The 56932-nt window shown below is 37.3% G+C and carries 64 protein-coding genes and 3 pseudogenes (1 of these 67 cut by a window edge); 38 read left to right on the top strand and 29 right to left on the bottom strand.

Annotation, left to right across the window (positions count from 1 at the left end):
* The 4 genes and pseudogenes from AN486_RS05885 to AN486_RS05900 all read right to left on the bottom strand — a co-directional run.
* Positions 1-317, bottom strand: a pseudogene (locus AN486_RS05885) (IS4 family transposase); the annotation flags it as partial.
* A gap of 188 nt (positions 318-505) precedes the next feature.
* Positions 506-1882 carry an aminopeptidase P family protein gene (locus AN486_RS05890; protein WP_290599594.1) on the bottom strand — a complete coding sequence of 459 codons (1377 nt, stop codon included), beginning with the start codon at positions 1880-1882 and terminating at the stop codon, positions 506-508.
* 124 nt (positions 1883-2006) lie between these two features.
* The gene (locus tag AN486_RS05895; protein ID WP_039199568.1) at positions 2007-2234 is read right to left on the bottom strand and encodes a hypothetical protein; all 228 of its coding nucleotides are present in this window, start codon (positions 2232-2234) and stop codon (positions 2007-2009) included.
* 250 nt (positions 2235-2484) lie between these two features.
* A pseudogene (locus tag AN486_RS05900) lies at positions 2485-3015 on the bottom strand (DUF5942 domain-containing protein); the annotation flags it as partial.
* Positions 3016-3437: 422 nt separating this feature from the next.
* On the opposite strand from AN486_RS05900, the gene AN486_RS05905 reads away from it, so the two are divergent.
* The gene (locus AN486_RS05905; protein ID WP_053538991.1) at positions 3438-3866 is read left to right on the top strand and encodes a hypothetical protein; all 429 of its coding nucleotides are present in this window, start codon (positions 3438-3440) and stop codon (positions 3864-3866) included.
* A 507-nt stretch (positions 3867-4373) separates the two neighbouring features.
* Here the strand turns inward: AN486_RS05905 and AN486_RS05910 are convergent.
* The 3 genes from AN486_RS05910 to AN486_RS05920 form a co-directional block, all read right to left on the bottom strand.
* The gene (locus AN486_RS05910) at positions 4374-5549 is read right to left on the bottom strand and encodes a TRC40/GET3/ArsA family transport-energizing ATPase (protein WP_053538990.1); all 1176 of its coding nucleotides are present in this window, start codon (positions 5547-5549) and stop codon (positions 4374-4376) included.
* A 42-nt stretch (positions 5550-5591) separates the two neighbouring features.
* Positions 5592-5984, bottom strand: a complete 393-nt coding sequence (locus AN486_RS05915; RefSeq protein ID WP_168636047.1) for a DUF2358 domain-containing protein — start codon at positions 5982-5984, stop codon at positions 5592-5594.
* 75 nt (positions 5985-6059) lie between these two features.
* The gene (locus AN486_RS05920; RefSeq protein WP_168636048.1) at positions 6060-6563 is read right to left on the bottom strand and encodes a hypothetical protein; all 504 of its coding nucleotides are present in this window, start codon (positions 6561-6563) and stop codon (positions 6060-6062) included.
* A gap of 458 nt (positions 6564-7021) precedes the next feature.
* Here AN486_RS05920 and AN486_RS05925 point away from each other — a divergent pair, with 458 nt between their 5' ends.
* The 4 genes from AN486_RS05925 to AN486_RS05940 all read left to right on the top strand — a co-directional run bounded on the left by AN486_RS05925 (position 7022) and on the right by AN486_RS05940 (position 9958).
* Positions 7022-7735: a PspA/IM30 family protein gene (locus AN486_RS05925; RefSeq protein WP_053538987.1), complete on the top strand. Its 714-nt coding sequence runs from the start codon at positions 7022-7024 to the stop codon at positions 7733-7735.
* A 10-nt stretch (positions 7736-7745) separates the two neighbouring features.
* On the top strand, positions 7746-8666 hold the full coding sequence (locus AN486_RS05930) for a phosphate ABC transporter substrate-binding protein (RefSeq protein WP_290599601.1): 921 nt from the start codon (positions 7746-7748) through the stop codon (positions 8664-8666).
* A 101-nt stretch (positions 8667-8767) separates the two neighbouring features.
* A complete protein-coding gene (locus tag AN486_RS05935; RefSeq protein ID WP_039202124.1) occupies positions 8768-9406 on the top strand; it encodes a 1-acyl-sn-glycerol-3-phosphate acyltransferase in 639 nt (212 codons plus the stop codon).
* Positions 9407-9661: 255 nt separating this feature from the next.
* A complete protein-coding gene (locus tag AN486_RS05940) occupies positions 9662-9958 on the top strand; it encodes a DUF2288 domain-containing protein (RefSeq protein WP_053538985.1) in 297 nt (98 codons plus the stop codon).
* A gap of 172 nt (positions 9959-10130) precedes the next feature.
* Here the strand turns inward: AN486_RS05940 and mnmE are convergent, their stop codons facing one another.
* Positions 10131-11525: a tRNA uridine-5-carboxymethylaminomethyl(34) synthesis GTPase MnmE gene (gene mnmE / locus AN486_RS05945; protein WP_190384305.1), complete on the bottom strand. Its 1395-nt coding sequence runs from the start codon at positions 11523-11525 to the stop codon at positions 10131-10133.
* A 98-nt stretch (positions 11526-11623) separates the two neighbouring features.
* Between mnmE and AN486_RS05950 the strand changes: the two genes are divergently transcribed.
* The 11 genes and pseudogenes from AN486_RS05950 (at position 11624) to AN486_RS06000 (ending at position 20307) form a co-directional block, all read left to right on the top strand.
* Positions 11624-13060: a TldD/PmbA family protein gene (locus tag AN486_RS05950; protein WP_290599606.1), complete on the top strand. Its 1437-nt coding sequence runs from the start codon at positions 11624-11626 to the stop codon at positions 13058-13060.
* Between the two features lie 154 nt (positions 13061-13214).
* Positions 13215-13427 (top strand): annotated as a pseudogene (locus AN486_RS05955) (Uma2 family endonuclease); the annotation flags it as partial.
* A gap of 231 nt (positions 13428-13658) precedes the next feature.
* A complete protein-coding gene (locus AN486_RS05960) occupies positions 13659-13937 on the top strand; it encodes a hypothetical protein (RefSeq protein ID WP_053538981.1) in 279 nt (92 codons plus the stop codon).
* A gap of 26 nt (positions 13938-13963) precedes the next feature.
* Positions 13964-14359, top strand: coding sequence for a hypothetical protein (locus AN486_RS05965; protein ID WP_290599608.1), 396 nt, complete (start codon positions 13964-13966; stop codon positions 14357-14359).
* Positions 14360-14463: 104 nt separating this feature from the next.
* Positions 14464-14586, top strand: a complete 123-nt coding sequence (locus AN486_RS05970; RefSeq protein ID WP_257720902.1) for a hypothetical protein — start codon at positions 14464-14466, stop codon at positions 14584-14586.
* Between the two features lie 79 nt (positions 14587-14665).
* The gene (locus tag AN486_RS05975; RefSeq protein ID WP_290599610.1) at positions 14666-15220 is read left to right on the top strand and encodes a hypothetical protein; all 555 of its coding nucleotides are present in this window, start codon (positions 14666-14668) and stop codon (positions 15218-15220) included.
* Between the two features lie 71 nt (positions 15221-15291).
* Positions 15292-15993, top strand: coding sequence for a Uma2 family endonuclease (locus tag AN486_RS05980; RefSeq protein ID WP_053538978.1), 702 nt, complete (start codon positions 15292-15294; stop codon positions 15991-15993).
* Positions 15994-16231: 238 nt separating this feature from the next.
* Positions 16232-16996, top strand: a complete 765-nt coding sequence (locus tag AN486_RS05985; RefSeq protein ID WP_053538977.1) for a Uma2 family endonuclease — start codon at positions 16232-16234, stop codon at positions 16994-16996.
* A 3-nt stretch (positions 16997-16999) separates the two neighbouring features.
* Positions 17000-18349, top strand: a complete 1350-nt coding sequence (locus AN486_RS05990; protein WP_053538976.1) for a TldD/PmbA family protein — start codon at positions 17000-17002, stop codon at positions 18347-18349.
* Positions 18350-18516: 167 nt separating this feature from the next.
* Positions 18517-19614: a DUF262 domain-containing protein gene (locus tag AN486_RS05995; RefSeq protein ID WP_199924422.1), complete on the top strand. Its 1098-nt coding sequence runs from the start codon at positions 18517-18519 to the stop codon at positions 19612-19614.
* Between the two features lie 6 nt (positions 19615-19620).
* Entirely contained in the window at positions 19621-20307 is a 687-nt protein-coding gene (locus AN486_RS06000; protein ID WP_290599615.1) for an MAE_28990/MAE_18760 family HEPN-like nuclease, read from the top strand.
* Between the two features lie 11 nt (positions 20308-20318).
* On the opposite strand, the gene AN486_RS06005 is transcribed toward AN486_RS06000, so the two are convergent.
* Positions 20319-21350, bottom strand: a complete 1032-nt coding sequence (locus tag AN486_RS06005; RefSeq protein WP_053538974.1) for a DNA cytosine methyltransferase — start codon at positions 21348-21350, stop codon at positions 20319-20321.
* 242 nt (positions 21351-21592) lie between these two features.
* Between AN486_RS06005 and AN486_RS06010 the strand changes: the two genes are divergently transcribed.
* Both AN486_RS06010 and AN486_RS06015 read left to right on the top strand, forming a co-directional pair.
* The gene (locus tag AN486_RS06010; RefSeq protein WP_053538973.1) at positions 21593-21808 is read left to right on the top strand and encodes a hypothetical protein; all 216 of its coding nucleotides are present in this window, start codon (positions 21593-21595) and stop codon (positions 21806-21808) included.
* Between the two features lie 160 nt (positions 21809-21968).
* On the top strand, positions 21969-23042 hold the full coding sequence (locus AN486_RS06015; RefSeq protein WP_053538972.1) for an AAA family ATPase: 1074 nt from the start codon (positions 21969-21971) through the stop codon (positions 23040-23042).
* A gap of 217 nt (positions 23043-23259) precedes the next feature.
* Here AN486_RS06015 and AN486_RS06020 read toward each other — a convergent pair whose 3' ends face one another.
* Positions 23260-23904, bottom strand: coding sequence for a DUF3386 domain-containing protein (locus AN486_RS06020; RefSeq protein WP_053538971.1), 645 nt, complete (start codon positions 23902-23904; stop codon positions 23260-23262).
* 103 nt (positions 23905-24007) lie between these two features.
* On the opposite strand from AN486_RS06020, the gene AN486_RS06025 reads away from it, so the two are divergent.
* The 3 genes from AN486_RS06025 (at position 24008) to rlmN (ending at position 27100) form a co-directional block, all read left to right on the top strand.
* Positions 24008-24676: a LuxR C-terminal-related transcriptional regulator gene (locus AN486_RS06025; RefSeq protein WP_027400901.1), complete on the top strand. Its 669-nt coding sequence runs from the start codon at positions 24008-24010 to the stop codon at positions 24674-24676.
* Between the two features lie 225 nt (positions 24677-24901).
* Positions 24902-25735, top strand: a complete 834-nt coding sequence (locus AN486_RS06030) for a metallophosphoesterase (RefSeq protein WP_290599620.1) — start codon at positions 24902-24904, stop codon at positions 25733-25735.
* Positions 25736-26029: 294 nt separating this feature from the next.
* Positions 26030-27100 carry a 23S rRNA (adenine(2503)-C(2))-methyltransferase RlmN gene (rlmN, locus tag AN486_RS06035; protein WP_290599622.1) on the top strand — a complete coding sequence of 357 codons (1071 nt, stop codon included), beginning with the start codon at positions 26030-26032 and terminating at the stop codon, positions 27098-27100.
* A 20-nt stretch (positions 27101-27120) separates the two neighbouring features.
* Here rlmN and AN486_RS06040 read toward each other — a convergent pair whose 3' ends face one another.
* The 11 genes from AN486_RS06040 to AN486_RS06090 all read right to left on the bottom strand — a co-directional run bounded on the left by AN486_RS06040 (position 27121) and on the right by AN486_RS06090 (position 36944).
* Positions 27121-27300, bottom strand: a complete 180-nt coding sequence (locus tag AN486_RS06040) for a hypothetical protein (RefSeq protein ID WP_053541249.1) — start codon at positions 27298-27300, stop codon at positions 27121-27123.
* A gap of 529 nt (positions 27301-27829) precedes the next feature.
* Positions 27830-28024 (bottom strand): hypothetical protein, encoded by a 195-nt coding sequence (locus AN486_RS06045; protein WP_152608894.1) that lies wholly within the window; start codon positions 28022-28024, stop codon positions 27830-27832.
* A gap of 308 nt (positions 28025-28332) precedes the next feature.
* A complete protein-coding gene (locus AN486_RS06050; protein WP_168636063.1) occupies positions 28333-29109 on the bottom strand; it encodes a sulfite exporter TauE/SafE family protein in 777 nt (258 codons plus the stop codon).
* 178 nt (positions 29110-29287) lie between these two features.
* Positions 29288-30247, bottom strand: a complete 960-nt coding sequence (locus AN486_RS06055; protein WP_053538967.1) for a DUF4351 domain-containing protein — start codon at positions 30245-30247, stop codon at positions 29288-29290.
* Positions 30248-30287: 40 nt separating this feature from the next.
* Positions 30288-30452, bottom strand: a complete 165-nt coding sequence (locus AN486_RS06060) for a hypothetical protein (RefSeq protein ID WP_160289983.1) — start codon at positions 30450-30452, stop codon at positions 30288-30290.
* A 392-nt stretch (positions 30453-30844) separates the two neighbouring features.
* A complete protein-coding gene (locus AN486_RS06065; protein ID WP_039201934.1) occupies positions 30845-31753 on the bottom strand; it encodes a MoxR family ATPase in 909 nt (302 codons plus the stop codon).
* A 207-nt stretch (positions 31754-31960) separates the two neighbouring features.
* Positions 31961-32566, bottom strand: coding sequence for a hypothetical protein (locus tag AN486_RS06070; protein WP_290599630.1), 606 nt, complete (start codon positions 32564-32566; stop codon positions 31961-31963).
* Complete coding sequence (locus tag AN486_RS06075) at positions 32563-33978, bottom strand: AAA family ATPase (protein ID WP_168636066.1); 1416 nt, start codon at positions 33976-33978, stop codon at positions 32563-32565. The genes AN486_RS06070 and AN486_RS06075 overlap by 4 nt, the downstream gene beginning before the upstream one ends.
* A gap of 286 nt (positions 33979-34264) precedes the next feature.
* Complete coding sequence (locus AN486_RS06080; RefSeq protein ID WP_168636067.1) at positions 34265-35260, bottom strand: bifunctional riboflavin kinase/FAD synthetase; 996 nt, start codon at positions 35258-35260, stop codon at positions 34265-34267.
* A 146-nt stretch (positions 35261-35406) separates the two neighbouring features.
* Positions 35407-36141: a 16S rRNA (guanine(527)-N(7))-methyltransferase RsmG gene (gene rsmG, locus AN486_RS06085; protein WP_053541247.1), complete on the bottom strand. Its 735-nt coding sequence runs from the start codon at positions 36139-36141 to the stop codon at positions 35407-35409.
* Positions 36142-36284: 143 nt separating this feature from the next.
* Entirely contained in the window at positions 36285-36944 is a 660-nt protein-coding gene (locus AN486_RS06090; protein ID WP_053538965.1) for an ABC transporter ATP-binding protein, read from the bottom strand.
* 216 nt (positions 36945-37160) lie between these two features.
* On the opposite strand from AN486_RS06090, the gene AN486_RS06095 reads away from it, so the two are divergent.
* From AN486_RS06095 to AN486_RS26630, 5 genes are all read left to right on the top strand, one after another.
* Positions 37161-38084 (top strand): Sll0314/Alr1548 family TPR repeat-containing protein, encoded by a 924-nt coding sequence (locus AN486_RS06095; RefSeq protein WP_290599634.1) that lies wholly within the window; start codon positions 37161-37163, stop codon positions 38082-38084.
* A gap of 59 nt (positions 38085-38143) precedes the next feature.
* Positions 38144-38596: a DUF3531 family protein gene (locus AN486_RS06100; protein ID WP_039201939.1), complete on the top strand. Its 453-nt coding sequence runs from the start codon at positions 38144-38146 to the stop codon at positions 38594-38596.
* 8 nt (positions 38597-38604) lie between these two features.
* Entirely contained in the window at positions 38605-39036 is a 432-nt protein-coding gene (locus AN486_RS06105) for an NUDIX domain-containing protein (RefSeq protein ID WP_053538962.1), read from the top strand.
* Between the two features lie 121 nt (positions 39037-39157).
* The gene (locus tag AN486_RS26625; RefSeq protein ID WP_335337443.1) at positions 39158-39505 is read left to right on the top strand and encodes a Uma2 family endonuclease; all 348 of its coding nucleotides are present in this window, start codon (positions 39158-39160) and stop codon (positions 39503-39505) included.
* Between the two features lie 2 nt (positions 39506-39507).
* Positions 39508-39741 (top strand): Uma2 family endonuclease, encoded by a 234-nt coding sequence (locus tag AN486_RS26630; protein ID WP_335337442.1) that lies wholly within the window; start codon positions 39508-39510, stop codon positions 39739-39741.
* Positions 39742-39809: 68 nt separating this feature from the next.
* Here AN486_RS26630 and AN486_RS06115 read toward each other — a convergent pair whose 3' ends face one another.
* From AN486_RS06115 to AN486_RS06125, 3 genes are all read right to left on the bottom strand, one after another.
* The gene (locus AN486_RS06115; RefSeq protein WP_053538961.1) at positions 39810-40082 is read right to left on the bottom strand and encodes a cupin domain-containing protein; all 273 of its coding nucleotides are present in this window, start codon (positions 40080-40082) and stop codon (positions 39810-39812) included.
* 9 nt (positions 40083-40091) lie between these two features.
* Complete coding sequence (locus AN486_RS06120) at positions 40092-40430, bottom strand: Mo-dependent nitrogenase C-terminal domain-containing protein (RefSeq protein WP_053538960.1); 339 nt, start codon at positions 40428-40430, stop codon at positions 40092-40094.
* Positions 40431-40931: 501 nt separating this feature from the next.
* The gene (locus AN486_RS06125; protein ID WP_290599639.1) at positions 40932-41744 is read right to left on the bottom strand and encodes an HAD family hydrolase; all 813 of its coding nucleotides are present in this window, start codon (positions 41742-41744) and stop codon (positions 40932-40934) included.
* A gap of 105 nt (positions 41745-41849) precedes the next feature.
* Here AN486_RS06125 and AN486_RS06130 point away from each other — a divergent pair, with 105 nt between their 5' ends.
* Positions 41850-42638, top strand: a complete 789-nt coding sequence (locus AN486_RS06130) for a hypothetical protein (RefSeq protein WP_152540406.1) — start codon at positions 41850-41852, stop codon at positions 42636-42638.
* A gap of 143 nt (positions 42639-42781) precedes the next feature.
* On the opposite strand, the gene AN486_RS06135 is transcribed toward AN486_RS06130, so the two are convergent.
* From AN486_RS06135 to AN486_RS06150, 4 genes are all read right to left on the bottom strand, one after another.
* A complete protein-coding gene (locus AN486_RS06135; protein WP_027400919.1) occupies positions 42782-43498 on the bottom strand; it encodes a DevA family ABC transporter ATP-binding protein in 717 nt (238 codons plus the stop codon).
* On the bottom strand, positions 43467-43619 hold the full coding sequence (locus AN486_RS06140) for a hypothetical protein (RefSeq protein ID WP_290599643.1): 153 nt from the start codon (positions 43617-43619) through the stop codon (positions 43467-43469). Before AN486_RS06140 ends, AN486_RS06135 begins: the two co-directional genes overlap by 32 nt.
* Before the next feature lies 1 nt (position 43620).
* On the bottom strand, positions 43621-44775 hold the full coding sequence (devC, locus tag AN486_RS06145; protein WP_039203688.1) for an ABC transporter permease DevC: 1155 nt from the start codon (positions 44773-44775) through the stop codon (positions 43621-43623).
* A 69-nt stretch (positions 44776-44844) separates the two neighbouring features.
* A complete protein-coding gene (locus AN486_RS06150; protein WP_290599646.1) occupies positions 44845-46263 on the bottom strand; it encodes an HlyD family efflux transporter periplasmic adaptor subunit in 1419 nt (472 codons plus the stop codon).
* 930 nt (positions 46264-47193) lie between these two features.
* Here AN486_RS06150 and AN486_RS06155 point away from each other — a divergent pair.
* From AN486_RS06155 to AN486_RS06170, 4 genes are all read left to right on the top strand, one after another.
* Positions 47194-47883: an ATP-dependent Clp protease proteolytic subunit gene (locus AN486_RS06155; protein WP_039202028.1), complete on the top strand. Its 690-nt coding sequence runs from the start codon at positions 47194-47196 to the stop codon at positions 47881-47883.
* Between the two features lie 39 nt (positions 47884-47922).
* Positions 47923-48576 (top strand): ATP-dependent Clp protease proteolytic subunit, encoded by a 654-nt coding sequence (locus AN486_RS06160; protein WP_168636071.1) that lies wholly within the window; start codon positions 47923-47925, stop codon positions 48574-48576.
* Between the two features lie 86 nt (positions 48577-48662).
* Positions 48663-49256 carry an ATP-dependent Clp protease proteolytic subunit gene (locus AN486_RS06165; protein WP_027400925.1) on the top strand — a complete coding sequence of 198 codons (594 nt, stop codon included), beginning with the start codon at positions 48663-48665 and terminating at the stop codon, positions 49254-49256.
* Between the two features lie 104 nt (positions 49257-49360).
* On the top strand, positions 49361-49942 hold the full coding sequence (locus tag AN486_RS06170; RefSeq protein ID WP_053538956.1) for a DnaJ domain-containing protein: 582 nt from the start codon (positions 49361-49363) through the stop codon (positions 49940-49942).
* Between the two features lie 96 nt (positions 49943-50038).
* Here the strand turns inward: AN486_RS06170 and AN486_RS06175 are convergent, their stop codons facing one another.
* Complete coding sequence (locus tag AN486_RS06175) at positions 50039-51370, bottom strand: Rieske 2Fe-2S domain-containing protein (RefSeq protein WP_053538955.1); 1332 nt, start codon at positions 51368-51370, stop codon at positions 50039-50041.
* An 87-nt stretch (positions 51371-51457) separates the two neighbouring features.
* Between AN486_RS06175 and AN486_RS06180 the strand changes: the two genes are divergently transcribed.
* The 7 genes from AN486_RS06180 to AN486_RS06210 form a co-directional block, all read left to right on the top strand.
* Positions 51458-51646 carry a hypothetical protein gene (locus tag AN486_RS06180; protein ID WP_053538954.1) on the top strand — a complete coding sequence of 63 codons (189 nt, stop codon included), beginning with the start codon at positions 51458-51460 and terminating at the stop codon, positions 51644-51646.
* 8 nt (positions 51647-51654) lie between these two features.
* Positions 51655-51912 (top strand): MoaD/ThiS family protein, encoded by a 258-nt coding sequence (locus tag AN486_RS06185; RefSeq protein WP_290599652.1) that lies wholly within the window; start codon positions 51655-51657, stop codon positions 51910-51912.
* 37 nt (positions 51913-51949) lie between these two features.
* On the top strand, positions 51950-52357 hold the full coding sequence (locus AN486_RS06190) for a hypothetical protein (protein WP_290599654.1): 408 nt from the start codon (positions 51950-51952) through the stop codon (positions 52355-52357).
* An 870-nt stretch (positions 52358-53227) separates the two neighbouring features.
* Entirely contained in the window at positions 53228-53533 is a 306-nt protein-coding gene (locus AN486_RS06195) for a hypothetical protein (RefSeq protein WP_053538951.1), read from the top strand.
* 343 nt (positions 53534-53876) lie between these two features.
* Positions 53877-54368 carry a hypothetical protein gene (locus AN486_RS06200; protein ID WP_027400933.1) on the top strand — a complete coding sequence of 164 codons (492 nt, stop codon included), beginning with the start codon at positions 53877-53879 and terminating at the stop codon, positions 54366-54368.
* Between the two features lie 151 nt (positions 54369-54519).
* A complete protein-coding gene (locus AN486_RS06205) occupies positions 54520-55005 on the top strand; it encodes a hypothetical protein (protein WP_290599656.1) in 486 nt (161 codons plus the stop codon).
* Between the two features lie 64 nt (positions 55006-55069).
* Positions 55070-56932, top strand: partial view of an SAV_2336 N-terminal domain-related protein gene (locus AN486_RS06210; protein WP_290599658.1) — the 5' portion only. It continues 780 nt past the right edge of the window; the window shows 1863 of its 2643 coding nt (coding positions 1-1863); it begins with the start codon at positions 55070-55072; the stop codon falls past the right edge of the window.

Consider the following 56932-nt stretch of genomic DNA (forward strand, 5'->3'; position numbering starts at 1 on the left):
GTTGAATCTATAGGAAATAATGCTTGGGTTTCTTCCTTTCCTTTTTTCTTTCTCAGTTGATTGTTTAATTCAGTTATTATCTCCAAAAATACTTGAGTATCTCTCTTTTTACTTGCCTTGGAAAAATTTGATATTTTTAAATCTATCCCTTGATTATTTAGTCTTTGAAATAAATCTCTCATACTCACTATACTTTTATCCATGACATACTGTAACCACACTGATACAAATGAAAATGTGTCCAGAACTGGATAATCTTTTTTGGGCAATGGTTTCAATATTGTTTTGACCACTTCTGGAAAATTCTTTAAGCGCATAATTTGATAATTCTTTATCTGGATTTTTTTAGATTGTATCAAATTATGGTACTTTTTTTTAATCTTTTCCTAACATTCAACACTTCTGGGTTTTTCTTCATGATTTTAAAAGTATTGAAAATGTGAATTAATGAATTACAACTCTTAATTATATGATCTCATGTTGGGTTTCCTTGCGTCAACCCAACCTACGCAAAATTGGCATTTAATAAATCTTCGATCGCACTAGTTTCAGTTGGTAATGCAGCGGTTAAAACTTCACTCCCTGATTCTGTAACTAAGACATCATCTTCAATGCGAATGCCTCGCACATCTGCAAACTGTTCTAAACGTTCCCAATTGACTAAATATTGATATTGAGAACGAGTTTTTGGATCATTTAAAATTGCCGAAACTTGATAAAATCCTGGTTCAATTGTTACTAACATTCCTGGACGTAAGGGACGATTTAATCGTAAATAACTTAAACCAAAACGGCTACTTCTGCTTCTGCCCTGATCATAACCGGCAATGTCTCCCAAATCTTCCATATCATGAACATCTAAACCTAAAAGATGTCCAATTCCGTGAGGAAAAAATAAAGCATGAAGATCCATTTTTACCAAATCTTCTGGTTTACCTTGCAAAATTCCTAAATCTACTAAACCTTCAGCAATTATAGTGGCTGCTAACAGATGAATTTCTGCATATTCTACACCAGGGGCGATGTTTTGAATACAAGCATCATGGGCAGCTAAAACAATATCATAAATGTCTTTTTGGGTTGATGAAAACTTACCAGAAACAGGCCAGGTGCGGGTAATATCAGCCGCCCAACCTGTCTGGGTTTCCGCACCCACGTCGGCTAAAAGTAAATCTCCTGGTTGCAGAGAGTGGTAATAATGATTATTGTGTAAAACTTCACCATGAACTGTAACGATGCTGGTGTAAGCAGTGGTCATGTTCTCAGCCATAATTACTGCTTCCATTGCGGCGCGGACTTCTGATTCTTGTTTAGCTGAAGATGTTGCTGCCATTCCTGCCTTGTGTGCTGTTACACTCACGACCGCTGCTTTACGTAATTCTATCAATGCTGCTGCATCATGGGTAAGCCGCAGAGAAACAATGGCTTTCGCTAGTTCTAAATCAATGCCTTCCAGTTGAGTTTTTGGTAAAATGAATCTATCTAAAAGTTGGGTTTGCTGTGTCCAAGTAGTTGCATCTTGTACTGGCAAGGTCGCCACGTCTTCTAAGTAATTTGCTAATTCTGCCATTGTTTTGGCTTCATCTGCGCCTATTTTGGCGGCAATTTCTTCACGATTTGGGGTTTCTCCATGCCAGAGGGCGCTACTGGGGTGGGGGTCATCTATAAATAGTTGTAGGTTGCCACTTTCTAGGCGAATGGCGGCATTTTGGAGAGGAATTCCGGCGAAATAAAGGAAATGGCTATTGGCGCGGTGGGGGAAGGTATTGGCGGGGAAGTTGCGGGGACTGCTACTACCTGACCAGAGAACGGCGGGTAAGTCTATGATTTCTGCGAGTTTTTGGCGACGGTGACGGAGAATTTCTGGGAGGTTTGTGTACATAGGAGAATTAGATTTTAGTCTCACGCAAAGGCGCAAAGACGCAAAGGTAAGAGTTTTAAAGGTTCAATTTGGGAATTTCATACCTCAATATGGCTACGCCACGCAGGCTATCAGCAACACTAAATTATGTGATTACTTCAAAGGAATGAATTTCTAAAACGGAACCAATCATTGCTGCTGTCATTAAGTCTTCTCGGACTTTTCCGGTAATTTTGGCTTTTTGTCCGGCTTTTAGTAAGGTTTTATCGGAACTTTTGGGGATTTCGTAGGTAACACCATCTTCGGTTACGAAAGCCCAAGCACCAAGTCCAATATTTCGACGTTCGATAGTACCAGTGGTTGTAATAGTCATTTGTTAGTTGTTAGGCAAGGGGCAAGGGGCAAGAGGCAAGAGGCAAGGGGCAAGAGATAAGGGACTTCCAATTAAAAAAATACCCAAAAATTTCTCGTGGTGCGGTCATCTTGCCCGCTAATCATCAAGGACGGGCAGGATGCCCATCCCACAAAATTGGGTAATTTATTTTTTGGTGTTCCCTAAGAGATAAGAGGCAAGAGATAAAACTTTTTTCCCAATTGCCAATTACCAATTACCAATTACCTAATTAAGTAGTTTGTCCGTCTTTTTTCAATGCTAACCGGGCTAGTCCGTAGCAAAGTAAAGCATTGACGAGGAGGAAGATTCGGGCGAGGTTACTATTTCCTAAACCCCAAACGGCTGGATCATAAATAGCGCTAACTGTGAGGAAAGCTGTTATTCCTAAAGTTGCACCAATAGCAAACCATTTCCAACTAGGATGTCCTAAAAATAAGGCTATTAACACAAAGGGAATTAGGACGCTGGCAAAAAGTGGATTTAGTGCGTCTGTTCCCTGTAAGGTGTTGCCTAATTCGGGAATGGAACTACCTAAAATTCGGAAAGGCCATTGGGGAAGATCAAAGATATAAAATCCTTTGAGGAAGAATAAACCAGAACTGCCGAAAATTAAGCCGCTAGATAGAGACCAACTCCAGGCGAAGGGGAAGTAGGTTCGTAAAAACCAAGCCAGGAGGTAAGAGCCTACTACCATGAATATTTTAGGGACTAAAGCGATCGCTCCGCCATCTATCCAAAAGCCAGGATTTAGATAGCCTGAATATTTATTATCCAATTGGGGGGTAACATGATATTGCCTAGCGATCGCTTGTAAGTCCTTCTCAATCACACTTTCTACCACATCTTCCCGAAAATCCAGCAAAATTGTCTCAAACTCACCTTTGGTTGCTAGTCCCTGAAAATTCAGAAACCCAAATATAGCAGCAGCCAGTCCAATCACAAACAAGCACAATAATATAAGTTTTTTCATCACCGCTTCTTGTCAGTTTGCTCACTACCATAACTCATATAGTAGGTAACAGGGAATAGAGAATAATTATCAAGATGGTTATTTGTCTACAAAATAGTTAAATTGCTATATTGTAAAATAGTATTTGGTGGATTTTAGAAAAAATTCTATCTTCTTACCTGTTTTCTCATGAAATTAACGACGCTCCTCTCAAAGAGGCATTACGAATTATTATGGAACGTGGTCTTTTTTGGTTGCCTTTGTTAGTTGCATTTTTCTGGTTAGCTTGGCAAGGTTCACAGGAATTTAAGAAACTTCAAGCTTATCAAATTTGGGCAGAACAATTTGAACGGGCAAAGTATGATATTTATGCAGTATTAGCTCAAAAAGGTAATGATATCACTTGGGGAAAACCAACCACAAAAGGACCCATTGAATTAGAAACTTTTTCCTTATTGGACGTTCAAGAAATCCGCTTTTTAGTGAATGATCATGTAGTAGATATAGAAAATCCTCCCCAAAAAGGTCGCAAAATCGAATTAGAGTTTTTATTAACTACTCCTAAATCAATTCGTGTCCCGTTTACAGAAGTTCCCCTAGCAGCAGAATGGGGTAAATTTTTGCAAAGGACATTGAAGAATTTACAGATAGAAATAACCTAAGGGAACACCAAAAAATAAATTACCCAATTTTGTGGGATGGGCATCCTGCCTGTCCTTGATGATTAGCAGGCAATTCGTCCCGCACCACAAGAAATTTTTGGGTATTTTTTTAATTGGAAGTCCCTAAGAGAACTCCACAGAAAAGATGAACTGCTTGCTTCCCTACGAGGGAATGGGGGTTTCAAAGCATCTCCCCGCACCTCTACCTAACCCTCTCCTAAGAGGCTATCATGTACACACAAGTTAAATTACCCCCATTAATCCCCCCGATGCTTTGGGGGGAAACCGGAAAAATTAGTTCCCTCCCCTTTACAAGGGGAGGGTTAGGGTGGGGTAATTTGAGGAATAATGGTGATTCGATAACTTGTGTGTACACCGTAGCTCCTAAGAGGAGAGGGAAAAGGAATAACATTTAATACTGGAGAGGTTTACCAGAGGGGTTTGTTTATACATTAAAAACTTTTCAAACACCCTCTAAGTATGGGCTGGGTTTCCCCGCCCCAGTTTCTATTCAGCGAAGCGAATTTTCAGATAATCATCTTCCATTTTTGCTCCTGCTGGTTGCAGTGCAGCTAAAGCTTGAGGTAATACTAAATTACGGCGATGATTGCCAATAGTAATATTTAACTCATCTCCAGTTTTACTTAATTGCACTTGGCTTTTGGGAATATTCGGTAAATAGAGTTCTAAGCTGTATTGGTTATTCTCTTGGACAACTCTGAGAGTAGTTTCTTTATAATAAACTTGAGTTGGATCTTCATCTTTGTAGAGAGTTTCTTTCAATCTTTCCAAAGCTGCCAAACCACACAATTCTTCAGAGTATAGAGGTACTTCTTTCACTGGCAAAGGTAAGAAATTATCATGAATTTCTTGACGGTATTGTTCTTGATTTTCCTTCCAGCGTTGGAAAAATGGATCTGTAACCTCTTGAGGAATAATCCGGTTAGCAATTACTAAATCTGTCGCTACATTATACAAACTCAAATAGGCATGAGCGCGAAGAGATTCTTTAATTACCATCTTTTCGGGATTGGTGACTAGACGCACAGAAGTTTGAGTATTGTCAGTTAAGACCTTTTCCAAAGCTTCAATCTGCTCATAAAACTCATAGGGTGCGTCCATTACCTCCTTATCTGGTAAAGAAAAACCAGCAATAGGTTTGAAAAAAGGTTCTACCAGTGGTCTGAGGGCAACGGAAATATTTTGAAACGGTTTGTAGAAACGACGCATATACCAACCGCCAACTTCAGGCAAGCTTAACAGCCGTAATGCTGTACCAGTAGGGGCAGAGTCAATAATTAAAACATCATATTCTCCGTCATCATAATGACGTTTCATTCTCACCAGTCCGAAAATTTCGTCCATACCCGGTAAGATTGCTAACTCTTGCGCTTGTATGCCGTCCAAACCTCTGGCTTGTAAAACTTGGGTAATGTAGCGTTTCACAGCCCCCCAATTACCTTCTAATTCTTGCAGGGCATCTAATTCTGCCCCCCACAAGTTAGGACGAACGAGACGGGCATCATGTCCTAATTCTACGTCAAAGCTATCTGCAAGGGAATGGGCGGGGTCTGTACTTAAAACTAATGTCCGATAGCCGAGTTCCGCACAACGGAGTCCAGTGGCTGCGGCAACGGAGGTTTTACCCACGCCACCTTTCCCTGTCATTAAAATTACTCGCATCAATTATTCCTTATGCCTGGATTTTATTTACATTTATTTACATTATGATGGTTTTTTCCCAGAAATGAAATGTTGCTTAATTACATCTAAGCGAGAACAGTGCCAATAATCAATATGGGAAACAATTAAACCCTCGGCATTCAGACGTAATTCACTCCAGCCAGAAACAGAAATATAGGGTTTCCAGGGTAATGGGGAATTCCAACTCATTGTCCATTCAGTTTTAATAATTTCTGACTGAGATTGGATGTTATGTAAATCTAGTTTCAGATTGAAGAAAAAAGTTTGAATGAATTTAATCATCCATTTATAAAGTTCAATTCCCCGAAACTTGAAAACAGCATCTTGAAAATAAACATTGTCGGCATAAATGCTGTAAGTTTGATTTTCAGGAAATCTAGCATAATCAGCTTTGAGGGTTTCAATAATATTCATAAATTAAGAAAAGTAGGAGTTAGGAGAAAGAAAGAAGAAGTCAGACTGATTGATTCTGACTCGGTGAACTCTTCATCACTGATTTACAAAATTACCAATTACAGTTTGTAGCTTAACTCTAGCACAATCTCTTTCTTCTACAGGTAAACAGGATAAAGCAAATTCAAACTCATCTATCTTTTCAGTTAAGGCATTGACTAATTCTTGTTTACCTTCTTGTAGGCTAAGTTCGGATTTACCTAGATCAATTTCGACGGATTCTAAAGATCCTAAAGTTCCCACAATTAAACTATTTTTGCCATTTTGTTCTAAATCAAGTTGATCTTCTAATTCAGGGCTAATCATTTTTGATTTAGTAATTTCTAAAATCTCCTCAGTTGTACACTCTAAATCAGTTTGGGCTTCTCTTAATAGCTGTGCTGCTTCTTTCAGTTTTTCATTGGCTAGTTCTTCCATAATTTTTTTCTTCTCTAAAAGTAAAGATAATTCTTTTTGAGCGTCCAATAATTCTTGTTGCTGTTCAGCGATTTTAGCGGCTTGGCTTTTGATTTGATTTTGAATTTGTGCAAGTGTCATCATCAGCATTCCTTAAAAATTAATCGAGTATTTTTTGTGCATTTTTTCTCTTGTTGTTGTTTGTTATTTATTCACAAGTTAGAGATATTTGATCATCTTTCCCTGCTCAAGAATTTGGTGCGTTAAGCTACCGCTAACACACCCTACGGATATTTTGCATCAAACCGGATGTATATATAGCAGTTCTTAGCTGAGTGAAATACAAGAACCCCAACCCCCTCCCCGCAAGCAAGGAGGGGACTTATGATGTATTTCATTTAAGTACATACCGCTATATTTGGTTTTTGCCTACTTTAGACGGATTTTGGTAGATATTGACTACCCTACGCTACTTAAATATTGCTCAGAAATCATTGAGGATTCCTAGATATACTTAAAGAAATTGACAAACAATTGCTATGTATGCCTATATTAGAGTAAAAATATTACCATAACCACTCTCACTAAAATAACTTTCGGTTATGAAAAAAGCTGTCTACTGGATAATGGGTGAAAGGGCAGGAAGAACCATAGTTGGAACTTGGAACTGGTTATGGGGAATGCCTGTAGAGTCTGGTGGTAAGGTGGCTGTGGCAGTTGCTGAAGAGTCTCTTCAGTCAATGCAGGAAGCTGTTCAGAAATTGGCGGTTGCGGTTGCGGCTCAGGAAGGGGCTTATAAAACTGCCAAGAATAAATATGAGGCAAAAATTAAAGAATTTAATACCTTAGAGCAGCAAGCTATGGTTGCTCAAAAAGGTGGTAATGAAGAAGGTGCGCGAATGGCTATGAGTAAGGCGATTCAAACGGAGCAAATCTTGCCTAAACTAGCGGAAATGGTGAAACAGGCGGAAACGGCGGTCAAGGCTTCTAAGGATAAGCTGAACCGTGAGCGCATGAAGTTAGAAAGCTACAAAGCGGATATGCAAAATATGAAGGATATGTCAGAGGTGAATGAAGCTCTGGCGATGATTGCTAAGGTCAATAATGAGTTTGATATTGGCTCTGCTAAGAGTGATTTTGAAAAGGCTAAGGGGGCTGTGGAACGTCGAAATTTACAGACGGAAGCTTTGGCGGAATTATCGGAAAATCCTGCCGAAAAAATGCAAGCTGAGATTGAAAGTATGACATTAGATGACGAAGTTGCTCGTCGTTTGCAAAGATTACAAGATTCCCAATCTAAACAATTACCAGAATAATTAGGAATTTATGAGTCAGAGAAGCGGTCCACCTCCTATTGTGTTTATTTTGCTATTTTCAGGGCTTTTGGGTGGTGGTTACTGGTGGTTTTTTATGCGTAATCCTGCCCCAAATCCGACAGCTACGCAGCCAGAAAGTAATTCCCCTGCTGGTGAGACAACTACTCCCACTACTCCCACTTCTGCGGCTTTCCCGTTACCAACGACAGTAGCCAGTGGTACGACTGTAAAGATAGACGGTTCTACGAGTATGGTGACAATTAACCAAAATCTCAGGAAGGGGTTTGAGAAACAGTTTCCTGGTACGAAGGTAGAGGCTGTGGGGAATGGGACTGATAAGGGAATTCAGGATCTATTGGCTGGTAAAGTGGATATTGCGGCGGCTTCTAGACCTTTGACAGCACAGGAGCAAGGTCAGGAATTGAAGTCTGTCACCATAACACAAGATGCGATCGCTCTGATAGTCGGTAAGGCAAATCCCTTTAATAGAGGATTAACCAGTAGTCAAATTGCAGATATATTTCAGGGAAAAATTAATAATTGGTCAGCAGTGGGTGGTCTATCTGCGACTATCCGCGTCATTAATCGTCCAGCCATTAGTGGCACACATCAAACTTTTAAAGAATTAGTCTTAAAAGGAGCTAATTTCGGGACTACACCCAACATTACGACCTTACCCCAAGATGCGACCACTCCCTTAGTTCAAGCTTTGAAAACAGATGGTATCGGCTATGCGACTTTTGCTCAAGTTGCTAATCAGCAAACCGCGCGAGTCGTGGCTATTGAAGGCTTGACTCCAGAGGCGGCTAGTTATCCCTATAAGCGATCGCTGTATTATGTCTATAAAGACCCTGCTAGTGCTGGAGTGCAAGCATTTTTAGGTTATGCTACTTCACCTCAAGGACAACAGGCTTTAACATTAGGCAACTAATCTAGGAAAAATAAGCAGTTAGATTTAGGAGTTAGCGGTTAAAATGAGTTCTGACTCCTGAATTCTGACTTTTGTATTCTATTTTATTTATACTATCTTCTGTGACTAGAACTCGTGAACCCTTAATTAGTTTGGCACTGTATCACGCCTTTAAGTGGTCGGTGGTTAGTCCCGTATTACACGCATACTTTCGGGGCAAGATTTATGGCGCAGAAAATGTCCCCCAATCTGGTGCTGTCATAGTCGTTAGTAATCATGCTAGTTATTTTGACCCTCCCATAGTTTCTAGTTGTGTCCGTCGTCCCGTCGCGTACATGGCTAAGGAAGAATTATTTAAAGTTCCTGTTTTAGCACAAGCAATTAAATTATACGGCGCGTATCCTGTCAGTCGTGGCAGTGCTGACCGCAATGCAATTCGTTCTGCTTTAGAGTATTTAGCAAATGGTTGGGCTGTGGGTGTGTTTTTAGAAGGTACACGCACGAATGATGGTCGCATTCATGACCCGAAAAGAGGTGCAGCCCTCCTCGCAGCTAAGGCCAAAGCTCCTTTTTTACCGGTAAGTTTATGGGGAAGTGAGCAGATTTTACAACCGGGTTCTTCTCTACCCCGTTCTGTACCTTTGACTATTAGAATTGGTCAGTTAATTGATGCTCCCAGTTCTACTAATAAGGAAGAGTTGGAAAGAGTTACTCAAATGTGTGCGAAGGCAATTAATGAAATGCACGATTTGGGCAGGTAAAATTTATTAGATTGTCAGAATCAGGATGTCCAGGATTTGAGGATTTGCAGGATGTGATTGTTTAATTATTGGTTATTTATTTATGATGAGGATGAAGTAAGATGAGTCTCATCTATAAACCATCAAATAGCAATCCTGTAAATCCTTTAATCTTGTAAATCCTGATTCTGACAATTATTAGTTTCTCTATAATTCAAAGCTTATGAATAATTTTATATTGTAAAATCAAAATAATAACTAAAAAAGTGGGGAATTATGTCGGAGTTACGGGAAAAATTACAGCAAAATCTTGATGAAGCCGAATGGGAGTGGTTAATTCCCCATGTCCAAAAAGATGCGGTGATTTTGGTAGCGGAGAATTTGGATTTATTAGATGTGGGAGAAGCGATCGCTAGTGATAATATTCTTTCAGTGCAACATTGGATAGATGAACAATTATTAGCCAAACCGACAATAGATCAGGTGGGAGAATGGAATCTCAACCGTGAGAAGCGATTTAATGCTCTGATTGTTGAACCTTATGTCATCATCAAAGAAATAGCCACTGTCTAAAATACAGTCATTTTGAGATTTTATTCGGGAACTGCTAACAATAAATTATCCGGGGTTGCTGAATTGAGGTATGAAATTCCCAAATTGAACCTTTAAAACTCAAACCTCAGTGCGTCTTTGCGCCTTTGCGTGAGACTAAAATTCATCCTCTTAATCAGCAACGCCAATTATCCTATTTACCAATACAGAAACGGCTGAAAATCCGATCTAAAACTGATTCTGTAACTTCTTCTCCGGTGATTTCTCCTAATGCTTGAATTGCTCCTCTTAAGTCAATTGTCCAAAAATCTAAGGGTAATTTATCGGTGATTGTCATTTGCACTTGTGCTAAGTCAATCTTCGCTTTTGTTAAAGCTGCTGCTTGTCGTTGATTAATTGCTAAATCTAGATCAGCGGCTTGAACTTTTCCTTGTTGAACTGTTTCTAAAATCGCTGTTTCTAAATTATCAATTCCTTGATTTATGGCTGCGGCTGTGACGATTTTGGATTTTGGATTTTGGATTTTAGATTGTAAAGTTTCTTGTTCTGCTGTTGAAATTAGGTCAATTTTATTAATGACTAAAATTACCGGGCGGTGTTTTACTTGTTCATAAATTTCTTGATCTGCGGGTGTCCAACCTGCGGCTGCATCTATGGTAAATAATACCAAATCAGCGTCATTAGCGGCACGATGCGATCGCTCTACACCGATTTTTTCAACTTGATCTGCTGTTTCCCGAATCCCGGCTGTATCTAGCACTTGGACAGGAATGCCGCCCACAACTAACTGTGATTCTATCACATCGCGGGTTGTTCCTGGTAAGTCGGTGACAATAGCGCGATCGCTCTGACTCCAAGCATTTAATAAACTCGATTTTCCCACGTTTGGTCGCCCAACTATCGCCACTTTTAAACCAGTTCGTAATAATTCACCTTTGTCTTTTGTGGCTAATAATTTGCTAATTTCCGCTGTCACTTGCTCAATATCTGCAATAATTCTCTGCTGATCTAAAGGTGGTAAATCCTCCTCAAAATCAATTCTGGCTTCGATTTCTGCCAAAATATCTAAACAATTAGCCCGTAATTTGCGGATAGGTTGGGCTAATTTACCTTGTAATCCAGCTAGAGCCGTTTGAGCAGCTTGAGGTGATTTTGCTCCCACCAAATCGGCGATACTTTCCGCTTGGGTTAAGTCTAATCTACCATTTAAAAACGCTCTTAATGTAAATTCTCCCGGTTGAGCTAATCTTGCGCCATTTTCCAAACATAGTTGTAATACTTGTTGTACCGCCATAATTCCCCCATGACAATGGAATTCTACCACATCTTCACGGGTAAAAGAACGGGGGGCTTTCATTATTAATAATAAAGCCTCATCAATAATTTGCTTAGTTTGGGGTTGACGAATATAACCATAAAGAATCTGATGACTTGACCAAACTTGTCGCCCTGGGGCGTAAAATAGATTGTGAGCGATCGCCATTGCCAGATCACCGGAAACCCGGACAATACCCACGCTACCCTGTTGAGGGACAACAGCAGTAGCGATCGCCGCAATAGTTCCAGTGTTAGCTAATAATTCCGACATGAACAGTTTTTCTACAAATTCAAAAACAGGCGATAAAGTGTAATATTAAACCACTAAAGTCCCATAGTATCGCAAAGTGGCATTAAAAATTAAAAATTATGTTGATTGAACTAAAAAAAGCAATTGCTCATTTAAATATCCCCGCAGATTGGGTAGGAATCAGAGCCGTAAAAACAACTTCTACAGATCATTCTGTCCGTGATGGTTTACCCCAAAGCAACGGTAAATCATTGAATATGGGAGCAATGATCGAAGTCATCGTTAATGGTTGTTTAGGTTATGCCGCTACCAACTCCTTACATATCTCCAGTTTACAAAAAGCTGCGGAAATCGCCTATAAACAAGCAATTGCAGCTAGTAAATGGTGGATATATCCAATTAGTGAAAATACCCGTCCTCAAGTCATTGGTGAATATAAATCACCATGTTTAGAACCATTTAACGCTATTACTCCCGGAGAAATCAACGATTTACTCATTCAAATTTGTCAGCAACTCAAAATTAGCGATAAAATCGTGCAAACCACAGCTACAGTCGGCACAGATCAAAAAGAAACTTGGTTTGTCAGTAGCAATGGTTCAGAAGTATATCAAAATATTTTATCTCTTAGTCATCATTTTGGGGCGATCGCTCAAGACGGTGCAATCGTCCAACAACGTAGCAACAACGGCGCTCACGCCAACTCTTATCAAGGAGGTTGGGAACTTTTTAAACAAGATAATTTATGGCATCAAGTTCAAAAAGTTGGTGAACAAACATTAGAATTATTAACAGCAGAAGAATGTCCAAATACCCAGACTAACCTAGTTTTAGCACCAGATCAAATGATGCTCCAAATTCATGAAAGTATCGGACATCCTTTAGAAATTGACCGCATTTTAGGAGACGAACGCAACTATGCCGGCGGTAGCTTTGTTACCAAAGATGATTTTGGTAAATTAGAATATGGTTCACCCCTTATGAATATCACCTTTGATCCTACAGTATCAGGTGAATTTGCCAGTTATGGTTTTGATGATACTGGTGCAGTAGCCAGCAAAGAATATGTAATTAAAAAAGGCATTTTACAACGTGGTTTAGGCAGTTTAGAAAGTCAAGCAAGAGCAGATTTACCCGGTGTTGCTTGTGCGCGAGCTTGTTCTTGGAATCGTCCCCCAATAGACAGAATGGCTAACTTAAATCTAGAACCAGGAAACGCCACCTTTGAAGAAATCATCTCAGGAATAGAACAGGGAATTTACATGGAATCTAACCGTTCTTGGTCAATAGATGATCAACGTTATAAATTTCAATTTGGTTGTGAATATGCCAAATTAATTGAAAACGGCAAACTTACCAAAACCCTGCGTAATCCTAACTATCGTGCCACCACACCAGAGTTTTGGCATAGTTTAATTCAAGTTGGAAATAACACTAATTGGCAAATTTACGGCACACCTTTCTGCGGTAAAGGAGAACCAAATCAAGCCATTTCTGTAGGACATGGTTCACCCGTTTGTGCATTTGCAAACGTCGAAGTTTTTGGTGGTGGTTAATGAATTTTCTGATTTAGGTTGTGGTGAGTTAAAGTAGGTTGGGTTAAGCGACAGCGCAACCCAACAAAAAGATTAAAGATTAATACATTATTATATTATTAATCTTGAATTAATGCTACAATCAACAAGTAACTACTTGATGCCATATCAATATAAATATCAACCTTTAGAACCCAATGAAAAAGGACATTTATGGAGTGAACAGTTAGGTTTATATTTAGGAATTCACCAAGGACTGTTAAGGTATTTTACCCCAGCAGGAGAGTTAGTTCCCACACCTGAAGAAACCGCAGAAAAAGAAGCGAGAAAATCAGAACGTTTAGCAGCAAAATTGCGGGAACTAAATATAAATCCTGATAGAATTTAATCCCGTTGCTAGGTTACTCTGTTGCTTAATCTAACAGGTTGTTTTAAACGTCTAAATTCAGATTAAGTAGGTGAACACAATAAAACCAAACTGTGTAAAGAAATGTAAAATCGCCTAAACCCTCTTCACTCTTGCCTCTTGCCTTTTGCCTTGCCATAACGACAATTTTCAACGCCAACCTACTTATGGTAAAATTAAAATATACTACTATACTTGTTACCTCTGAGAAGTATGAGCATCTACCCAGATTTTCAAGCACAAGGCTATGAGGTTATTAGAGAATTAGGACGCAACCGCGAAGGTGGTAGAATTACTTGGTTAGCAACAAATCTTAACACAAACCAACCAGAAGTAATTAAACAGTTTTGTTTTGCTCAAGCGGGTTCAAGTTGGTCTGGTTCAGAAGCCCACGCACGAGAAATACAGGTACTTAAAGGATTAAATCATCCTGGTATTCCCAGTTATTTGCAATATCTAATTATGTATTCGGCGTGGTGTGCGGCTGTATAACGTTTATTTACTGTCGAAATGAGGCTATGGCTGTGGGTGTGGGTTGGGGTGTGGGTTGCGCTATGGCTGTGGGTCGGTTGGGTATGGCTGTGGGTTGGGCTGTGACTGTGGGTGTGGGTTGGGCTGTGACTGTGGGTGTGGTTACGGCTATAAGTATGGTTATGGCTGTGACTTTGGCTGTGGACATGGCTAAAGAGGCTAAAAACTTGTTTACTAATATACTAATACTACTCATATTGAGTAGTATAGGATTGGGAATTAGTGTGGGAACGGGAATAATAATAGGCTTTAACTCATTTATTTTGTTAGCACTGACTGGAACAGGTTTAACGACACTTTTCATGCTGCTTTATCCACCCTTAAAAAGACGTAAATTAATTGCTAAATATCGTCAGTCTGAGGAATCTTTAATTAAGCCGTGAAAATATCAGTCATGTAGGTTGGGTTAAGCGACAACGCAACCCAACAAAAGATATAATAAAAATGTCTGAATCAGGATATCCAGGATTTAAGGATTTACAGAATAATGTCAGAATCAGGATATCCAGGATTAAAGGATTTACAGGATGAAGAGATTAAATATTTATTGTCTGAATCAGGATATCCAGGATTTAAGGATTTACAGGATGAAGAGATTAAATATTTTTAATGATCACCAAATTCTATTAATCTACCAATTCTGTCAATGATGATAACAAAGCCTGATAGCGTGGCGTATCCCAGGATATATGGAATTCAATTGTTTTCTGAATGAACTATCTTTGAGAAACACACAATTATTTAATTATTCAAATCATCAAAATCCAAATTCATACAAAAATCCTGTAAATCCTTTAATCCTGGATATCCTGATTCAGACAAAAATATTTAATTATTCAAATCATCAAAATCCAAATTCATACAAAAATCCTGTAAATCCTTTAATCCTGGATATCCTGATTCAGACAAAAATATTTAATTATTCAAATCATCAAAATCCAAATCCCAACAAAAATCCTGTAAATCCTTTAATCCTGGACATCCTGATTCAGACAAAAATATTTAATTATTCAAATCATCAAAATCCAAATCCCAACAAAAATCCTGTAAATCCTTTAATCCTGGACATCCTGATTCAGACAAAAATATTTAATTATTCAAATCATCAAAATCCAAATCCCAACAAAAATCCTGTAAATCCTTTAATCCTGGACATCCTGATTCAGACAAAAATATTTAATTATTCAAATCATCAAAGTCATGTAGGTTGGGTTAAGCAACAGCGCAACCCAACAAAAGAATAATATAATGTTGGGTTTTCTCAACCCAACCTACATAATGCTATAATCAACAAATAACTACTTGGTATCACATCATGATGATTACTCAAGAATTAGAATGTAAAGAAAACATCTCCCAAGATGTAATATTTCCCCCAAGTGATTTATATAGTGATGAACCAACTGTGGAAACAGAACTACATCTAGAGCAAATTATGCTCTTAATTAAATGTCTCAAATGGTTATGGAAAGATAGAAATGATTTCTATGCTGCGGGAAATCTCACCATTTACTATAGTCCTAATCAGAAAAAATCTGAATATTTCCGAGGTCCAGATTTCTTTGTTGTCTTGGGAACAGAACGCAAAACCCGGAAAAGTTGGGTTGTTTGGGAAGAAGATGGTAAATATCCTAATTTCATTTTAGAAATTCTCTCACCAACTACAGCTAATACAGATAGAGAATATAAAAAAGAACTTTATCAAAATACTTTTCGCACACCGGATTACTTTTGGTTCGACCCTTATACACTAGAATTTGCAGGTTTTCATTTAGTAGACGGAGAATATCAACCTTTAGAACAAAATCAGCAAGGACATTTGTGGAGTCGTCAGCTAGGTTTATATTTAGGAATTTATCAAGGACTATTACGGTATTTTACCCCAGCAGGAGAGCTAGTTCCCACACCTGAAGAAACCGCAGAACAGGAAACTAAAAGAGCAGAAAAAGAAGCGAGAAAATCAGAACGTTTAGCAGCAAAACTGCGGGAATTAAATATAGATCCTGATACAATTTAATCCAGTTGCTAATTTACTCTGTTGCTTAACCTGGGAGGTTGTTTTAAAAGTCTAGATTCATAATTTAAGCAGAATACTACCGAATTTATACAACAGATTAAACAAACAAAACACCCTTTAGTCATGTAGGTTCGGTTGCGCTGTCGCTTAACCCAACAAAAGAATAATATAATGTTGGGTTTTCTCAACCCAACCTACGTAATGCTATAATCAATAAATAACTACTTGGTATCATATCATGATGATTACTCAAGAATTAGAATGCAAAGAAAACATCTTCCCAGATGTAATATTTCCTCCTAGTGATTTATATAGTGATGAACCTCCCGTGGAAACAGAACTACATCTACGACAAATAATTTTACTTTTCAAATGTTTAGAATGGTTATGGAAAGGTAGAACAGATTTCTATGCTGCGGGAAATTTGACTATTTACTATAGTCCTAATCAAAAAAAATCACAATTTTTCCGAGGTCCTGATTTTTTCGTCGTCTTGGAAACTGAACGCAAAACTCGGAAAAGTTGGGTAGTGTGGGAAGAAGATGGTAAATATCCTAATTTCATTTTAGAAATTCTTTCACCAAGTACAGCTAATACTGATAGAGAATACAAAAAAGAACTTTATCAAAATACTTTCCGCACACCGGATTACTTTTGGTTTGACCCTTATACACTAGAATTTGCAGGTTTTCATTTAGTAGATAATAAATATCAACCTTTAGAACCCAATGAAAAAGGACATTTATGGAGTCAACAGTTAGGTTTATACTTAGGAATTAACCAAGGACTATTAAGGTATTTTACCCCAGCAGGAGAGTTAGTTCCTACACCGGAAGAAACCGCAGAAGAGGAGACTAAAAAAACAGCAATACAAATGCAAAGAGCCGAAATAGAAGCCCAAAGAGCAAAAATAGAAACCCAAAGAGCCGAATGGGAAGCTAGAAGAGCAGAACGTTTAGCCGCAAAATTGCGAGAATTAAATATTGATCCAGATACAATTTAAACCATGAAACTTGAAGAATTATCAACTTTAGAAAAAACTTTTAATCAACTCATCGAAACTCTGCTGAATAAAAAAGCAGAACATGAACATTTCACCGTCAGACTTAGCAGCGAAAGCAGTCAATTTACCCGCTTTAATTCTGCGAAAGTGAGACAAACAGGTTGTGTTCATGATGGTTCGATTCAATTGACCTTAATGGCTAATCAACGCAGTAGTTCTCGTCAGTTTCCCTTGACTGGAAATTGGGACGTAGATTGGGAATTAGCATCCACCGCTTTACAAGAATTACGTGATGAATTACCATTATTACCAATTGATCCTTATTTGGTTTTACCATCAGGAAATAATAGCAGTCGAGAAATTAATACTGGTAAATTATTAACTCCAGAAATATTAGTTCCCAGTATCCTCGAAACTGTGACTAATTTAGATTTTACGGGAATGTATGCTGGAGGAATTGTTATCAGAGGTTATGGTGATTCTAGCGGACAAAAACACTGGTTTGTGACTGATTCATTTAACTTAGATTATTCCTTATTTATGGCATCAGGACAAGCTGTAAAAGGAACTTTTGCCGGAAGTGAATGGAATGAAGCTGCTTATTTAGCTAAAATAAATGATGGGAAACAGCAAATAGAAATGCTATCTCGTCCAGTTAAAGAATTACCCAAAGGACAATATAAAACTTATTTTGCTCCGGCTGCGGTGGCTGAATTATTGGGTATGCTTTCCTGGGGTGCTATCAGTGAAGCTGATATTCAACAAGGTAATAGTGCTTTAGCTGCTTTATCACGTCAAGAAAAACAACTTTCCCCAAAATTCACATTAAAAGAAAATTTTCAAAGTGGTTTAGTTCCCAGATTTAATAATTTGGGAGAAATAGCTGCACCGGAATTAACATTAATTGAAAAAGGGATTTTAATTAATAGCTTAGTTAATTCTCGCACTGCGAAGGAATATAATAAACCTGCTAATGGTGCGAATGGTTCAGAAACATTACGTTCTCCAGAAATCAGCCTTGGTAATTTGGCTTTTGAGCAGATTTTACCCAGTTTAGATACAGGATTATATGTTTCTAATTTACATTATTTGAATTGGAGCGATCGCCCATCTGGCAGAATTACAGGAATGACTCGTTATGCGTGCTTTTGGGTAGAAAACGGCGAAATCATTGCCCCCATAGCCAACCTGCGCTTTGATGAAAGTCTCTATCGTTTTTGGGGTGCAGAAAATCTCGTTGATTTAACCAACTTCCAAGAATTTATTCCCGAAGTCGGAACTTACGGAAGCCGACAATTAGGAGGAAGTTTAGTTCCCGGTATGTTGGTAAACAATTTCACCTATACATTATAAACCTTCAACATTTTACCGCTTATTGGGTAGTTGGTAGCGATAGCGTCTCGTATCCCTTACGGGACAGAAGGAATTAAAGATAGCACGACCTAGCGATCGCAGCAATTCTCATTTTGAGAATGTGATATTATCCTAATAAAACCATTGCATTCAAGCTGGAGAGCCAAATGGCAAAACCAAAAAATATACCGCCAGAAATAGAAATTACTGATGAGCAAAAACAAGCTGCGGAAATGGAAATTCGGGAAAAACAGAAAGTAGTTGACTATGACACCAAAGAATACCCAGTAGAGGTACTAGTCAAGAAATATACAGAGGGATTAGAGGATGACACCAGTGAGTTGTATATACCAGACTATCAACGACACATGATTTGGGAAGAAGCTCGACAGTCAAAGTTTATTGAATCTATTATGCTAGAACTCCCAATTCCATATATCTTTGTTGCTGATTTGCGACCGAAAGATTATGATATTGATGATTTAGCTCGGCTAGAAATTGTTGATGGTACTCAACGTATTCGTACTTTACGTAGATTTATTAATAATGAGCTAAAGCTATCTGGACTAGAAAAATTGACACAACTCAATAACTTCAAATTCAAAGATTTACCCCTTGCAAGACAAAGACGCTTCAATCGAGCTAATCTTCGCATGATTGTATTGACTGATAAAGCCGATGAAGAAACACGGAGAGACTTATTTGAACGCATCAACACAGGTAGTGTGCCATTGAATGACATGGAGATACGTAGAGGTGTATCCCCTGGTCCGTTTGTTAAAATTCTTGAAGAATTAGCTAAATATCCTAAATTCGATCAACTATGCCCATTATCAGATGCTGCTAAACTTAAACGAGAACGAGAGGAATTTGTGTTACGTTTTTTTGCATATCTAAATAATTATAAGAATTTTGGTCATCGAGTTGATCTGTTTCTGGATGAATATCTAAAAGAACATAATAACAATGAAATAAACAAAGAGGAAATGAAAAATGAATTTTATAGAATGTTAGATTTTGTCGAAAAATATATACCAAATGGATTTACCAAGGGAACAGGTCATGTCAGAACACCAAGAATTAGATTTGAAGCTATTTCTGTAGGTGTTGCACTTGCTTTGAGAGAGAACAGTGATTTGGTACCAAAATCAATGAAATGGTTAGATTCACAAGAGTTTAAAACACATACTACCTCGGACTCAAGTAATTCCAAACCTAAAGTAATTGCTCGTATTGAATATGTTCGTGATCAAATTTTGAAATAATTTACTATGCAAACGGTGATTTTAGACTTCAATACCCGTGTTGAAGAGGTGAATAAATACTTCAACTTTCTGAAAGAATTAACTGCGGAAAATACTAAGTTAACAGTATTAGAAGAGAACGGAGATCAGACAATTAAGCCTATTGATCCTGAACTAGTAATAACTCTCAAAGCTAATGGTTTTTTACTTCTCTATAATTTAGTAGAATCAACTATGCGTAATGCTATAGAAGCTATTTTTGAGGAGCTAAAGAGCAGGAGAGTTTCTTTTGATTCTGTTAGAATCGAAGTTAAGAAGATAGTGCTTTATAATTTTAAGAATCGATCTCCTGATGATGTTCATTCTAGAATAACGGATATTTCTACTGATATTATTAAAGCAGGGTTTAATAGGAGAAAATTATTTTCAGGTAATGTTAATAGAGATAAAATTGCAAAAACAGCAAGGGAATATGGATTTTCTTGCCATACTGACTATACTAAAACAAAGCATGGTGAAAATTTAGATGCTGTTATGGAAAAAAGGAATGATTTAGCACATGGTAATAAATCATTTGCAAGTGTTGGTAGAACTGTGACAATTGGAGATATTGTACAGATTAAAGACGAAGTGGTAGAATATCTTAGACAGATATTGATAAACATTGAAAATTATTTAGATAACCAAGAGTATTTACATTCGGACAATAGATAAATTTGACATATTTATTGGAGATGCTCCAAAATACTCCTCCCTATAACTTCTCCCAATTTAACAGGAACAGCATTACCAATTAATCTTCCTATAGAAATAGCTGCTAAATTTTCATGAGGAGCTATGAATTGGTAATTTGCTGGAAAAGTTTGTAGTAATGCTGCTTCTCTCAATGTAATAGCTCTATCTTGTTCAGGATGTCCAAATCTACCATTACCAAAGCCAAAACATTGTGTTGTGATAGTGGGTCCAGGTTTGTCCCATTCCATGCGACCATATACACTAGAATAACTTTTACCAGTCTTTTTTGTATGACATTTAGCAATTAATTCTGGAGGCCAATCTCGCCAAGTTCCTCCAGGTTTTGAAGCCCGAATACGTTTAAGATTAAGGTTAGACAATTTGCTGCATAAATGGAGTTTATCAGTTTTAGATTGTTCACCCGCAGCTAGTGGTTCTAAATATGCAATAGTTTTTCTAACCGTTTCGTATCTTTCTTTATTATGAGTTTGTGGAATTAAATTGATTTTACCAAATTTTGAAGCAAGTAAAACTAAACGTCTTCGAGATTGAGGGATTCCGTAATTTAGACAATTAACTTCATAAGGCTCGATATAATACTTTGAATTTGCTAAATTCTCAATAAATTCCTGAAAAACTGCATGATATTTTAACTGAAGCACATTTTCCATAGAAATGATATCTGGTTCAGATTCTTTGACTAAACGGACAAAATCTTGTAAAAGTTTCCATTTAGATTGTTTGTCATTATAACGTCTTGAATAATTAGAGAATGGTTGACAAGGCGCACATCCTGCTAAGATTTTTATACTGCTTCCAGAAAAATGCTCTGCTAAATCAGAACCGCTAAGATTCTCTATATCTTGTAATATAAACTTCGCTTTGTTATTATGTTCATAAGGAAACTTACAGGCAGGATCAATATCATACCCAACTTTTACCGGAAGACCTGCTTGCTCAAATCCATGAGTTAGTCCTCCAGCACCACAAAATAAATCCACAGTAGCAATACTGACAGTCATTTCTCTCCTATTTTTGAGATATATAGCCCAACTAGTTAGACTAGCGCATTTCTCCTATTACTACAAGATGGTGGACAGTCGGCATATATTTATTTTTATGTTATCTAGTGGTGAACTAATAAAAAAGATATTGCAGACGGGAAATAAAAAATTAGCCCAAAAAGTGATCACTCCTCCTATTCTACTACGATAAGCTAAGAGGCAAGCGTGCGATCGCTCTTTAAAATCCCGGAGATTTTTACATGGTTTCTACAGAAATTCTCAATAGCTTACACACTCTCAGTCGTGCAGATAAACTGTACATCATGCAGGTTTTGATATCTGAACTAGCTCAAGAAGAAACTAACTTAATTAAACCTGATCAATCTTATCCAGTTTGGTCACCTTATGATGCCTTTGAGGCTGCAAATACCATGTTAGAAGTCTTGCAAGCAGCTAAATCTCAAAACAATGACTAATCCTGAAATATATCCTTTTATTACCGTTAATTCTGAGTTAGGTGAAGCTGGATTTCGTCCATATTTTCCGCTAAAAATAACATATCAAAAACTCTCACTACAAACTTATGCTTTATTTGACAATTCACATTGCCTATAGTTTGAAAATAAAAATATTTATATGAAACTACACTCCTTGGAAATAAAAAACTTTCGTGCTATTAACGATATCTCTTTAGATTTTACCGATTTACTTAGTCGTCCTCGACCTATAAATTTAATTGTTGGTCCTAATGGTTCTGGGAAAACTTCCATTTTAGATGCCATTCATGTTGTAGTTAAAGTCTTTGAAAATCCAAAAACTCCATCCTTAAGAGAAGGTTTAGAATATAATGTGCAACAATTAGTTAGATGTAGAGGAAATATAGCTCAAATTGCATTTGAATATTCTATTGAAAGAGATGAAGCTGAAGCTATTAATGATGTTTATTCATCACTTGAATTAGACCAAAACTTTGATTTATCAAACCCAGTTCCACCTTTAGAAAGTCCAGCAAAAGTTATTTGGTATTATCCAAATAGAAAACTAAATACAAAGAATTTATGTGATTATGATATTTCACCTGGAAATTCTATTAAAGTTTTAGGTGCAAGAGGTAGAGCTTCTCAGGCAATATCTAAAAATCGTCAAACTTCACAAATATTTGATAGAATTGGCGGAGTTTGCTATTTAGATCAAAGACGTACTGTAAGATTATTTAAGAGTTTTAATAAACAAAATCAGGAAGATCAAAATGCACATAGCGATGTTTTATTATGGTTAAATCAATATTACCGTAAAGATTTAACATGGAACGAGGAAAAATATGGTGAATCGTATTGGAAAAGAGTTCAAAGATTATTTAATAAAATTTGTTTTCCTTCAGAATTAATAGGTTTAGAGTCAGGTCCCGATTCTGATACTGTGATTCTCAAAAGAAAGAGTGTAGAATATGATTTATTACAAATGAGTTCAGGAGAACATCAAATTTTAAGAATTTTAGTTGGTTTAGCAGCAGATACCGCTAAAAATTCTATTGTTCTTATTGACGAAGTTGAACTACATTTACATCCTGCTTGGCAAAAAAGATTAATTCAAGTTTTACGAAAGGATGAATCAAATAATCAATATATTTTCACCACCCATTCTCCAACTGTGGCAGAAATGTTTTATGATTCGGAAATTATTAATTTGGGTGAGTTGGAAGAAAAATAATGAAAATAGAGAACGATTTGCCTTTCGTTATTACATATTTTACAGTATTTTTCATCCTGTAAATCCTTAAATCCTGGAAATCCTGATATGGCTTGCGCCACGCTTCGCTATCAGACAAAAAGTCAAAAAGTCCCTATCAACTAGAACCCGTGTATGTAATCATTGTGGGTTCAAGATAGAGACTTAAAAATGAGATTGTCAAAGACTACTCAAAAATCTAACCTAACAACTCAATGTTAGAAAAGATGAAATCTTGAATAGAAATACGTTCTGCGATTTCCGTGCGGATTTCCCGACGGTTGAGAATGTAGTAATTTCCTACCTTTTCATATTCATCAGTAAAATCGCTTTTACCGCCCTTTTGAGCGCCAGTTTCGGGGTCATGATAAACAGAATTGTAGGTGTGAGAAAGATATCCTTCTCCAGTATCGTGACTGCTGAAAGTGTCAATAGTCACAAAAGTACCGTGAATTAAACGGTGAACGTGGCAAACTTCATTGTTACGCACTTTGTACTTATCTCCTTCCGACTTTCCACCAACAAAAAGTTCTACTGCACCGGTTGCGTCAGTGCTACCATATCTAAAAGTATTTGCGCCGTGAGTTTGTTCAAACGCCCGACGGACGCGGTGAACGGCGATTTCCCAAGCTTGTCCGTGAATGGCTTTTTTAGCAGCTTCGTCTTCCACATTCAGAACTTCTGCCTTCATATTGGCATCAATCCGCACTTGACCTTTGATCACTTGGTCATCATACTTATAAGTAATATCTGCGGTATAGCCAGGGAAATTTTCATCCCAAGTATAACGGTTTTGATAGGCAGCCTGAAAAAGTTCTTGGGCTGAGATTTGAGTAACTGTCATCGTGCTTGTCCTCTGGTTACAAGTTAAAATAGCTTTTTATCGTTGCTGGTATTAGCATAGAGGTAATTATCGAGGTTCGCATAGACCCCAAATGGGTACACTTATGGCTAAAACTCTCCACGCCATTTTCCAAGCGATCGCCAATGTCCAAAATGAGCAAGAATTAAAACTAGCTCTCATGGATACCATTGGCGACCATTTTGCAGTACAACATTGGGGTATTGATCTCCTAGATGACCAATTAAATACTCAAATTGAAATTCCCGAAATTCCTGCTGTCTGCTTAGAAGCTAACCCCATTGGGCGTTATGTTGTCGAACGTCACGCCCCCACCCATGAGCAATTAATTTTATCCCCAGAAGACTGGAAAAACTATTGCACTCGTCACGAACACGTGATGACTGGTCCGATAGTTTGTAATGGTCAATTAGTGGGGACTTTAAATTTTGCTCGTGACCCCGGAAGTCAGCCCTTTGATAGTAATGATTTAGCTGATTTAAGTGCAGTTTGTTTACATTTATCAGCAAAAATGGCCACACTCCAAGCACAACCAAAAACCTTTGCATCTGCTGGTAATTGTCCCCTGACAGCGCGGGAATTAGAAATTGCCAGATTAGTAGCCCAAGGTTTAACTAATGGGGAAATAGCCGTTAAATTATGGATTACTCAAAATTCTGTCAAGCAAGCTTTAAAAAGGATGTTCCGTAAATTAGACGTTTCCACTCGTGCGGAAATGGTAGCAAAACTACAAGATAGATTAGTTTCCTCATAGCTATAAAAAAATGATAGAGCATAGATCCCCGATTTCTTTAAGAAATCGGGGATCTGAGTATTCAAATATATTACTCTTTGGATACAGTTAATATCAAAATCTTTTGTTAATGTATAAACAAATACGATTATATTCTGATAATTGTCGGTTGGTTTCAGCGACAGCAACCCAACCAAGGTTTAAAATGTTGGGTTTCCCGGCATTAACCCAAACTACGGAATTATTATGCACAAATTATTAACTGGAGCTTTGAGTACAGAAAAATTGACAGTAAAAATCCCCAACTTACCTCTATCACTAGCAGGATTAAAGCTGGTACAAATGTCAGATTTTCACTATGATAATGGTCTATTATCAGAAAAAATGTTAACAGAAGCAATTGCCGTTAGTAATGCCGCAAAACCAGATTTAGTTATTTTAACTGGCGACTACGTTAACACAATCGCTAAACCAATTCACCAACTAGCATCACGACTAAAAAATCTAGAAAGTCGCTATGGTGTCTATGCTATCCTTGGCAATCATGATATTTATTATCCTAGTTCAAAATTAGAAATTACAAATGCTTTAACAAATGTGGGGATTAATGTACTTTGGAATCAAATTGCTTACCCCTTGGGAGAAAAATTACCTTTAGTGGGATTAGCGGATTTTTATTCACGAGAATTTAATCCAGAAGCAATTATGAATCAACTCGATTCGACTACACCTCGGATTGTCTTATCTCATCACCCAGATACAGCCGAAATCCTGAAAAAATGGCGAGTAGATTTACAATTATCTGGTCATAGTCATGGTGGACAAATCGTAATTCCTGGTCTGGGACCCGCCATGATTTACTATGCAAAAATAGTCAAAAAAATCCCCAAAAAAATTCTTCGTAAATTACCATTTTTACGGAAAACCCATTCTATATTACGCCACTGGCAATGGTCACAGGGTTTACATCAAGTGGGAAATAATCAATTATATGTAAATCGAGGCTTAGGAACTTATTTCCCCGGACGGTTATTTTGTCCACCAGAGGTTACTATTATTACCTTAGAAGTCTCCCCGTAAATATAGAATATTTAACCGCAGATAAACGCAGATAAACGCAGATGAAGACGGATGAATAATTTCTTCCTTTGCTTCTTTGCCCCTACCCTGTGGGATCTCTCAGCGAGATTGCGCGAAACAAAAACAGGCGTTGGTGAATGAAAGTATGAGTTAGTCTCACGCAAAGGCGCCAAGGCGCAAAGGCGCAAAGATTAAGAGTTTCAGAAAGGGAATTTTTGATTTTCATACCTCAATTCAGCAATACCCAAAAACAATATAGTAGAATAGAAAATTAGCATCAAATTGTGATTTCTTATGTCTGCTACGCCGTTTGTATCTCAGCTAGATTCTCCTAACTCCACTAAATCTGAACTTCTTCCCCCTCTCCTTGGTGCTTCCGTGACGGAGTTAACTGCTTGGGTACAGCAGCAGGGACAACCCGGTTATCGGGGTAAGCAATTGCATGATTGGATCTATAATAAGAGTGTGCGATCGCTCGCTGATATTTCTGTATTTCCGAAAAATTGGCGTTTGGAAGTTGCAGATATTCCCATAGGTCGTTCTTCTCTACATTACCGTTCTGTTGCCCCCGATGATACCGTCAAATATCTCCTCAAATTAGCTGACGGGGAAATTGTGGAAACAGTGGGTATTCCCAGCGATAAACGGTTAACAGTCTGCGTTTCTACTCAAGTCGGCTGTCCAATGGCTTGTGATTTCTGTGCGACTGGGAAAGGTGGCTATAAGCGTAATCTTACCCGTGCGGAAATTGTTGATCAAGTCCTGACTGTCCAAGAAGATTTTCAAGAACGGGTGAGTAATGTGGTATTCATGGGCATGGGTGAACCATTGTTGAATACGGAAAATGTGATTTCAGCGATTAAATCTATTAATCAAGATATGGGAATTGGGGCGCGATCGCTTACACTATCTACTGTAGGCATCCGCGATCGCATTTTGCAAGTCGCTGCACACCAACTGCAAATTACCCTCGCTGTCAGCCTCCACGCACCCAACCAAGCATTACGGGAACAACTCATTCCCAGTGCTAAACCCTACCCCATAGAAGACTTACTTGCAGAATGTCGAGAATACGTAGAAATAACTGGACGCAGAGTTACCTTTGAATACATACTTCTCGCTGGAGTCAACGACTTACCCGAACACGCCTTAGAACTATCAAAACGTCTGCGAGGATTTCAAAGTCACGTTAACTTAATCCCCTACAATCCCATAGAAGAAGTAGATTACAAAAGACCAACCCGCGACCGAATCGAAGCCTTTGTCAACGTTCTTCAACAACAAAATACCGCCGTCAGTGTCCGTTATTCTCGCGGTTTAGAAGCCGATGCTGCTTGTGGACAATTAAGAACAACAAAAAGGTAATTTGTCAATAAAATTGTCAATTATTTCCTAGCATAAATTCCTGGTGCATAAGCCTCAATCACCTTACCCGTGCGAGTGCAAGTGATCATCAAATAATCGCAACTAGGACATTGTGTTCTGGTAACTTGACTATCAGCAATATAGTGACGTTCAGCCGCACTACCGCAATTTGGGCAATGAATCTTTTGTGATGCTTGCATTTTAAAACCCCTGAAATTAATAACTTTTGAGAAAAAGCGAAAAAACTGTTTAATTATTGTGAATGTAAAAAAGTTGATATCTTTGGTCATTATCTTAAACTTGATAGTTTTTATCATCATGCCTCAGATATATAAATTTACTTTAGATCTAACTTTTCTTAGATTAGCCGTGATCCCTATGGTGTAATCCTTGAGACAGTCCTGTTTATTTTTTGGGAAAAAATAGGTTATTTTTCCATTCAAGCGTTACTAGATAGGAAAAACTGTAATCAAAGTCACAAAATCAATAGTTTTATATTTAATTAATATTTGCATAAACAAGACACCCCTCCCACAGTCATACAATTATTGTGAGCTAAGTTTCTAGCCCGTCCATTTAGTATTTATAGTGACATACTAGGAAAATAGGCGTTGCTGAACTCAGGTATGAAATTCCCAAATTAAACCTTTAAAACTCTGAACTTTGCGTCTTTGCGCCTTTGCGTGAGACTAAAATTCATACCCTTAATCAGCAACACCGGAAAATATATTAAGTAGGTGGGCGGAGGAAAATCAAAATATATAAATCGCTCAATTTTCCAGACTTGATATTACTTCTAACTTCTTCTAAATCCTCCTGATAGCGCAGCGTGGCGTTAGCCATACTCCTGAATGGGCGCAGGCCCTGCGCCCCTACCTCCTGATAGCGTTTACGTAGTGTGCCGAAGGCATAGCCGTTAGCCATACTTCTAGCCCTCACAGATAACTTTTATGGCTTACGCCACGCTACGCTATCAGCAAACCTTAACGGAACACCAAAAAATAAATTACCCAATTTTGTGGGATGGGCATCCTGCCCGTCCTTGATGATTAGCCGGCTTTTCGTCCCGCACCACAAGAAATTTTTGGGTATTTTTTTAATTGGAAGTCCCTTATTGTGTTCACCTACTTAGTCCGTTTCAACGGACTTGAGCTATGAGACAGGGAATTTATTCCCTGGCGGTTGTGGAAGGCAACAGATAAGCCGTTTTCAGTATAATTGTATCCACCTGCTTAACCATGAATAAAAAAGTAAGTAGTCATCCCAAAAGCCACCACTATCACAAATTTCCTCACCAAATTAGGTTCTAGTCTGCGGGCAAAATGAGCGCATAAATAACCACCCAGAGAACCACCAACCGCCATTATAATAACTTGATGCCAAGCAATCAAATTAGCGAACATAAAGGGAATAATAGCCACACCATTAATGCAACTACCTAATAAAGTTTTAAAAGCATTAATAGAGTGAATATTTTTAATCCCTAAAAAGGTTAAAGTTGCCAACATTAAAATGCCTACACCCGCACCAAAAAAACCACCATATATAGAGATTGCTAATTGAGAAATTAGGAGAATCAATAAAGGTGGCGGTGCAGAAATATCATTTTTACTCTGAAGTTGCAGCCAGTTTTTTAGAGATTCACTGAATGTAAATATTAATGTTGCTGATAGTAATAAATAGGGCAGCATCTTTTTAAACACATCCGGTGATGTATATAACAAAGCCACTGAACCAATCACACCACCAACTAAACTTGTGCCGGCTAGTAATAATAATTGTCTTTTTTCAATATTCAAGTCTTGACGATATGCCCTTGCACTAGCGATCGCTGCTATCCACAAAGCAGTATTATTTGTAGCATTAGCGGTAATTGGTGCGACACCCGTAAATATTAGGGTAGGAAATGTAATGAAACTACCACCACCCGCGACAGCATTGAGTCCACCGGCAATGAACGCGGTGCTGAACAGAAGTAAGCTATGGATTAAAGTTAAATCTTGCGGCATTTTCTGTAATTAATAAACCTAGTTATACCGTTAAATACCTTTCTAAATGTAATATCAAAAATAAAATCAAATAATGTTGTTTTTTGCCTCAACCCAAGGGATAAAAATAAGCTGTGCTGGATTTAATTTGGATTATTTTGTATACTTTTTGCGGGCATATTGCCCGCAATACATATTTTTACTGATGAGATTCTAACCAGTTGAATAAATCCTCAATAGCTGTAAAATCTAGCAATGCTTCACCGAGGGATTCTAACTGATTTAAAGAAAGAGTTTGAATTTTTTTCCTAATTTCTTCCGGTAAATTTCCTACCCGTTTTTGTAGTAGTCGAACCACAAGATTTTGCTCACCTTCCTGTTTACCTTCTGCTATTCCTCTCTCGTAGCCAATGCGCTCACCTGTAGTAATATAAGTCATAGTTCGCTCCTGTTCAAATTGTTTAAAATCTTGCCAAAACTCTGCTTCTAATGCCTTTGGTAAAATCATAACCCAGTCTATAAAACGGTAAAGGTTACGAATATCCTTTTCTTGCAATCCTTGTTCATACAATCGGCGAATTAAGCTAAATTTCCAGGTTTTGCGTTCTTGTGGTTTTTTACGGGTTTGTTGTGTTCTTAAATGTGCCATTACCACCGTTGCAAAAGGATTATCACTGGCTTCTAATTCTGTCCAACGGTTTTGGTAATCTAGCAATTTGACTGTACCAAATTCAAAGTTTAACCTGGTATCAGGATAATTATAATTGTATTGGTTTGGTCGCCATTTGGGATCTGCATCACATAAAATAGCAAGACTAATGGCAGGTTTGCCAAAACGGTCAAAAATTCGTAGGTTGTAAGAGAACATCCTTTCAGGAAAGAGTTCTTCAGATTTTGCCTGAATTTCTATATGTATCAACAGCCAAATTTCTCCTCCTTGGTGTTGCCACACTTTGACTAATTTATCCGCATATCTTCTTCCTTGTTCAGCGTTGCGAGCTATTTGTTGAAATTCTTTATCTAGAAATTCGTGGGGTATTTCCCAGTTAATTAATGCGGCTGTTTGCGGGAAGAAAAATTGCATTGCTTGGGGAAAGTATGCTTCTAATATTTCTTTCCAGGGACTGTCTTGGTCGGCTCTTTTGCGTTCTTTGGTCATGTGTTATTTAGTAATAATGGTTTTACCGCTTTCCTTGTGATCAAACATCCTGATTAGGTATCCATAACCATTGCTGTATATGGTTTTGATTCAAATTAATCTGCGATCGCAAAGCGCGACCTAGTAGTTCGTCAAATTTATTTTGACGGGTAATGATCGGAAAAAACTTCTGTTCTTCCCTCCCCTGCTTGCCTTCACCTGTCATTTTCGGGTTAACAGACTACTAGTAATCGCCTATTTTTGAGAAAATTAAACCCTAAAATCCAATCAGAGCCATAGTTTAAGCCATATTTTACCGAAAATATCATCAAGGGAGGGGTAGAACCAATTTTTGGTTCTTCGGTTATTTTTATGGAAAACCTGGTTCAAAATCATTGAAAGCCTTATTGTGTAGGCATTTCATTGAAAATATGGAAACAATTGTTTATAACCCTTGTCCCGTAAGGGTTTTGTTATCATCAATCCTCAATCACCATAAAAGAGACGCAAGAGCCCAATTTTTTTAATCCAAAATCTAAAATCTAAAATTCCTGGTCAAAAGTCAAAACGAAGAGGGTATAGGTTTTTGGGATGTTGTACCCCCCGTAATATTTTATATTAAGGAATAGGCACAGATCGTAATAACCGTTCAACTATAGTTTTCGCATTGCGTCCCCCTTTAGGAATCAGACGATGACAAAGAACGTGCGGTGCGAGAAACTTAACATCATCAGGAAGAGCATATTCCCTACCTAAAATAAAAGCCAAAGCTTGAGCGGCTTTTTGTAAAGCCACAGTACCACGAGGACTAACACCAAGAGTGATTTCTTCATCCTGTCTAGTAGTCCGCACCAATTCTAAAATGTATTGTTGCAAAGATGCTTCTACCTTGACTTGGGAACAAGCTTGGCGTAATGCTTGGACTTCTTCTAAAGTAATACAAGGCTGTAAATCAGCAACCTTTAAACCAGCTTGCAGATTTTGCAGCATTTGCATTTCTTCAGATTCCGAAGGATAACCCAAACTTAAAGACAGCATAAATCTGTCCATTTGCGCTTCTGGGAGGGGAAACGTCCCTTGGTACTCAATGGGGTTTTGGGTAGCAATTACAAAGAATGGCTGAGGAACTAGACGGGAAACACCATCAACTGTGACTTGATGTTCTTCCATTACTTCCAGTAAAGCTGACTGGGTACGGGGTGTAGCGCGGTTAATTTCATCCGCTAGGAGGACGTTAGCAAATACAGGACCTTGTAGAAATGTAAATTCCCCAGTTTTAGGATTCCAAATATTTGTGCCGGTGATATCTGTAGGGAGTAAGTCAGGGGTACATTGTAACCGTTGAAATTTACCATCTACAGAACGAGCTAGAGATTTGGCTAAAAGGGTTTTACCGACACCAGGGACATCTTCTAATAAAGCATGACCACCACCCAGTACAGCTACTATCACTAAGCGTATAGCTTCATGTTTACCAACGATGGTATGAGCCAAATTTTGTGTTAAAGCGTCAATTTTTTCTCTCATGTAGTACCTGGGGGAAATGTAGAAGGTTTACTTCTGAGTTTGGACTAAAAACTTGTTTAATAGTTTAGCCTTTCCTACAGTATTCCCCCGTAACAATTCTAATCCAGCATGAGAATTAAAAATTTCTTAAGTTGCTAAACCACCGACGCAAGGAGAAAAAATCAGAAAACAGCTTTTTGGAAATGGGTTTACTTTTAAATATATTATTTATTTACAAATTTTATTCTTTATTTGAAAAAGATCAGTTTGATAGTCTTCTAAAAATTCGGTCATCAATCCTCCCCAAGTTGCGCTAAATTTTGGATAAAATTCAGGAGTACAAACATAAGCTTCTTTATTTAAACCTGCGTAGTTTTTTGATAATTTATAATTAAACCAACTAATAGTAGCTTTTAATTGGTCAGTAGCACCTTTAGTGTTACTTCTTATAGCTCTTTCTTGTTCACTTATTGCATCCAATTTAAACTCTACAAAACAAAAATCATTTTCATCAAACAACACAAAATCGCAACGTTGAGCAACCTTTCTTAAAAGTCCTTTTTTTCCATCAATAGGGATAAAGCCAACCATTTTCGCATTACTTGTATTAAATAATTTAGTGCTATCAAAATCGGTTATAACAGTCTCATTACCATTGAAATTAATAGTAAATGTATTATCATCAAACTGAATATTGATAATAATAAAAGATTGTCGTCCGTAGTCTTTCAAATCTATCACTGAGAACTCTGATCTCATTTCAATTTCCAGAACATCGGAAAATTTATCAAAAGCATTTGCTAGAAGTTCTTTAATATCCTCAAATTTACTCATTTTCTTTTGAAAGTTTTAGCGTGAATACTGTACAAAGCTTGAAAATCACCACCCAAAATTTCGGAAACCGTATCTAAATAATTTTGTTGAATAGTACCTTTTTCTTGATTAAAAATAGGTTCGCAGTAATTAGTATCTTCACCAACAGATTGATTTCCCAAAGAATAAGCAGAAAAATCTTTAGCACTTAACCAGGAATCTTGGGGAATTATTTGTGCTACTTCTGATTCTGTTGACGGATTTTTTTCAACTACTCTATTTGCGAAGAGTAAATTATTAAAAACTGTGAGAACATAGGGACTATGGGTTGTTATAATTAGTTGGTTATCATCATTTTGATTTATCATTAAAGCTAATAACTCAATCAATTGCTTTTGAGCAATAGGGAATAAATGAGCTTCTGGCTCTTCCAAGATTCTTAATACTTTTGTATTATCAAGAATATTTAGAAAGATATCTTGTAAAATTCTTATAGATTCTTGTTGTCCTGATGAAGTATTAGAAAGCTTAACATATTCTTCTGTTTCCCTGTTAAATACTATTTTCTCTCCCCAATTATCAATTCTGTATTCACCTTTGAGTATTTCATCTATTCGTTTTTTAATATCATATAATTTTTGTTTGAGATTTTCATCATCTTCATAACTTTCAATTACCCCTTCAAAATTACCATTGCCAATTTTTTTAAATTTACCTTTAATTATATCAACTTTTTCCATAAATTTTAGCATTAATGTTTCATCTATTGTTTGTTGCTTACCTGCAAATTTCTTCTTGCTATTTTTCTCTAAAAGACTGCTAACATCTGCAAACAATAATTTTTCAAATAAGTCAGAATAACTTACTGTTGCATTCCTACCAGCGATTACAAATAATGAATCTTCATGATACATTTGAAATGATTCATTCAATAGTTTAGAAAGCCTTTGAGCGTATTTAATTTTATTTTGCTCATAAGTCAATTGTTCATAAATATCATTTGTATTTAAACTCTGCTGAAAAAGTTTTTTAATTGCAGTTGCGGAAGTTCTAAAATTCTCATTTAATAAATTATCACTAAATCGAGAATCTAGTCTTTTCTTATCATTAAGACTTAATTTTAGATATTTGTCATTCTCTACACTATAATAAAATTTTATTTCAAAATTAGGTAAGTGCAATGTAGAACCAAAAAAATCATAAAACTTTTCTCTTATTGGAAATATAAGATCAGAAGTAATATCAAAATAATCCTTCTGCGTATCCTGATATATTTGGCTAAATAAATCATCCCTTAGTGATTTAAAAAAATAAATCAATTTAGCAATAGTGCTTTTACCACTAGCTTGTTCACCAATCAAAACTAATATTTTCTTGACTTCAATTTCTGCATATTGAATCGGACCGAAATTTTCGATGATTATTTTTTGCATAGGTAAATGTGATTTTTTTATGATTAGACAATAATAGAAATACTTTTTGGGAAGTTATACCTCCCATGATATTTCATATTACAGAAGTAGTGTTTCCTGTGTAGATGCGCTTCTTACCTTTCTCATTACAGCAATTTTAATTTACTTGTACCACACTCTTGTTTTTATATTACTTTCTTCCTTTGCAACTTTGCGCCTTTGCGCCTTTGCGTGAGACTTTAAAATGTGGTTTATTTACCTAAAAATCGCTGTAATGTTGAGATTACCATTGAAAATTCCCCCAATATTAACAACTAAAAATTTCTTTAGCTGTTGTACAATCAAGTTGAATTTGGTTTTTCAGCGCTTCTAAGGAAGGAAATTTCTGTTCGGGACGCAAAAATTTGACTAGTTGTACTAGCAAATTTTTTCCATACAAATCACCAGACCAATTTAATAAATGTACTTCTACACAGGTATCTATACCATTAACTGTGGGACGGTTGCCAATATTCATAACTCCAAAATGCTGAGTGGGAGATTTGTCTGGAGTTTCGTGGATAATCGCCTCAATAGCGTAAACACCATGACGGGGTAAAAATTTGTCTTTTGGTAGTTGAATGTTGGCGGTAGGAAAACCGATAGTTCTCCCTAATTTTTGACCTGTTACTACTTCACCTATGAGAGTGTAAGGTCTTCCCAAAAGCCGATTTGCTTTGGGAATATCACCTACTTCCAAACTTTCTCGGATTAATGAGGTACTGATGCGAGCATCATCTGTTGCTGGCAAAATATCTGTATCAGTTTTTATAGGAACTATTGTTACGGGTATGTTGTATTTCGCCGCGATCGCTTGCAAGTCTTGAGCAGTACCCATCCGTTTTTTGCCGAAACAAAAGTCTTGTCCCACGCTAATTTGTTGACATTGCAGTTGTTGAACTAGGATTTTATCAACAAATTCTTCGGGAGAAAGGGCAGATAGTTCTCTATCAAAGGGTAATAATACCAATTGTTCTACTCCAAGCGATCGCAATTGTGCAACTTTTTCATCTAGTGGTGTTAACAAATCACGGGGAAGTCCAGTAAAAAACTCTTGGGGATGGGGATCAAATGTAACAACTGTTGAGTAGGGGCGGACTGGATTCTCCTCACCCCATGCTGACTGCAATACTGGCTGAATCACTCTTTGATGACCAAGATGAACACCATCAAATTTGCCAAGAGCAACAGCAGTTGGTGTCAGCAGTTCTTCTGTCGAAGAAGCAACCCGTACAGAACACCCATTTTGAGACAAATTTAACACTTGGATTTTGGGATTTTAGGTTTATTTTCGCTATCAGCGTTTAGCTACTGTTGAACCTTTGGTTCAGCCATTTATAACGATGTTGACGCTCTCGCGCTGTTAGATATCTAATCACCAATCTAATCTAAAATCGAGAAGTCCGTTGATTAAATTGGTTTTTGGTTAGGTATACCAACCCCACGGGGAAAACTAATTGGTGTGCTGGATACTTTTCGCAAATAAAGACAATGACGAATACTATTACTCAAGGGAGTGGAAAATTCCTCAATTAATTCAATGACTCCACCTAATTGCTCAACAGCAGCCTCTAAACTTTCATTTTCTGCTTGAGTCCAAGTACCGCGATAAATTACCGCCAAACCGCCTTTTCTCACCAAAGGTAAGGAATATTCCGCACAAGCAGAAACATTACTCACAGCCCGGATTACAGCCAGATCATACTGTTGTCGGTGTTGAATTTGTTGACCAATTTCTTCCACTCTACTCAGTAAAGTTTTGGTATTACTTAGAGTAAGTGCTGATAAAACTGTCTCGATAAAGGTAATTTTCTTACCCGTAGAATCTAAAAGTGTAACTTGAGAATTAGGAAAAATCAGGGAAATGGGGATACCAGGAAAACCCGCACCCGTACCAATATCAATTATCCGCTTACCCTTTTCAATCCCAGGAATAAATACTTGTTTAGGTGCAATTCCCCGTAAAGAATCCCAAAGATGTTTTTCCCAAAATTCATCAGGTTCAGTAATGCGAGTTAAATTCAGTTGACGATTTCCAGCAATAATTAATTGATAAAGTTGTTGAAATTGATTTTTTTGCAAAACTGTTGGTTGCCAGTTCAGAGTTTTTTGCCATATTTCCGCCATTTCTGGCAAATTAGCTATTGGTAAGGATTCTAAATTCATTGGTTAAAATTAATTTTTTTAAGTTATTTTGGCGTTACTGATTAAGGGTATGAATTCATCCCTCCTTATCTGTGTTCATCTGCGTTCATCTGCGTTCAATTACTCTTAAAATTAATTTAGTCTCAAGCAGATTTTACCTCTTCTCCCTGACTCCTGACTCCTGATTTTAAAACCCCATGATCTAATGTCCAACAATAATCAGCTATTGGTAACATATCACCTGCATCATGTGTTACAACTAACAGTGTCCAATCTTTTTTCAGTTTGGCTAGTAGATTTATCAGTTGGCGACGCATTGACCAATCTAAACCCGCTGTAGGCTCATCTAATAATAATAAATTTGGTTGGCGAATCAATTGTACCGCTAAAGCCAAACGTCGCTGTTGTCCACCGCTTAAAGCATGAGGTGATGCAGATAAGGATAAATGATCTAATCCGACTTCTGTTAATGCTTGTTTAACCTGTTCTGTTCCCAGTTCAGGATGTCCTAAGCGTAATTCTTCTAAAATTGTCCCCCCGCAGAAATGGCGTTCTGGAAATTGAAATACTAAACCTGCTAATTGTTGTAATTGTTCAGCTATGAGTCCCTGTTCTCGCCAAAAAACCCCACCAGCAGTAGGGTCAGCCAATCCAGATAAAATTTCTAATAAGGTGCTTTTACCCGAACCGCTAGGACCAATAATTAAACCTAGTTTCTGGGGTGGTAATTCTAAATTTATAGCTTGGAGAATGGCTTTTGGGCAGGCTGTGGGATGATAAGTTAGATTTCTAAGATAGAGCATTTGTGTAAATTACCAAGTTATACTCAAAACGGCTTGATTGTTTGATTCTAAACCCCTACACATCTGGGTTCTTTGTCATTTGGCAAAAATTTAAATCTCACCCGTGTTTAGTATATGAAAATTTTTGGCGGAAATAGACTAATTTATAATTCACTATTTTGGCATTTTAGGTAATAGATACAACAATTTCAACCGTAATTATTCAGAAAGGCTATTATGTTTAAACAGGTTTTAATTCCTCAATTAAGGATATTTTGGCGATCGCCTACTTTATTAAGTGTGACTGTGACTACTTCCATCCTTTGGAATATGTTGGTAAATCCCTCCTTTGCGGGTGATCCCTTTCGGGGTCGAGAATCGCGTAAAATTGGCGATCGCACAGAAGCCGCTTTTCATGCTATTTTTCAACAAGGAAATTATCCCACAGCCAAAGATGCTTTACAAAAAGCCGCCTCTAGCGAACCCAATGAACCTCTAATTTACGCCATTCAGGCTTCTTTAGCATATCAAAATCAAGATAGTGCTAGTTTAGAAAAATACAGCAGCAAAACTCTAGAAACTGGACAAAATCTGATCGCCAGTGATCCATTGCGTGGTAACTTATATACTGCGGTTGGTCATTTTTTGACAGGGGCGGTAATTTTGAATCGAGAAGGAACTGTAAATGGTGTCCCCCAAGCTTTAAGTCGGTTGCGGAAAGTCTATACCTATCTTGACAGAGCCGAAGAGATTTCTGCCAATGATCCAGAGTTAAACTTGATTCGCGGCTATATGGATTTAATGTTAGCTGTGAATTTACCTTTTACTAGTCCAGATCAAGTAATTGAAAGATTGGAAAAAAATGCTGCTCCTAATTATTTAGTAAATAGAGGTATTGCTTTAGCTTATCGAGATTTGAAACAATACTCCCAAGCTTTAGATTATGTCAACCGCGCCTTAAAAACAACTGCTGACAACCCAGAAATTTACTATCTTAAAGCCCAAATTCTCCATGAAAAGGGGAAAGCGGAAAAAAGCCAGAATTTAATTAAGGAAGCAATAACTTATTTTGACAAAGCATTAGCCAAAAAATCCCAACTTCCTGCTAATTTAGTCAAACAAATTGAACATGAACGCAATCAGGCTTTTAGTAGTCAGTAGTCAGTAGTCAGTTGTTATAAAATTCTGATTCTACCAATTACCCATTACCCATTACAAAAATGCAAATTCAATTCCGCGAGTTTAATCCTTTTGATGTTTGGATTTGGTTTAAGTTCAGCAATGTTCCCTCCCAAAGGGAAAAACAATATGTAGAAGAAGTATTCAATTCCTGGTTTTATCTAGGTAAATTAGGGGGATTTAATGCTGAAAATTTGCAAATCCAAGACACAGGACTTGATATCAGCTATATGGACTATGATACCAAAGGCTATGATAAAAGTTTAATGGCTTTGATGCACAACATGGGTGAATTTGAATACGAAGGAGAATGGGGTCGTTGTTGGTTTGATTTAGGTACAAGTGATGCGATCGCCTTAGATATTCTTATCAACGCCCTCACTCAACTCACTGAAGAATACGTCACTATTGAAGAACTATACATTGGTGGCGAAAATCCAGATTGGCCTACAGAAGATAGTGAAAGTCGTCCCTCTTCCATTTACGATAATTAATTGTATTTATGAATAAAGAAGGTCAAATTCGGGTGATTGTTTTAGCACTCATCCGAGATGGTAATAGAATATTTGTTTCTGAAGGATTCGATTCGACAAAACAATCAACATTCTATCGGGCTTTAGGTGGTGGCGTAGAATTTGGCGAAACTAGCCGCATAGCCTTAGCTAGAGAATTTCAAGAAGAAATTCAAGCCGAATTAACAAATATTCGCTATTTAACTTGTATTGAAAACTTATTTACCTTTGACGGTAGACAAGGACATGAAATCATTCAACTCTATGAATGTGACTTTGCTGATTCCAAGTTTTATCAAATCGAAAGTTTAACTTTTGCAGAAACACCAGAACGTCAACATCGCGCATTGTGGGTAGATATTTCTCGGTTTAAATCTGGTGAATTAAGATTAGTTCCTGAAGTCTTTTTTGATTATTTGTAAACTTAGATCCCCGACTTCTTTTTTATCTTGTCACTAAATAATAAATTAAGTTGAGAAGTCGGGGATCTTAATCACTCAAGATTGCTATATTAAAACTAAAGGTAAATATAGGAAGTTAATTATGACTTTACAATTAGCAAAACCACACCTTAACATTTTTCGTCTCAATGTTTCTCAATACCATCAAATGAGCGAAGTCGGGATTTTTTCAGAAAATGATAAAGTAGAACTAATTAATGGAGAAATTATAGAAATGTCACCAATTGGTAGAAGACACACAGCTTGTGTAAATCGTTTAAATTCAGTTTTTTCGCAATTACTGGGTAAAAAAGTCATAATTGCTGTACAAAATCCGATTATCCTCAATAACTTATCTGAACCTGAACCAGATATCGCATTACTACAACCCCGTGCAGATTTTTATGAATCTGGACACCCCTCAACCCCAGGATATATTTCTCTTAATTGAAGTTGCAGATAGCAGAATATGATAGAGACGTAAAAATTCCTCTCTATGCTAGTAGTGGTATTACTGAAGTTTGGTTAGTTGATATTTATGAACAAGCGATTATTGTTTATCGCTACCCTAGCGAAAATGGTTATAGCGACATTCAAAAACTCAGTCGAGGAGAAAAAATGTCAATTCAAGCATTCCCCGAAATTAACTTAGTTGTAGATGATATTTTAGGATCAATAGTTTCATAGCCAACCTCTAAATAACATCCAATTCATATCTTCAGATATTAGTTATTGTTATTGAGATTGCAGAAATATTAATCAAAGCAATAATGTTTTCTTACGTCCCTGGTAACTTCCCATGTACAAGACATCCCAGCGGGAAAAGTTACTAAGTCTCCCTTACCCATTTGTACCGCTTGTCCTCCATCAGGAGTGACAATAGCATTACCTGCTAAAAAGTAGCAAGTTTCTTGATCATCGTAAGTCCAGGAAAATTTAGATATTTCCTTTTCCCAAATTGGCCAGTTGAATACATCTAACTCATTAAGATGTGCAAGATTTGGTTGATGTACGACTTTAATTTCCATGAGTTGTATTTAACAATAAGATTGGATGTCTTCTCCACACTTATCTACTAAATAACATAATGCGCGAAAACGCAAGCCGACAAACTGCTCATACAGTGGGTTGAGTTTGCACATAGGCGGAATGTGAGCAATTTTCCGACCAAAAACCACGATATCACGCGCAAAGGGACATTGGGCAGGAATTAATTTAGCAATTAATCTAGCAACTTGAGGATTATCAATTTCAATTTCGTCGAACCATTGACGAATTTTTTGCAATAAATCAAACTTATTTTTAACTGAATGGGTTTCTTTGATAGGGTTCACAAAACTAGAGAGAATCATTGGTTGACTATTTGTTTTTAGCATGATGGTAAGTCCTATGTAGATGAGATTGATAAAATTTTGCCAATGTGGCAATTTGCACAACAAATTATCTGGGAAATTTTCACTGAACTTAAAGAACGGTAAAGTAGTTGAACTAATTTTTATTTAAACTGGCTTTGTGTTGAAGAACTGTTCAGTTGAATACAAAATAACAAAGAAAATATAAAAATGGTATAGCCTTAGCTTATGGATTCCTGATATTGAATATAGTAATTTTATATATAAAATCCCCATGAATGGTTGGGAAACGGCACAGTAATTCCAGGGATAATTGCTAGAAACACTGATGTATCTAGCTTTCTCCTCTAGCTGGACTGCATAATCATTAGGAGATGATGACATTAATTTTAGGTGATAGCAGATTCAGAAAAAAGTCGTGGAGGTTACTTTCTCGCAGGGAACAGGGAATAAGAAATTTTCTTCTTCTGACTCCTGACTCGGTGACTGGGCGCAGGCCCTGCGCCCCTACATCTGACAGCGCCCCTACCGCTGACAGTTTTCTAGAATATAACTACACAATTCGCAAAAACCATCTCCTTCCGCTGCTGTAGTTATATATGTAGGTTGATGTTGTAACTGATTTTCATAGCCGCGTATATTTGCCACACCTACGGAAATAGGAAAATAACGCTGGTTAAACAAACTTTCATCATTAGGACTGTCACCAACAGTGATCACCTGTTCGGGGAAGTAGGTGGGAAAATATTGACGTAGAACTTTTAATAAACCGACAGCTTTATTTTGTCCTGGGGGTTGAATATGACACTGAACGTTGCTGTAAGTAAATCCCCAACCCATCTGTTGACAAAGATTACCTATTTTTTGTAGTTCCTCGGTTGTCAGTGAGGTAAGATCGAAAGTCCAGTCTGTGACTCGAAATAAATTATCAGCGGATTCTTGAATTTGTGGAAAATAAGTTTGTAAGTTAACAAAAGTTTTGGCTAAATCTTGACGATGGTTAACTAGGTCAGGAATATGGGTGAGTGTGACTGGATCAGAATTATCTGATGGATAAAATAAACCACCATTTTCGGCTATCGCACCGGCTATGGGCATTAAACTACTGATAGCGCTTACCCATCCAGCAGACCGTCCAGTAACAATCAAGACCGGAATTTTAGCTGTGGATAGCCTCTCCAAAGTATTTAGTAATTGAGATGTAAATTTGCCATTTTTAGTGATTGTTCCATCCATATCTGTTGCCAGTAGGTAAATATGATATGAATGCGTAGATATATCAGACAACTGCTGTATATTAATAAGATGCTTATCCAAGTCCCTAATAGGTTTGTACATATGATATTACCAAGAAAATGTAAAAAATATTTATACCACAGCAACCTACTAAGTAAGATTTGGGTATTATAAATATCAGTAGTTAATAATTTCAGGTTGTAAATTATGGTTAGTACGATTTTTCTGGCTCAATCTTCTGGATCTAAGACAACAAAGACAAATAAAGTCTCACCTGTTATCCACGAGTCTCAGAGTTTACCTCTACCATTGCTACTATTTGCGGGTGGAGGAATGGTTTTAGTGCTGGTTGCTGTGATTGCCTATGGCAGAATCCTCCTGCAAAGGGGTGATAAAAAACTTAAATTTGAACAATTCCGCACGCGAGAATTAGAGAAAAAGTTGAAGTTGGCTTTGGAAACTATTCGCAAAATGGAGACTAATCCAGATTTAGTTCACTCACGAGAATTTAACCTAGATTATCTGCGGATGCGAATGTCAGAGGAGGTATTCCATTTTGCTCTAGTTAATCAAATTAAAATCAAAGTTAAAGATAAGATTTCTCTATCACTGCGTCCTAGCCAAGCTAACCAAGGATCTGTAGGGATTTCTAGTAGCACAGGTAGGCAGGTAGATGAAACGTTTGATGTCGAGTATGAAACTGGTGTAGCGCCCAACATTGTCAAGCGGGTGCTGTTTCGAGCGCAAATTCGGTTAGTGAAGTTACCAACTCAAGCTACTTCTTCTACCATTACTCAAATTATTAATTGTATAGAGACATACCTTAGCCCCAGGGAAGATGACGATACTTGGCAACCTACTATTCAAGGTCGGATTGTTTATATACACTGGGATCAAAAGGCTAAACCGACTCCGTTGCTGGTACTAGAACAGTCAAATGAGGGGGTAAATGTGACATTTAGAACTAGCCGTCAAACTCCTCCGACGAAACAATAGTAGTTAGTAGATTTATCTGATGCAGTTACGATTCAGAAATAATCACCACTTTAAATTACTAACAAATATCGGAAAATTCAAAACAGAGACAGACTTTTGGTTAGCAAAATATAAGGCGTATTTAAGAAGACGGATCACCCAAATTATGAGTTATGCTTAGAAGGAATATTTTGAGCATCACGAGTAAGAAGACCATCTTCCATTTCCACAATGCGATCGGCAATATCTAAGATCCGGTTGTCGTGAGTTACTAATAAGATGGCAGTTCCCTGTTCTTTGGCTAGACGCTGCATGATTTCTACTACATCACGTCCTGATTGTTTGTCTAATGCGGCTGTTGGTTCATCGGCTAAGACTAGGGGAGGATGATTGACTAAGGCGCGAGCGATCGCTATTCTTTGTTTTTGTCCACCAGATAAATTATCTGGATAGTAGTTAACCCGTTCTTGCAAACCTACAGATGCCAGCATTTCCTCTGACTGAGAAATAGCCGTTGATTGGGAAATACTATTATTTAATTCCACAGCCATTTGCACATTTTGCCGAGCCGTTAAAAAACCCAATAAATTATGAGCTTGGAAAATATAACCAATCTTACGTCTCATGTGTACCAGTTTGTTTTGACTAGCACCACACAATTCATCACCTAAAAATTTTAAACTTCCCTCTTGTACCGACCTTAACCCACCAATCAAACTTAATAAAGTCGTTTTCCCTGAACCAGATGGTCCAGTCATAATCACAATTTCTCCGGCATATATTTCCAAACTAATATCAAATAGAATCTGTTTTCTCAGCGATCCTTTACCGTAGTAGTGATTGATATTTTTAATAGATATTACAGGTTCTTTGTTGATCATAATAGGGGAGTGTAGGAGTCAGAAGTTGGGGAAGTTGGGGAAGTTGGGGAAGTTGGGGAAGTTGGGGAAGTTGGGGAAGTTGGGGAATATTTCTTCCCAATGACCAATGACCAATAACCAATCTAAAAAATATCGGCTGGATCGGCAGAGCTTAATTTCCGAATAGCAATCATCCCGGAAATAAAACACATTAAAATAGTTAACATGATTACCATAATGGCGCGATTATAACTCATAAATATAGGCAAAAGTGTAGCATCTCTAGCAACATTATAAAGAACAAGAGCGCAGCCAAATCCAGGTAAATAACCAACAACAGCTAATAAAAAAGCCTCTTGAAGAATCACAGTTAGTAAATAATTTTGAGTGTAGCCTATAGCTTTGAGCGTAGCATATTCAGATAAATGATCATTGACTTCTGTATACAAAATTTGATAAACAATTACAGTTCCTACAATAAAACCCATAATTGTTCCCAAGGTAAAAATAAAGCCAATAGCCGTACTACTTGCCCAATAATTTCTCTCAAATTCAATAAATTCTTCCTTAGTTAAAACATTAATATCTGTAGGTAGATAACTTCGCAATTCTTGAGCTACCACTATGGGATCAGCCCCAGGTTTTAACTTAATAATACCAATATCAATTAATCCCCGTTGACGGTTATTAAAAATTCGCAAAAAGTTAACATCACTGGTAATTAAATTTCCATCTGCACCAAAAGATGCCCCTAATGTAAATAATCCACCCACCTGAACTTTTCTTCTGCGTACTTCTGCTGTGACAACTTTTCCGGCATTAAAACTATCAGCGATCGGACCATACTCTACCCTAGAAGAACGGTCATATAAAACCACATCAGGCAGTTTAAGTTTATTTAAATTTTCCTCAACTCCGGGTAAATCAAAAAGATTAACTTCTGGATTCATGCCAAAAATTAAGATACTGCGAGGACGACCCGTAACAGGATTTCTCCAGCTTGTATAGTCTAAATATATAGGATGTACTGATTGAACTGTGGGCAAATCTAACGCCTTATATAAACGCCGTTGGGAAAAGGTTTTCATAGCCAAAACAGCATTAGATTGACTGTTAATTAAAACCACATCGCCAACTAGACTACTGTGCATTCTGACGTTACTGTAATAGAGTGCATCTCGGAAACCTAGCTGCATGAACATTAAAATATCAGCAAAGGCAATACCTGACAAAGCTACGGCTAGGCGAGTTTTTTCTCTTGTCAGTTGTAGCCAAGATAAAGGTATTTTTACTGCCATTTTCTAAATCTTTTGATCTGGATACTAATTAAGTAGTTGAACATGAATATTTGGCATAGAAATATGATGTTAATTCTCATTAATTTCTACGGTGACTTTAGCGTTAGTTAAACCAGAAACTTGCTTTGTAAATTCTGGAGATAGGGCAATTTTCACTTCTACAACTCTGGCATCAATGTCTGCGGCCGGATCATTATTTAAGACATCTTTTTTGCCAATTTTTCTACCAATTGATGTGATTCTGCCTTTTAATTGACCGTTAAATGCGCCGTTGTCACTAGAGATAGTAGCAGTTTGACCTAAACGGACTTTATTAATACTATCTTCAGGAACTTCTGCAACTACGAACATCTGATCTGTTTGTCCAATTTCCGCAATTCCATTTGCTCCCATGATTTCCCCTGATTTGGTGTGAATTTTTAATATTTCACCAGAACTAGGAGCTTTAACATAGCTTTGCTGAAGTTCTACTTGAGCTTTTCTCATTAAAGCAATGGCATTAGTAACTTGTGCTTGAGCAACTTGGACATTTAGCGGACTAACTACTAATATTCTGCTCAATCTTTCTCTTTCTTCGTCTATTTGTCTTTGTAAAGTGGAGACAGTTTTGTTACGGTTGGCTGTGGCTTCAATTAACTGCTGTTGTAAGGTCGCTAGGGTTTTAATTTGATTAGCTCTAGCTTCGGAAACTTGCTGTTGAATAGTATCTATTGCCCGTTTTAAACTAGCTTCACTTTCAATTAACTGTTGATTTGTAGTTAACGCACTTAAGCGACGGCGATCGCGCTCTTGCTGAGAAATAGCACCTTGTTTGTATAAAAATTCATAGCGCCCATAATCTACTTGAGCGTTTCTTTGTTCGGCTCTAATCCGCTCCATATTAGCTTTCAAGGAATTTCTTTGTCCCATTAGTTCCGCTTCCAAACGGTTGACTGTAGCTTGTTGGGCAACCTTCTCACCACTTAACTGGGCAGCAATTCGGCTAATTGTTGCCTGTTGAGCCTCTTTTTCCCCCGCTAATTGGGCTTGTAACCGAGAAATAATGAATCTTTGAGCTTGAGCATCTCTGGGTGGACCAGCACTAACTTGGGCTAAATTTGCACGGGATTCTTGCAATTTAGCTTTGGCTTCTTCTACTACTGCCATACTAGTGTCGCGGCTATCTAAAATTGCCACAACCTGTCCTTGCTGTACTCGTTGTCCTTCTCTGACTAAAAGTTGCTGTACTCGTGAACTCCCTGATAAACCTGCTGGAGCAGAAAGTTTAACTACTTCTCCTCTTGGTTCTAAGCGTCCTATGGCAGTAATACTATTAGGAACTGGGGCTACAGATACAGTAGAAGTCAGTTTTTTTAATTGTTCCATTCTCGCTGTAGCTAAGAACCCAGCAGCTATAGCTACTGGCAAAGCTACGGCAATACTCAACCAAATTTTTGGCTGCTCAAGTGCCTTTTCTGGGGATTTTGATTTTTCATTCACCCTTGACATGATATTTAACCTATTTATCTGAATTATGGTGATGAAACTAAAAAAGTAAATTAGCTGTAATTAAAATCCACAGCAAACTTTATGTAAGACTTACACCTTTTGGGGCTTTTGTTTTGGCAAGTTTATAATTATTGTTGGGTATGATTAACCTTGCATAAACTACACTCTGTGATTATTCAGGTGTATTATCTTGACATGAAAATTTCTGTCTCAAAGCAACCTGGGATACAATAATTGGTAGATTTAATAAATCATTAGTAGTTGAGATTTCACATCTTATTTTTTAGAAGATGTGGGAAACTTCAAAAGTTAAAGTTTACAAGAGAAAATAAAACTTTTGAGTAAATAGGTAAGAATTTTAACAATTAATAATTACTAATTATCAGCCGAAACCAGACAACTAGGAATTTTAGTGATTAACGTTATTTTTCCTCCCAGAAGTCTCAGTGGTGATAACTTCATCTAAATTCTACATTTATCAGTTGAGGGAAAACGTAACGCATTTTACAGATAAGGTAATAGCAATTGGGAGCATCTTAGGACATCATGGCGTAAATAGGTTATTTTTTCTCAAAAAGAACAATAAATGGGGATAGATGGGCGCATAAATGGGGATGACTGGGTGTATAAATGGGGATTGATGGGCGTATAAATGGGGATTGATGGGCGTATAAATGGGGATTGATGGGCGTATAAATGGGGATTGATGGTCGTATAGATGGGGATTACTGGGCGTATAAATGGGGATTGATGGGCGCAGGCCCTGCGCCCCTACTTTCTGACTTTTTTGGGATAGACTGTATTTTTTTTGGCGGGACTCACTAAAATCTAGCTTTTTTCACTATCAGGGAGAAATCCGCACCCTAAATTGGGTGAGCATCGCGCTAGGATGTAATACATTAACGGCATAATCTCAGATCATCAGTTGCTATGGAAAATTCCCCCATCAAGTCAGTTCAGGCTTCTTACTACGGCGATAGTTCCTACCGGACACCGCCACCAGATTTAGCTTCTCTACTTTTAAAAGAACGAATTGTCTATCTGGGAATGCCTTTAGTTTCAGCAGATGAATACAAACGGCAAATGGGCGTTGATGTAACCAAGCTAATTATTGCTCAGTTGCTTTATCTGAAATTTGACAATCCAGACAAGCCAATCTTCTTTTACATCAATTCAACGGGTACATCTTGGTATACAGGAGATGCGATCGGCTACGAAACGGAAGCTTTTGCTATCTGTGATACTATTAACTATATCAAAACACCCGTACATACAATTTGCATTGGTCAGGCATTGGGAACAGCAGCACTGATTCTATCTGCCGGAACTAAGGGTCAGCGAGCTAGTTTACCTCATGCCACTATTGTCCTGAATCAACCTCGCAGTGGTACTAGAGGTCAAGCAACAGATATTCAAATTTACGCCAAGGAAGTCTTAGCAAACAAAACGGCTATCTTGGATATTTTCTCTCAAAACACTGGACAGTCTCCTGAAAAGATTGCCAAGGACACTGAGCGGATGTTTTATTTGACTCCCCAACAAGCCAAGGAATACGGATTGATTGATCGCGTTCTCGAAAGCATGAAGGATCTGCCGAAACCTTTACCAATGATTGCTTAAGTTGGTTCTCATCATCTCTAATTTCTTCTAATTATCCCTATGGCTGTTGATTCATCACTAAAAGTTCCTTATAACATTCCTGGTGGTAACCAGTGGCAGTGGGTCAGTATTGATCAACGGATGGCGCAGGAGCGGATTCTCTTCTTGAATCGTCCACTGGATACGACTCTGGCTAATTCCCTGATATCTGCCATGCTGTATCTGGAGTCCGAGGATCAGAGTAAGCCAATCTATCTTTATATCAATTCTTTGGGTGATCCTGTGCTGGCTGGTATGGATGAAAGTTTGGGAATGATGTCAATTAGGGCTTGTTTGTCAGTTTATGACACAATCCAGTACATCAAGTCAGAAATTATTACTATCTGTTTGGGTCAAGCAGTGGGTATGGCAGCATTGATTCTATCATCTGGGGCGAAGGGAAAAAGATTCAGTCTACCTCATGCCAATATTGCTCTGACTCAGTCTAGTGTCGCTACTCAGGGTCAAGCAACAGATATTCAAGTGAATGCGGAAGAGGTGTTGCAGAAAGAAAAGATAATTTTTGATATTTTTTCCCAAAATACGGGACAGACAGCCGAAAAAATCTCGAAAGATAGTCAACGTATTTTCTATATGACTCCCCAGGAAGCGAAGGAATACGGAATAATTGATCGGGTGCTAGAAAGTACCAAGAATTTGCCAAGCTCTATTTGAGTTTGCTCTCTATTTTGGATTCTGGCTTCTCAACTTTGACGGAAATTCTCCAGTTCTATTTTCATAGTCTTCACTAAAATTGTCCTATGCCTATTGGTATTCCCAAAGTTCCTTATCGTCTCCCAGGTAGCACCTATGAACAATGGATCGATCTCGAAGATCGTCTATTTCGGGAGCGCATTATTTTTTTGACGGAGGAAGTAGATGATGGTATCGCTAATGCGATTGTCGCTTATTTGCTCTATTTAGATTCCGATGATCAAACTAAGCCAATTTATTTGTATATCAATTCTCCCGGTGGTTCGGTGACTGCGGGATTGGCGATTTACGATACTATGCAACACATTAAGTCTGAGGTGGTGACAATTTGTGTCGGTTTAGCTGCTTCTATGGGATCTTTTCTGTTGGCTGCGGGGACAAAGGGGAAGCGGATGGCTTTGCCTCACTCCCGAATTATGATTCATCAACCTTCAGGTGGAACTCGTGGCCAGGCAAGCGATATCGCCATTGAGGCTAGGGAGATTTTACGGCTTCGTCACCAGTTAAATCAAATTTATGTTGATAATACTGGTCAATCTTTAGAGAAAATCGAGAAAGACATGAATCGTGACTTTTTTATGTCTGCTCAAGAAGCTAAGGAATACGGTTTAATTGATCGTGTGATTGAAGAACGTATTTAAATAGGGGAAAATGATTCAAAATTCAAGCTGTAAGGTTCAAAAGTCTGAGTTTCTCGGTTTGAATTTTTAGTTTTGAATTTTGAATTGAAGTCAAATGAAGCAACATGGATCTTGAAGATTATTACCGGATATTGGGTTTAAGGTCGGGAGTTTCTTTTGCTGATGTTAAAGCGTCCTATCGCCGATTGGTTCAGCAGTATCATCCTGATATCAACCCAGATGATCTCAAAGCAAAAGATAAGTTTATTGCGGTAACTGAGGCTTATAAGTTTCTCCAAACGGTTTTACTGCCGGAGGAAATTAACCCAAGGACTAGTGCGACAGAAGTGCAAACTCAACCAGCAGCACCGAAAACAATGGTTACACCTCGTCCACAAAATTTGCAGGAGATTGAACAACGGTTAAAGTGGAAGACTTATGAGCAGTTACAGCGATTTTTACAGGAAAAACGGTTTCCCCAGGCGATCGCTCTAGCAGAGGCTTTAGTGGCGCGTTTACCGGGGGATGGGGAGGTGCGTCAATGGTTGGCGATCGCTTATCAAATCTGGGGAAGAGCTTTAATTACGCAAAAACAACTCCCAAAAGCCAGAATTTATCTGAAAAAAGCCTTGAAAACTGACCCGTACAATAAAACTTTATGGTCTGAAATTCAGCAAGATTTTCAACGTTTGGAATTGAAGCTTTAGTAATTGGTAATGGGTAATGGGTGATGGGTGATGGGTAATGGGTAATGGGTGATTGGTAAGAGTTTATTATTGATTCATTCTTTATTTTTGAATTGTTTATTTCTGTGCGTGGATGTAATCTACAAAGTAGAATTTAGGAATGAGCGAAAATTTCAACCAACTGTAAGCACCTAAACCTAAAAGTGCAGTAATTAGCAGTGGCAAACCTAGCTGTAACCGCCAATGATCTGGTAATACAGCTACCCCAGATATAACAATTACAAAATATGCTAAAAGTCCTATTTGCAACCTTTCTAGATTTTTAACTGCGCTTCGACAACTACTACAATGCTGGGTATGTTGTTTATATCTATCCAACATTTCCCCATGATTATCATTAATAGGTGTAGGTTCACTGACATTAATTCCTACTTCATGCCAAGGCAATTTACCCTGACAATATTTATCAAACCAATTGCGAAATTCAATTACCAACTTATCAGCATTTGTTGGTAATTTATAAGCCGTTTTCCAACTTTCATGTAATTGTTTCTTCTGTAATAAATACTCTTGCTGATTTAGTAGCATCATATCCCCATCTAATACTAGATTTCTTTCATGAATATGATTCCACCAACGAGGAATAAAGCGATGTAAGGTCTTAGCAAAATTGCGGGAAAATTGAGCAACTATTCTCGATTTACCAGGAGATACAGGAATAGCATAAACCAGTAAACCTAATTTTTTGCCAGTATTACCAAGCTCAATTGTATATTCTAATCTACAAGGTGGTTCAAATGTAATAGTTGTGGGGAAACCCCTTTCGATATTTACTTCAATTAAATTAATGGTTGATTTGACTATATTAAGAGGTATAGGTCTAGCTTTTTCTCTATTACCTTGAACTCCATGATGAGAAAAAGGAACATGACTAGGATCTGCTACATTTTCTATTAATGTTTGCCAATCGTATTCCAAATCTCGAACATAATTAGACCACACAAATCCTTTTTCTGCGTCTATTTGGGGTGATAAAGGTAAGGGTGTATTTTCAGCTATTGCTGCTGTTTTTTGATCTGTCCACACCCAAAGTAGTTCCTGTTGTTGACGAACTGGAAAGGAAATAACACAAAAATTTTCTTGATTTTTGGCAATAAGTTCTGGGTTTTCTGCTTGGGGAACGCGCTGACAAATGCCATTTTCATTAAATTCCCAACCGTGATAACTACACATTAAGTTACCTGTTTTAGTTTCTATTCTACCTTCGCTTAATGGTGCGAGACGGTGGGGACATTGATCTAAAAATACCCGATATGTTTCTGAGTTACTGGGTTTCCAAATCACCAAGCGCATTCCTAGTAAAGTGAGGGATGTTGGTCGCTGGGGATTAATATCTTCGATTGGTATGAGAGGATACCAATGCTGAAAAAAGTTGAATTCAGATTGCATATTGCTTCTAAGAGATAAAACAAGTAGACTACTGATATTATATTGTTATCCCAAAAATTTTAATTTATCGGACTATTCAAATTCACCATGTCAAATCCCTTTTTTCCTGGTAAATCAGTTCCTCCAGAACATTTTGTCGGACGCACATCAGAAATTAACTTTGCTTTTGACCAAATCTGTAACCGTAGTCATTTTGCCATTTGGGGTGGACTGGGAATAATGAGTAAAACCTCATTTTACAATAATCCCCAACAATTAAATTATCAGGTTGTATAAAAAATTATATGTCCCAATCTATCGCTGTCACCGTTAAGTTATTTGCTGTTTATCAAGAAGTTTATGGAGTGAATGAGTTAGTGTGGGAGTTTCCCTATGGTACACCTGTGCAAGCGGTGTGCGATCGCCTAATTGCTGAACACCCAAAATTAAGCAAATGGCGAGAAATAACCCGCTTTGGCGTGAATTTACAATTTGTTGAACCAGATACTATTCTCCAAAATGGTGATGAGGTGGTTTTAATTCCTCCAGTGAATGGTGGTTAATGAGGATATATTCAAATACATTCACAAGAAATTAAAGATGATTAAATTAATTTTTACAACAATTTTCATAATTTTGCTGACAGCTTGTACTAGTATTGCCTTATTACCGACACCGGAATTAGTGCAAAAAGCGATCGCCCTGCAACTGGAACAAACCCAACAGCAACTTAACCAACAGCTAGATTTAAACTTCCAACAATTTAATATTCAGCGTATATATATTACTCAACAACAACCCCTCACCATTGAAAACTTACCAGCTTATCGGGTACAGGGAAATTACGACTTTACCGTGAAACTACCAAAACGCAGTTTTAAACAACTTGAAAAACCCTTTGAAGTTTATCTACAAATTCAAAAAGAAGGTAAAAGTTGGCGGTTATTAATACCAGAAAAAAACCATCAAGATCCTCAATCCAAATGGCAGAGTTACTTAATTCTTTAATGGGATGTTTGACACTCCCCGGTCTAAGAGGGTGTTTGAAAAGTCATGATTGCCGTATCAAATGTTTTACCCCTCCCTAACCCTCCCCTTGTGAAGGGGAGGAAACCAGATTTTTCTTGTTTCCCCCCTTGACAAGGGGAAAGGGGGGTAAAAATGTGATGAAAATTATGGGATACCACTTTTAAAACATCCTCTAAAGACACGGGGATTCTTGGTTCAACAAGACCACATATATTCAAAACGGCTGGATTGTTTGATTCTAAACGTAGGGGTAAAGCAAGAGCTTCATTGGTGTCAACTTAGGCTACAGATGGCTTATTTGTTGGCTTCCACACCCGCCCGAAAATGATAGCGTAGCGGGGCGTAAGCCATATTTCCGGGCTAATAGCGAAAGTAAACTAAAGTTTACTCAAAAATTTTCGGGTTATTTAGTCATCAAAAGACAACTTTTGCTATTAGACTGGGAATATGGCTAACGCCACGCTACGCTATCATTCCCAGGCGGGCTATGGGTTTTACGTTAAGTTGACACTAATGAAGCTCTTGCTTTCCCCCTACACATCCGGGTTCTTTGTCATCTGGCAAAAGTTTAAATCTCACCCGTGTTTAGTATAGAAAAGATAAAATAATTTTATAAATTGAGATAACCTCTTTGTACCAAAATAAATGTACATTAGCTGATATAATCAAAATTCTAACCGCACAAAAAAATCTATCAATCTCAGATTCAACCTGTGATATATGCTGGTTTAGGGTTAGACTCTAAATATATAGGAAAAAAATACTTCTTTCCTTAATTATTGTAAAATTCACTTAACAAACAAAGATTCAGTTTGAACAAGTGTCATCTCATACAAAGGAGAAATAAAAATGACAGAAAATAATCAGGATAATATCAGTAATACTGAAGAAAGTTCTCAGGGAACAATCATAGTGGCTGGAATGCGTCCCATTACCACTGGCACTTTACAAGTAGTTGATACCTTCAACTCCATGGGAATTCGTCCCATAGGTGCAAACACATTCCAAGTAGTTGATAGTATTAACTTGTCTGGTATTCGTCCCATTGGTTCTAGCGCCTTGGTAGTTTCTGACAACTATTCTGTCTTCGGAAATCGGCCAATAGCACCGAACACCTTCGATGACTCCGAACTTTTGATGGGTTTTCTAGACTAATTACATTTCCAATATTTTCATTAGAGAACTTCACAAAAAGAAATACCCAATGTCATTCTGTTCGCGCAGCGTGCCAGAGGCATTGCGAAACGAAGTGTAGTGAAGAATCTCTTGAGATGCTTCGTTTCGCTACACTACACTCAGCATGGCAAAACAGGATCATTTATTTTGTGGCTTACTCTTATATCAAATTCAACCTGGTTTTATCAAGAAACTAGGTTGTTTTATTAAAAAAATTATCAGAAGATCCCCGACTTCTTTTATTTATTATGTCCGCAAATTATAAATTAATGTCAGAAGTCGGAGATCTTATCACTGATATTAAAAAAGGAGTAGTTTAATTATGGCAAAATCTTCAATTTTATCAACATCTTTAAACTTTCAAGAAAATTATCCATGTCCAGTATGTCGCGTGGGTAAAATTTCGCAAATGTTGATGATGGAAGCTATGTGTTGTGATTTCTGTAATGAGATTTTTACAGTTAATTTAGAATTACAACAAATTAAAATGCCTTCTAGAGAACCGCCTTTAGTTTGGAGTTGGAATGGATTGAGGTGGACGCAAGCACGATTAGGAACTGTGGAATTAGGTTGGGGTTATGGTTTATCTGCAATTGCTTTTATTCTTTTACCAACTACCTTAATAGGGGTGACAGCATATTATTTTCCTCCTCATTCTCATGTTCCCCTGTCATGGATTCCATTTGTTTGGACAGTGCTAACTTTTTTGGCACACTTAGGAATTATTATTTGGATTTTTATTGAAGTTTATCAGATTCCCATTATCGCATATTTGCGAGCCATTACCCGGTGGCAAAATAGACTGATTAGATAAATTTTACCAATTTCGAGCATTATACTGAAAACGGTTTATACTTTAACCAAATATGGGCGTTGCTGATTAAGAGTATGATTTTATTATGCCTACGGCACGCTGCGCGAACACGCAGAGGCGCAGAGTCGCAGAGAGTAAGAGTTTCATTCTTTTGGCTTTTTCTGGCGCTGCGATTACTGCTACTATAACCATTTTATCCACAGCACAAAGTCTGCCTAATTCATTAAAAATTGGGTTATTATTAACAACAATTATTCTTTGTATTTGTGCTTTAGCTTGCTCCTTATCTTTTTTACCTAGAACCAATTTAGAGCGTGTTTTAGGGTTGCGACGTAACTTAAATACTACTAATCCAGATAAAGATAATTTATGGTTTTTTGGACATTTGCAAAAATATAAGCCAATTGAATTATTAGAGGCACTGAATAAGCATTATTTTGACAGTAAATTAAATAATATACCTTACAAAAAAGAATATCAAGATATAGAAGACTTTAGAAACAAAGAAGCAACAGAAAGGGCAACAGATCAATTATTAAATGCTATTTATATGAGAAATAACCTTAATTTTGAATCTTTTACTGATGATTTACAAGAGTTGTTGTTTAAATCCTTATCTGATACTGATGAACAATAAAAATATCTCTTGTGGTACAGGCATCTTGCCTGTAAAATATAAATAAATAAAGGATTCTAAAACCATGAGTAGGCAATTTGACCAATTCATCACCACATTAGAAAAAAAATTAAATCTAACTGGTACAGAAATTGCCGAAACTCTCTGGTTAGCACAACAAACTTGTACTCATGTTTCTATTGATAAAAAACCAACTCCACAGAAACAACCACCAACAAATAATGAACTTGAAGATATACCTCAATATATACCGCCACAAACCCCAAACCTAAAAACTCCACCAACAACACTCATTGAACGAAAACCACCTCAAATTCCTATTTTTACCAAAACATCAGATTCCTATCCCGATAGTGGTTTATCAATAAATATTCCCGATGTTTCCTCCCTTCCATATCCCCGCAAAATTGCTAAAGCATTACGTTCTTTAATTCAATATATTGCCTATGGTAAAGCAGTCTTATTAAATGAAAAAGCCACCGTTGAAAGTATTGCTGAATTAAACGGTATTTGTATTCCTGTTCTTGAACCACGCAGAGAATTAAAATTTGATTTATTATTCCTTATAGATGAAAGTGATTCTATGATTTTTTGGCAACGCATTATCAAAGAATTACAACAGATTTTCAAACATTATGGCATATTTCGCAATATTCAAATCTTTGGCATCTTTAAAGATAATCAAGGAAAGATTTATTTAAAACAAGGAATAGGGGAAAAAAGATATTCTCCTCAAAAATTAATTGATCCTACTGGTCGTAGAATTATCTTCATAGTCAGTGATTGTGTTAGTGAAATTTGGCGTAATGGCACAGCTTTTAATCTATTCAAGATTTGGGGAAAACATAATATTGTCGCCATTGTGCAAATGTTACCGGAAAGAATGTGGTTAAGAACTGCCTTAAGTTCAGGGGCAATGGTACAGTTAAATAGTTCAGCTTATACAGTTGCAAATCGTAATTTATCTATTAAAGAAATTTTAATTTGGGATGATATTAATTTTCACAAATCCATTAAAGTTCCTGTTTTTAGTCTCACACAAGATTCTATAAAAACTTGGAGTAAAATGGTTATATGCAAAGGAACTATTGGTGCAGGTGGTTTTGCCTTTTCAGACATAGTTAAACAAGAAAAACAACAAGAACCACAAACACAAGATATACCTCAAATATCATTATCCAATGAGGAACGAGTATATCAATTTCGCATCAGTTCTTCACCCCTAGCCAGAAATTTAGCCAGTTTATTAGCATCTGCACCTGTAATTAATTTACCTGTAGTCCGATTAATTCAAAAAAATTTCCTACCTCAATCGGAAAAAATAGTTCATGTGATAGCTGAAGTATTTTTAGGAGGAATTTTAAAACCTACGAAAGTAATTACACCAGATACCCATCCAGATTATGTTGAATATCGCTTTATTGATGAAGAAATAAGAGATATTTTTCTTCAAGATAGTTGCCAAATGGATTCCGAGCAAATAATTAATAAAATTTCTGAATATATTGCTAAACAACTGGGGAAAAATCGCAAAGAATTTCAGGCTTTACTTAAAAATCCACAGGAATTAGAAAAACTCAAAAACGAAAAAAATCTTCAAAACTTAAATTTTGAATATTTTGCTACTATTACTGTCAAAGTTTTAAAACGGTTAGGAGGAGCTTATGCTCTGCTTGCTGATGAAATTGAACAATCGCAATATTTACAAAGTGATAATAACAATCAAGCATTCTTTGAATTTTCCTTTGAAGTCGCAACCATCACCATCACCAATCTGCAACCCTTTGAATTTGAAGTAGCCACCATTGAACCAAAACAAACAGGTGGCTTATTCGGACTTGGACAAAAAACAGAATTAATAGTTAAACGTCGTCGTCAACAATCTCAGTATTTTATCGAAAATTTGGAGAATAGAGTCCAGTTAGAA

The organism is Anabaena sp. AL93, assembly GCF_001672085.1.
In the GTDB taxonomy this organism is placed as follows: domain Bacteria; phylum Cyanobacteriota; class Cyanobacteriia; order Cyanobacteriales; family Nostocaceae; genus Dolichospermum; species Dolichospermum heterosporum.

Excerpts from the sequence above, each read along its gene's own strand:
- AN486_RS05940 (WP_053538985.1), top strand. The coding sequence starts at position 9,662 with ATGTCGGAGTTACGGGAAAAATTACAGCAAAATCTTGATGAAGCCGAA.
- AN486_RS06175 (WP_053538955.1), bottom strand. The coding sequence starts at position 51,370 with ATGCAATCTGAATTCAACTTTTTTCAGCATTGGTATCCTCTCATACCA.
- AN486_RS05920 (WP_168636048.1), bottom strand. The coding sequence starts at position 6,563 with ATGATGACACTTGCACAAATTCAAAATCAAATCAAAAGCCAAGCCGCT.
- AN486_RS06120 (WP_053538960.1), bottom strand. The coding sequence starts at position 40,430 with ATGCTAAAAACAAATAGTCAACCAATGATTCTCTCTAGTTTTGTGAAC.
- AN486_RS06105 (WP_053538962.1), top strand. The coding sequence starts at position 38,605 with ATGAATAAAGAAGGTCAAATTCGGGTGATTGTTTTAGCACTCATCCGA.
- AN486_RS26625 (WP_335337443.1), top strand. The coding sequence starts at position 39,158 with ATGACTTTACAATTAGCAAAACCACACCTTAACATTTTTCGTCTCAAT.
- AN486_RS05970 (WP_257720902.1), top strand. The coding sequence starts at position 14,464 with ATGTCAGAATCAGGATATCCAGGATTAAAGGATTTACAGGATGAAGAG.
- AN486_RS06115 (WP_053538961.1), bottom strand. The coding sequence starts at position 40,082 with ATGGAAATTAAAGTCGTACATCAACCAAATCTTGCACATCTTAATGAG.
- AN486_RS06155 (WP_039202028.1), top strand. The coding sequence starts at position 47,194 with ATGGAAAATTCCCCCATCAAGTCAGTTCAGGCTTCTTACTACGGCGAT.
- AN486_RS06075 (WP_168636066.1), bottom strand. The coding sequence starts at position 33,978 with ATGCAAAAAATAATCATCGAAAATTTCGGTCCGATTCAATATGCAGAA.
- AN486_RS06005 (WP_053538974.1), bottom strand. The coding sequence starts at position 21,350 with ATGACTGTCAGTATTGCTACTGTGGATTTATTTTGTGGTGCTGGAGGA.
- AN486_RS05915 (WP_168636047.1), bottom strand. The coding sequence starts at position 5,984 with ATGAATATTATTGAAACCCTCAAAGCTGATTATGCTAGATTTCCTGAA.
- AN486_RS05950 (WP_290599606.1), top strand. The coding sequence starts at position 11,624 with ATGTTGATTGAACTAAAAAAAGCAATTGCTCATTTAAATATCCCCGCA.
- AN486_RS06130 (WP_152540406.1), top strand. The coding sequence starts at position 41,850 with ATGGTTAGTACGATTTTTCTGGCTCAATCTTCTGGATCTAAGACAACA.
- AN486_RS06025 (WP_027400901.1), top strand. The coding sequence starts at position 24,008 with ATGGCTAAAACTCTCCACGCCATTTTCCAAGCGATCGCCAATGTCCAA.
- AN486_RS05975 (WP_290599610.1), top strand. The coding sequence starts at position 14,666 with ATGGAATTCAATTGTTTTCTGAATGAACTATCTTTGAGAAACACACAA.
- AN486_RS05980 (WP_053538978.1), top strand. The coding sequence starts at position 15,292 with ATGATGATTACTCAAGAATTAGAATGTAAAGAAAACATCTCCCAAGAT.
- AN486_RS06060 (WP_160289983.1), bottom strand. The coding sequence starts at position 30,452 with ATGACAGGTGAAGGCAAGCAGGGGAGGGAAGAACAGAAGTTTTTTCCG.
- AN486_RS06015 (WP_053538972.1), top strand. The coding sequence starts at position 21,969 with ATGAAACTACACTCCTTGGAAATAAAAAACTTTCGTGCTATTAACGAT.
- AN486_RS06040 (WP_053541249.1), bottom strand. The coding sequence starts at position 27,300 with ATGCAAGCATCACAAAAGATTCATTGCCCAAATTGCGGTAGTGCGGCT.
- AN486_RS05930 (WP_290599601.1), top strand. The coding sequence starts at position 7,746 with ATGAGTCAGAGAAGCGGTCCACCTCCTATTGTGTTTATTTTGCTATTT.
- AN486_RS06195 (WP_053538951.1), top strand. The coding sequence starts at position 53,228 with ATGACAGAAAATAATCAGGATAATATCAGTAATACTGAAGAAAGTTCT.
- AN486_RS05995 (WP_199924422.1), top strand. The coding sequence starts at position 18,517 with ATGGCAAAACCAAAAAATATACCGCCAGAAATAGAAATTACTGATGAG.
- AN486_RS06190 (WP_290599654.1), top strand. The coding sequence starts at position 51,950 with ATGATTAAATTAATTTTTACAACAATTTTCATAATTTTGCTGACAGCT.
- AN486_RS06050 (WP_168636063.1), bottom strand. The coding sequence starts at position 29,109 with ATGCCGCAAGATTTAACTTTAATCCATAGCTTACTTCTGTTCAGCACC.
- AN486_RS06010 (WP_053538973.1), top strand. The coding sequence starts at position 21,593 with ATGGTTTCTACAGAAATTCTCAATAGCTTACACACTCTCAGTCGTGCA.
- AN486_RS05965 (WP_290599608.1), top strand. The coding sequence starts at position 13,964 with ATGGCTGTGGGTGTGGGTTGGGGTGTGGGTTGCGCTATGGCTGTGGGT.
- AN486_RS06150 (WP_290599646.1), bottom strand. The coding sequence starts at position 46,263 with ATGTCAAGGGTGAATGAAAAATCAAAATCCCCAGAAAAGGCACTTGAG.
- AN486_RS06125 (WP_290599639.1), bottom strand. The coding sequence starts at position 41,744 with ATGTACAAACCTATTAGGGACTTGGATAAGCATCTTATTAATATACAG.
- AN486_RS06185 (WP_290599652.1), top strand. The coding sequence starts at position 51,655 with ATGTCCCAATCTATCGCTGTCACCGTTAAGTTATTTGCTGTTTATCAA.
- AN486_RS06020 (WP_053538971.1), bottom strand. The coding sequence starts at position 23,904 with ATGACAGTTACTCAAATCTCAGCCCAAGAACTTTTTCAGGCTGCCTAT.
- AN486_RS06165 (WP_027400925.1), top strand. The coding sequence starts at position 48,663 with ATGCCTATTGGTATTCCCAAAGTTCCTTATCGTCTCCCAGGTAGCACC.
- AN486_RS06095 (WP_290599634.1), top strand. The coding sequence starts at position 37,161 with ATGTTTAAACAGGTTTTAATTCCTCAATTAAGGATATTTTGGCGATCG.
- rlmN (WP_290599622.1), top strand. The coding sequence starts at position 26,030 with ATGTCTGCTACGCCGTTTGTATCTCAGCTAGATTCTCCTAACTCCACT.
- AN486_RS06100 (WP_039201939.1), top strand. The coding sequence starts at position 38,144 with ATGCAAATTCAATTCCGCGAGTTTAATCCTTTTGATGTTTGGATTTGG.
- AN486_RS06045 (WP_152608894.1), bottom strand. The coding sequence starts at position 28,024 with ATGGCTAACGGCTATGCCTTCGGCACACTACGTAAACGCTATCAGGAG.
- AN486_RS05990 (WP_053538976.1), top strand. The coding sequence starts at position 17,000 with ATGAAACTTGAAGAATTATCAACTTTAGAAAAAACTTTTAATCAACTC.
- AN486_RS06180 (WP_053538954.1), top strand. The coding sequence starts at position 51,458 with ATGTCAAATCCCTTTTTTCCTGGTAAATCAGTTCCTCCAGAACATTTT.
- AN486_RS05905 (WP_053538991.1), top strand. The coding sequence starts at position 3,438 with ATGGAACGTGGTCTTTTTTGGTTGCCTTTGTTAGTTGCATTTTTCTGG.
- AN486_RS05985 (WP_053538977.1), top strand. The coding sequence starts at position 16,232 with ATGATGATTACTCAAGAATTAGAATGCAAAGAAAACATCTTCCCAGAT.
- AN486_RS06055 (WP_053538967.1), bottom strand. The coding sequence starts at position 30,247 with ATGACCAAAGAACGCAAAAGAGCCGACCAAGACAGTCCCTGGAAAGAA.
- AN486_RS06065 (WP_039201934.1), bottom strand. The coding sequence starts at position 31,753 with ATGAGAGAAAAAATTGACGCTTTAACACAAAATTTGGCTCATACCATC.
- mnmE (WP_190384305.1), bottom strand. The coding sequence starts at position 11,525 with ATGTCGGAATTATTAGCTAACACTGGAACTATTGCGGCGATCGCTACT.
- AN486_RS05890 (WP_290599594.1), bottom strand. The coding sequence starts at position 1,882 with ATGTACACAAACCTCCCAGAAATTCTCCGTCACCGTCGCCAAAAACTC.
- AN486_RS05925 (WP_053538987.1), top strand. The coding sequence starts at position 7,022 with ATGAAAAAAGCTGTCTACTGGATAATGGGTGAAAGGGCAGGAAGAACC.
- AN486_RS06160 (WP_168636071.1), top strand. The coding sequence starts at position 47,923 with ATGGCTGTTGATTCATCACTAAAAGTTCCTTATAACATTCCTGGTGGT.
- AN486_RS06135 (WP_027400919.1), bottom strand. The coding sequence starts at position 43,498 with ATGATCAACAAAGAACCTGTAATATCTATTAAAAATATCAATCACTAC.
- AN486_RS05910 (WP_053538990.1), bottom strand. The coding sequence starts at position 5,549 with ATGCGAGTAATTTTAATGACAGGGAAAGGTGGCGTGGGTAAAACCTCC.
- AN486_RS06170 (WP_053538956.1), top strand. The coding sequence starts at position 49,361 with ATGGATCTTGAAGATTATTACCGGATATTGGGTTTAAGGTCGGGAGTT.
- devC (WP_039203688.1), bottom strand. The coding sequence starts at position 44,775 with ATGGCAGTAAAAATACCTTTATCTTGGCTACAACTGACAAGAGAAAAA.
- AN486_RS06090 (WP_053538965.1), bottom strand. The coding sequence starts at position 36,944 with ATGCTCTATCTTAGAAATCTAACTTATCATCCCACAGCCTGCCCAAAA.
- AN486_RS05895 (WP_039199568.1), bottom strand. The coding sequence starts at position 2,234 with ATGACTATTACAACCACTGGTACTATCGAACGTCGAAATATTGGACTT.
- AN486_RS06200 (WP_027400933.1), top strand. The coding sequence starts at position 53,877 with ATGGCAAAATCTTCAATTTTATCAACATCTTTAAACTTTCAAGAAAAT.
- AN486_RS06070 (WP_290599630.1), bottom strand. The coding sequence starts at position 32,566 with ATGAGTAAATTTGAGGATATTAAAGAACTTCTAGCAAATGCTTTTGAT.
- AN486_RS05960 (WP_053538981.1), top strand. The coding sequence starts at position 13,659 with ATGAGCATCTACCCAGATTTTCAAGCACAAGGCTATGAGGTTATTAGA.
- AN486_RS06000 (WP_290599615.1), top strand. The coding sequence starts at position 19,621 with ATGCAAACGGTGATTTTAGACTTCAATACCCGTGTTGAAGAGGTGAAT.
- AN486_RS06030 (WP_290599620.1), top strand. The coding sequence starts at position 24,902 with ATGCACAAATTATTAACTGGAGCTTTGAGTACAGAAAAATTGACAGTA.